Raw genomic sequence first — 52,986 nt, forward strand, 5'->3', positions numbered from 1 at the left:
ACCAAGGGTGGCGTGTTCACCGACTCGTACATCGACGCGTACATCGAGCTCAAGATGCAGGAAGTCACGCGCTTCCGCATGGCGACGCACCCCGTCGAATTCGACATGTACTACTCGCTGTAATCGCTCGCGCGAAAGCAGCCATTCCCCTCGGTCTTCCGAGGGGAAGTAAGACAAAAGGACGGCCCTGGCCGTCCTTTTGTCTTGCTGCGGAACATCTGGTCACCGGTGGCGTCGAATTGCATGAAAATGCGCCTTTGTCGCGCCCCTCTACCGATACACATGAAGACTGCTTCCCTCATTTTCCTGGCCGGTTCATTGATCGCGTTGCCGGCGCTTGCGCAGGAACGCGTCTGGCGCTGCGGCAACGAATACACCAACAACGCGAGCGTGGCCCAGCAAAAGGGCTGCAAGCCGCTGGAAGGCGGCAACGTCACGGTGGTGCAGGGCACGAAGCCCTCGGGGGGGGGCTCTGCGTCGTCGGGTGGTTCGTCTGCGGCGCGCGCACCGGCCGGCAGTCCGCGCGTCGAAGGCGTCGACCAGCGCGCCCGTGACGGCGAGGCCCGCTCGGTGCTCGAGGCCGAGCTCAGGAAGGCCGAGGCCCGCCAGGCCGAGCTGCAGAAGGACTACAACAACGGTGAGCCCGAGAAGCAGGGCAGCGAAGGCCGCAACTACCAGAAGTACCTGGACCGCGTCGCCGAAATGAAGGCCGAGCTGGCGCGCAACGAGAGCGACATTGCCGGCATCCGCCGCGAAATCGGACGGCTGCCTGCAAAGCAGCCGCAGTAACATGGTGTTCGGGAAGAAGGCGAACGGCGCCAATCCGCGCTTCCAGTCCTTCGACCTGCTGTCCACGCTGATCGCGGTGGTCAACAGCAACGGCTCCGTGCTGTTTGCCAACGCAGGCCTCGAAGACGCACTTGGCACCTCGCGACGCACCCTCGAGGGCTCGCAGTTCGGCGCATGTTTCCATGAGCCCCAGGTGCTGCGCACCGCCATCGACGGCGCCGCCAGCAACGACTTTGCGACGCTGCGCTACGAGGCCTTTCTGCGCCGCGTCAATCACGAGCTGATGCCCGTGCAGGTCACGCTGGCGCACGGCGACAAGAAGGGCGAACTCATCATCGAGATGTCGCCGCTCGAGAACCAGGTGCGACAGGACCGCGAAGAGCGCCTCATCGACCAGGCGCAGGCCAACAAGGAACTCATCCGCAACCTCGCGCACGAGATCAAGAACCCGCTGGGTGGCATTCGCGGCGCGGCGCAGCTGCTGCAGATGGAGGTCGAGTCGCGCGACCTCATCGAGTACACCCAGGTCATCATTCACGAGGCCGACCGGCTGCAGACGCTGGTCGACCGCCTGCTCGCGCCGCACCGCCGCCCGCATGTGGTGGGCGACGTGAACATCCACGAGGTGTGCGAGCGCGTGCGTTCCGTGATCCTCGCGGAGTTTCCGCGCGACCTGCACATCGAGCGCGACTTCGACGTGTCGATTCCCGAGTTTCGCGGCGACCGCGAGCAGCTCATCCAGGCCACGCTCAACATCGCGCACAACGCGGCGCAGGCGCTGTCCGAGCGCCGCGCGGCGGGCGATGCGCAGATCACTTTCAAGACGCGCGTGGCCCGTCAGGTGATCTTCAACAAACAGTGGTACCGACTGGCACTGGAATTGCATGTAATTGACAATGGACCGGGTGTGCCGGACACGATCAAGGACCGCATCTTCTATCCGCTCGTCTCGGGCAGGGAAGGCGGAACAGGGCTGGGACTGACGCTCGCGCAAACTTTTGTGCAGCAGCATCACGGTGTGATCGAGTGCGACAGCGTCCCGGGCCGAACCGATTTCAAGATATTGATACCGCTGCCTTAGCGCAGCCCCGGCAACAGAGGAGATGCATGAAGCCGATCTGGATAGTTGATGACGACCAATCGATTCGCTTCGTGCTCGAGAAGGCTCTGCTGCGCGAAGACCTGCCCACGCGCAGTTTCACGAACACGCGCGAGGTGCTTGCCGCACTCGAGCAGGCCGCCGACGACGAACAGCAAGGCCCCCAGGTCCTGGTGAGCGACATCCGCATGCCCGGCGGTTCCGGGCTCGATCTGCTCGACAAGATCAAGGCCAAGCACCCCGGCCTGCCCGTCATCATCATGACGGCGTTCTCCGACCTCGACAGCGCCGTCTCGGCCTTCCAGGGCGGGGCCTTCGAATACCTGCCCAAGCCTTTCGACCTGCCGCGTGCGGTCGAGCTCATCCGCCGCGCCGTCGATGAAAGCCAGCGCGAGGAAGTGGCCGAGGAGCGCATGGTCGCCGCGCCCGAAATGCTCGGCCAGGCGCCTGCCATGCAGGACGTGTTCCGCGCCATCGGCCGGCTTTCGCAAAGCAACGTCACGGTGCTCATCACCGGCGAATCGGGTTCGGGCAAGGAGCTGGTGGCGCGCGCGCTGCACAAGCATTCGCCGCGCACCAACGGCCCCTTCGTGGCCATCAACACCGCCGCCATTCCGAAAGACCTGCTCGAGAGCGAGCTCTTCGGCCACGAGCGCGGCGCCTTCACCGGCGCGCAGACCATGCGCCGCGGCCGCTTCGAGCAGGCCGAGGGCGGCACGCTGTTCCTCGATGAAATCGGCGACATGCCCTTCGACCTGCAGACGCGCCTGCTGCGCGTGCTGAGCGACGGCCATTTCTATCGCGTGGGCGGCCACAACTCGGTCAAGGCCAATGTGCGCGTGATCGCGGCCACCCACCAGGACCTGGAGCAACGGGTCAAGCTCGGCGGCTTCCGCGAAGACTTGTTCCACCGCCTCAACGTGATCCGCCTGCGCCTGCCGGCATTGCGCGAACGTGGCGAAGACGTGCCCGCGCTCACGCGCCACTTCCTGCAGGTGAGCGCGCGCCAGCTCGGCGTGGAGCCCAAGCGCATTTCCGATGCCGCGCTGGCCAAGCTCGCGGCCTTCGGCTTTCCGGGCAACGTGCGCCAACTGGAGAACATCTGCCACTGGCTGACCGTGATGGCGCCGGCCCAGCTGATCGAATCCAAAGACCTGCCGCCCGAGGTGATGTCGGCCTCGGTGCCCGAGGTCCACGCGCACGAAGCTGCGGGCCCTGCCGTTGTGGCCCAGGCGTCGGTATTGCCCCTGGCGGGCGCCGAACGCGAAGTGGCGCATGTGCCGGTGGCATCGCCCGAACACGCCGAGGCGGCGCCCACCGGCGTCAGCAGCTGGGAAAGCGGCCTTGAGGTCGAAGCCCAGGCCCTGCTGGCGGCCGGCCGCACCGATGTCTGGGACGTGCTGTCGCGCCGCTTCGAATCGCGGCTGATCCTCACCGCGTTGACCAACACGCGAGGGCGCCGCATCGAGGCCGCCCAGAAGCTGGGCATCGGTCGCAACACCATCACCCGCAAGATCCAGGAACTCGGGATCGAATGAAAAAGGCCCTTCGGGGCTTTTTTATCTGCTGCGCTGGCCCAGGGTCAGCGAATCGAGCTGGAAGTTTCCGCTCTTGTCCCAGAGCCACGTGTCCACGTACGTGTGGCCGCCCAGCTTGCCCGGGCTGGGCAGGGGCGAGGCGGCCTTGATGAGCTCGGCGATCATCGGTGCCACCTCCGGCGCGTGGCTGGGCGTGCGGCTGAAGGTCACGTTCATCACCTTGCCATTGGCATCGATGTCGGTCTCCACCACCACCACTGCATACACCAGCGGTGGGATCTTGCCCTTGTAGATGCGGCTGGCGTACTTGTTGTAGATGTGGCGCGCGCCGATCTTGCGGTAGGTGCGCACGGCCGGCGTCTGCGCGGTGATGAGGCGCACCGTGGGCACGTTGCGGTCGCCCTGCGCGGCTTCGCCGGTGGGCGAGGTCGTGGCGGGTGCGGCGCCGCCTTCCTCCGCCTTGTCCGAAGGTTTCAGCAGCGAGCAGGCCGACAGGGCAAGGGCCGCGGCCACCACGGCAAGACGGCCACCGATGCGAATGAGCGCCGCCATGGCCTCAGGCTCCGAGGTCGACGTCGAGCACCACCGGCGCATGGTCGCTGGGCTTTTCCCACTTGCGCGGCACGCGGTCGATGACGCAGCCCTTCACTTGCGGCACCAGCGGCTCGCTCACCAGGATGTGGTCGATGCGCAGGCCACGGTTCTTCTGGTAGCCGAGCATGCGGTAGTCCCACCACGAGTAGCTTTTCTCGGGCTGCTCGAACATGCGAAAGCTGTCGGTCAGGCCCAGTGCGAGCAGCGCCTTGAAATGGTTGCGCTCCTCGCTCGTGTGGTGGATCGTTTCCTTCAGGCCCACCGGGTCGAAGCTGTCGCGGTCCTCGGGCGTGACGTTGAAGTCGCCCAGCAGCACCAGCTTCGGGTGGGCGGCCAGCTCCTGGCGCAGCGCGTCGTGCAGCGCGTCGAGCCACTTGAGCTTGTAGGCGAACTTTTCCGAGCCCGGCGCCTGGCCGTTCACGAAATAGCAGTTGACGACGCGCAGCGGGCCCGCAGGCGTCTCGACGGTGGCCGTGATCACGCGCGACTGCTCGTCGGTGAAGCCGCCGATGTTCTTCACCACGTCACGCACCGGCGCCTTGCTGAGGATGGCCACGCCGTTGTAGGTCTTCTGGCCGAACACCGCGGCCTCGTAGCCCGCGGCCTTCAGAGCGTCGAGCGGGAACTTGTCGTCGGTCATCTTCAGCTCCTGCAGGCAGAGCACGTCGACGGGGTTGGCCGCGAGCCAGTCGAGCACGTGCTGCAGGCGCGCGGTGAGGGAGTTGACGTTCCAGGTGGCAATTTTCATGGGGCTGGCAGCGTGTCCGTCGTTTCGAAGAACACAGGATTCGTTGTGTGGGGTGTCTCGCGGATGCCCGCAAGAGAGGCACGACGCGGGGCGCATGAGAGTGTCGGCGGACAGCTTAGCAAAGGCGGCAGCCCGGGGTTGAAAACCCGCCATCCGCTACGCCTGGTAACGTGCCCTGGGTCCGGGTTTGCCCCGGTTGCGGCGAATTCCGAACGACCGTACGGAAAGAGGCCTAAAGATTGCATACATGTACCCCATCCTGGAGGGATATGTTGCAATTCGTCACCCGTCGCCTGAGCCGCCTCAGTGTTGGCCGCAAATTGCTGGTCATCTACCTGCTGGACCTGAGCGCGGTCATCTTCATCAGCGGCATCCTCATCAGTGAGAAATTCATCGCGATCGACTTCGGCCGCAAGGAGATGGCGGGCGCGGCCTACATCGACCGCATGCGCGCCACGCTGCTGGCCACCGCAGGATGGCACGGCGCCGACGCTGCGCCGCCGCAGGTGCTGGAGCGGCTCGAGCAGCAGTATGGCGACGGCATGCAGAGCGCGGAGGTCAGCCGCCAGTTCCGCGACACGCTGGCGGCGGCCGCGCAGGCGGCTTCGCCCGGGCGCGAGGCGGCCATGCGCACCGCGCTCGAACACGGGCGCGCACTGGTCACGCGAATCGGCAACCAGTCGAACCTGATCCTCGACCCCGACCTCGACAGCTACTACACGATGTCGCTGGTGCTGCTGCGCTTCCCCGAGCTGCTCGAGCTGGGCTCCGACATGGCCGCGCGGCTGCACGCCCCCGGCGCGAGCGGCCTCGCGACGACCGAGGCGCGCACGCAGTACTTCATCCTGGAGGGGCGCATCGATGCGATCGCGGCCAGCATCAAGAGCGACTATGCGGAGGCCTTCGCCGCCGCCAAGGGCCCGCTGCAGGCGCGGCTCGACCCCTCGCGCGCCCGACTGCTTGCAAGCATCGAGACCTTTCGCGGCGCCTCGCGCAGCGTGCTGGCGTCCAGCGACAGCACCGACAACAGCGGCAGCCGCCGCGGTCTCGTGGCCTTCGACGCGGCCCAGCAGGCGTTGTTCGGCGAACTCGACGGCGCGTGGTCCGGTGCCATCGGCGAACTCGACGCGATGCTCACCTCGCGCGAGCAGGGCTTCTTTGCGCGCATGTGGCTGCACCTGGGCACGGCACTCTTCCTGCTGCTGATGATCCTCACGGCGGTGTTCTACGTGGCGCGCCAGATCTCGCTGCCGCTGCGGCGCTTGTCGGGCGTGGTCGACACCGTGCGCCGCACCGGCGACCACAGCCTGCGCGCGCACTGGGACAGCGGCGACGAGATCGGCGTGCTGGTGCTCGGCTTCAACGACATGCTGGCGCAGCTCGACCGCGAGCGCCAGACGCAGCAGGAACTCGCAGCCAGCGCGCGCGCGGCCGAAGCGCAGCGCGACCTGGTCGCGGCCATTCCGATTCCGCTGATGGTCACGGCCATTCCGAACCACGAGGTGCTCAACGCCAACCCCAGCGCGCAGGCCTGGCTCGGCGGCAGCACGCGCGATCCGTGGGCGCTGGGCGTGGCGCCGGGCGTGCGCTCGCGTTTCTTCCAGCAGCTGGCCGACCGCGGCGCCGTCGACGAGTTCGAGGTGCGCTGGCTCGGCGGCGCCGAGCCGTCGTGGGCCGTGCTGTCGGCGCGGCGCCTGGTCTACCAGGGGCAGGACGCGCTGCTGACCGCCTTCACGCCCATCAACCACCTGAAGCTGATGGAGCAGCGGCTCATGCTCTGGGCCAAGGTGTTCGAGGCCTCGTCCGAAGGCATCCTGATCATCGACGAGCAGCACCGCATCCTCACCGCGAACCGCGCGCTGTGCCGCCTCACGGGCCACGACCTGGGCGACCTCGTGGGCGAGCCGCCCGAGCGGCTCATGAGCGACGACACGCTGCACTTCGCAGGCCTGTGGCCGGTGCTCGACCAGCGCGGCACCTGGCAGGGCGAGGTCAGCGTTCGCCGGCGCAACGGCGGCAGCTACCCGGCGTGGCTGGTGGCGAGCGTGGTGCGCGACGGGCCGGAGCGCATCTCGCACTACATCTTCACTTCCATCGACGTGAGCGAGCGCAAGCGCAGCGAGGCGCGCATCCGCTTCCTGGCGCACCACGACGTGCTGACCGAGCTGCCCAACCGGTCGCTGTGCATCGAGCGGCTGGGGTTCGCGCTGCAGCAGGCGCAGCGCAAGGGGCAGCGCGTGGGGGTGCTGTTCATCGACCTCGACCGCTTCAAGAACATCAACGACTCGCTGGGCCACCATGTCGGCGACGCGCTGCTGCGCTCGGTGGCCGGGCGCATGACGCAGGCCGTGCGGCCCGGCGACACGGTGAGCCGGCTCGGCGGCGACGAGTTCGTGGTGGTGCTCAACGACGTGGCCGACGCCGGGGAGATTCTTTCGCTGGTCGAGCGACGGCTGATCGCGCTGATCAGGCAGCCGCACGACATCGACGGCGCCGAGATCCATGTCTCGTGCAGCGTGGGCATTGCGGTCTACCCCGACGATGCGCAGGACATCGACGCGCTGATGCGCCATGCCGACATCGCCATGTACCAGAGCAAGGCGAGCGGGCGCGACACCGCGCGTTTCTTCACGCCCGAAATGAACGAGCGCGCGCAGCAACGCCTGCAGCTCGAATCCAGCCTGCGCCACGCGATCGAGCGCCACGAGCTCAGCCTGCACTACCAGCCGCGCATCGACGCCCACAACGGCGAGCTGATCTGCGTGGAGGCGCTGCTGCGTTGGCACAGCGCGGAGCTGGGGCAGGTGGCCCCCGCGCAGTTCATTCCGATCGCCGAGGAGTCGGGCCAGATCGTGGCCATTGGCGCGTGGGTCATCGCGCAGGCCTGCGCGCAGCACGCCGCCTGGCGCCGCGAAGGGCTGGGCGCGATCCGGGTGGCGATCAACATGTCGGCGCTGCAGTTGCGCGACGGCAGCCTGGTTGACTTACTGCGCGACGCGATCGCGTTCAACGGCGTGGCGCCGGGCGACATCGAGCTCGAGCTCACCGAATCGACGCTGATGGACGCGGCCGAGCAGACGCTGGTGCAGCTGCACGCGCTGAAGGCGCTCGGCGTGATGCTGTCGATCGACGATTTCGGCACGGGCTTTTCGAGCCTGAACTACCTGAACCGCTTTCCCATCGACAAGCTGAAGATCGACCGTTCCTTCGTCCACAAGATGCTGGGCGACCCGACCGACATGGCCATCGCGCGGGCCATCATCGGCCTGGGGCACACGCTCGGGCTGCGCGTGGTGGCCGAAGGGGTCGAGAGGCGCGAAGAGGCCGACACTTTGCGCGCCGCGCAATGCGACGAATTGCAAGGCTACCTCATTGCCAGGCCGATGCCGGCGTCCAGGCTGGCGGGCTGGATCGAGCACGACAGCCGGATGGGTGCGGCGTCGATCTGACGCGTTTTCCGGGAGACTGCGCGGCTGCTTTCTTTTGGGGCGCGGTTGAGCTATGTGGACGGCGCGAACATCGCGGGCTTCGTGCGCGTGGCCGATGCGATGCTGGCGCAAGGCGTCGTCTGAGGACGCACCCGGCCGTTCGAGCCTGGCTCAGAGTTCGATGAACGCCGAGGTGGCCTTGTTCAGGGCCAGCTGGCCCTTCACCGTGATCGATTCGACCTGGGCCAGTTGACGGATCGCGCGCGACCCGGGTGCGCGGTTCGACGGTGGAATGAAGGCTGTCACCAACTCTGCCGCACGCAGCACGCGCAGCCTGTCGATGTCTGCTGGCGTGTGAATCACGTATGGCAATTTCTGCTCGGAGAGCACCCGAAGAAATTCCATGGACATGAGCCGTCTCCTTGGGGTTGAGGGCGTGACGGACATTGTGCGCACAAACAATTAGCCCTGTCTAACCCCTGCCGCGCGCAGGCCTTTGCGCGTGTACGGAAGACCTAGTTTCGGGCCTGCGCCGGCCACGCGATGGTGTCGGGCATCACGATGTGCCAGTGCACCGGGTCGATGCCGTCGAAGGTCGCGCGGTAGCGCTGCGACAGGCGGTCTTCGCCCGTCACGTCGCGGATCACGACGGCGTCGATGCGTCCGGGGTGGGTGCGAAACGTTTGCGCGTAGATCTCCGGATCGGCCTCGCCCGAGTCGCCCACCAGCACGAAGCGGCGCTGCGGAAACTCGGCCAGCAGCCGTTCGATCACGCCGAGCTTGTGCGCGCGCGAATCCTCGGCACCGGGCACGAGCGTGCGCCATGTGGTGCTCTCGCGCAGGTGCATGCTGCCCGCGGGGAAGTCGGCGCCGCGAATGAAATCGGCGAGCGCGGGGTACAGCTGGATCGGGCTGGAGGACAGGTAGTGAAAGCGCGTGTCGGGCGTCTTCGCGATCTCGCGGTACCACTGCGCCATGCGCGGCGCAGGCTCGAAGCGCCGCGAGAAAGTGTTGAGCAGCATCTCGCGCCGGTCGCGCACCTGCGTGCGCTTGATGGTGTCGTCGATGTCCGAGATGACCGACACGCCCTGCGCCGGCACGATCAGTGCCTGCCCCCGGAATCGGTGCAGCAATTCGCCCGGGCCCGTGACGCCGTGGAACTGCACCCACTCCTGCGAGGACGCCGATGGCGACAGGAGCGACGCACGCGGCATGTCGATCACCACGCGCAGGTTGCAGCGCCCGTCCTTGCCCGAAGGCGGCATCGTCACGCGCGTCGGGCTGCCGTCGAATTCGATGTCGATGACCTTGTCTTCTTCCGACTCCGCATGGAACAGCGCGGTGCGCTGGTTGAAGCGCAGCCGCGCGGCGGGCGAGAGCTTCTTGAGGTTCAGATCCAGATAGCGCGCGAGCGCGGTGTTCAGGCCCCAGCGGTGCTCGCGCTCGAAGATCCAGCCGTGGATGTCGACCTCGAGCCGGCCGTCGGCGGTGGGGCGCGCCGTGCCGGTCATGAAGAGCGCCTCTTCGTCGGGCTCCAGGGGCTCGGGCGCCGCCTGCGCGGACCGCAGCGGCGCAAGGCCCGCGAGCAGCGCCGCGCCCATCACCACCGACCGGCGACGCAGGGTCGGGGCGGGCGCGTGGACAGGGCCGTCGTCGCTCATCGGCCGGGGGAGGCGACCCGCTCGTACGTGACGAAACTGAAGCCGAGGCCTTCCTTCGCCGAGACATGCGACGCGCGCTGCGTTTCGTGCCACGCGGCGGCGTCGAGCGTGGGCGCGTGGGCATCGCCTTCGTAGTCCCGCGCAAGTTCGGTCACGACCGCGCGTTGCGCGAGGGGCTCGGCCTCGGCATAGATCTGCGCGCCGCCGATGACCCACACGTCCGCGGGCTGTTGCTGCTCGCACAGCGCGAAGGCCTCCTGCAGGCTGCCCACGCGCTGCGCGCCTTCGGCCTGCCAGTCGGCCTGGCGCGTGACCACGATGTTCTGCCGGCCCGGCAGCGGGCGAAAGCGCGGCGGCAGCGAGTCCCAGGTCTTGCGGCCCATGACCACCGGCGCGCCAGCTGTCTGCTGCTTGAAGTGCGCCATGTCCTCGGGCAGGTGCCAGGGAATGGTGTTGTTTGCGCCGATCACGCCGTTGGCGGCGCGGGCGAAGATGAGGTTGATGCGGGGCGTGCTCATGCAGTGGCTCCGCTCATACCGCCACAGGCGCCTTGATCGGATCGCCGTGCCTGTAGTCGAGCACCTCGAAGTCCTCGTACTGGTAGTCGAAGATCGAGTCGGGCTTGCGCTTGATGTTCAGCGTGGGATAGGGGTACGGATCGCGGCTCAGTTGCAGCTTCACCTGTTCGGCGTGGTTGCTGTAGATGTGGCAGTCGCCGCCGGTCCAGATGAAGTCGCCCACGTCGAGGTCGCACTGCTGCGCCACCATGTGCGTGAGCAGCGCGTAGCTCGCGATGTTGAAGGGCACGCCCAAGAAGATGTCGGCGCTGCGCTGGTAGAGCTGGCAGCTGAGCCTGCCGCGTTCGCCCTCGGCCTGCGGCGGCGCCACGTAGAACTGGAAGAAGGCGTGGCAGGGCATGAGCGCCATCTTCGACAGCTCGGCCACGTTCCATGCGCTCACGATGATGCGGCGCGAATCGGGGTTGCTCTTCAGCGTCTTGATGACGTCGGAGATCTGGTCGATGTGACCGCCGTCAGGGGTGGGCCAGCTGCGCCACTGCACGCCGTACACGGGGCCCAGGTCGCCGTCTTCGCGCGCCCATTCGTCCCAGATGCTGACGCCGCGCTCTTTCAGCCAGTTGTTGTTGCTCGAGCCGGTCAGGAACCACAGCAGTTCCTGGATGATGGACTTCAGGTGCACCTTCTTCGTGGTGACCAGCGGGAAGCCTTCGTTCAGGTCGAAGCGCATCTGGTGGCCGAACACGCTCTTGGTGCCGGTGCCGGTGCGGTCGCTCTTGAACACGCCGTGGGTGTCGACGTGGCGCATGAAATCTTCGTACTGGGAGCGAACGGGGCGGGTGGGCGAGGTCATCTTGGGAATTTTACGGGGCGGCGCTAGCATTGGCCGATGACCGGTCATGACCACTCCCACGAACACAGCGAACTCGGCGACATGGACCTGCGCGTGCGCGCGCTCGAGAGCGTGCTCACGCAAAAGGGCTACATCGACCCTGCTGCGCTGGACGCGCTGATCGACACCTACCAGACCCGCATCGGCCCGCGCAACGGTGCGCGCGTGGTGGCGCGGGCCTGGGTCGACCCGGCCTTTCGCACATGGCTGCTGGCCGATGCCACCGCGGCCATCGCCTCGCTCGGCTACACGGGCCGGCAGGGCGAACACATGGTGGCCGTGGAGAACACCGACGCGTTGCACCACATGGTCGTGTGCACCCTGTGCAGCTGCTACCCCTGGCCGGTGCTGGGCCTGCCGCCCACCTGGTACAAGAGCGCGCCGTACCGCTCGCGCGTGGTGAAAGACCCGCGTGGCGTGCTCGCCGATTTCGGCGTCACGTTGCCCGAGGCCACGCGCATCCGCGTGTGGGACTCGACCGCGGAGGTGCGCTACCTCGTGATTCCACAGCGGCCCGCCGGCAGCGAGGGCCTGGACGAAGAAGCGCTTGCGGCGCTGGTCTCGCGCGATTCGATGATCGGCACGCGGCTGGCGCAGGCCCCCGCGAAAGAGGGGAGCCCTGCATGAGCTACGACACCAAGGCCGATCTCGGCGGCCAGCCCGGTTTCGGCAAGGTGGTGTCGGAGGCCGAGGGCGACCTGTTCCATGCGGACTGGGAGCCGCGCGCACTGGCGCTCGTGCTGGCCATGGGTGCGACCGGTTCATGGAACATCGATGCGAGCCGCGCGGTGCGCGAGACACTGCCTGGCTACCGCGACCTGAGCTACTACCAGATCTGGCTCTACGCGCTCGAGCAACTGATGCTGCAGCGCGGGCAGGTCTTCGCGGACGAGATCGCCAGCGGCGAGATGCGCCATGCGCCGGCGCCTGTCGCACGGGTGCTGCAGGCGGCCAACGTGCCGCTCGTGCTGGCGAAGGGCTCGCCGACGCAGCGCCCCGAGCCGGGTCCGGCACGCTTCGCCGTCGGGCAGGCGGTGCGCACGCACCTCGGCAAGGTCGACCATCACACGCGGCTGCCCGCCTATGTGCAGGGCAAGCGCGGCACCGTCGCGCATGTGCACGGCGCGCACGTGTTCGCCGACGCGAATGCACAGGGGCTCGGCGAGCAGCCGCAGTGGCTCTACACGGTGGAGTTCGCCGAGGCCGAGCTCTGGGGCGACACGGCGCCGCGCCAGAACCTCTCGGTGTCTGTCGATGCGTGGGAAAGCTACCTGGAGGCCGTCGCATGAACGGCGATCGCCTGCCCCTGTCGCCCGGCATGCCGAGCGATGCCGACGGGCCTGTCTTCGGCGCGCCGTGGGAAGCGCAGGCCTTCGCGATGACGCTGGCCCTGCATGAGCGCGGGCTGTTCACCTGGTCCGAGTGGGCCGAGACGCTGGCCGCGCAGATCGCCGCCGCGCAGGCCGCAGGCGATCCGGACACGGGCGACACCTACTACCGGCATTGGCTGGCGGCGCTTGAGACGCTGGTGGCGCGCAAGGGCGCGAGCTCCGGCGACGAACTGGCTCGCTACCGGCACGCCTGGGACCATGCGGCGGACCGCACGCCGCATGGGCAGCCGATCGAGTTGCGGGGCGAAGACTTTCCGCGCTGAACGATTTTTGTCTTGCGCCTTCCCCCTTTGGGGGAAGGTTGGGATGGGGGCGGCCCCCGGCGCGGCGGCTGTGTCGAAGCGACCGCCGTCGTGCCCCCACCCCGGTCCTCCCCCAGAGGGGGAGGGAGGAATACCGACTGCCCGAAGACCTAGACGCGGATCACCCGCCCCGGGTTCAGCGTGTTCTTCGGATCCAGTCCGCGCTTGATCGCCCGCATCATCTCCAGCGCCACCGGCGACTTGTACTTCTCGAGCTTGTCGACCTTGAGCGAACCCACGCCGTGCTCGGCCGAGAACGAGCCGCCGAACTTCTCGACAGCGTCGTACACCAGCGTGTTGATGCGCTCTTCCTCGTTCTTCAGGAAGGCCTTGGTGTCGATGTTCTCCGGCGCCTGCACGTTGTAGTGCAGGTTGCCGTCGCCCAGGTGGCCGAAGTTCACCAGCCGCACGCCGGCGATCTCGCGCTGCAGCAGCGCGTCGGTCTCCGCCACGAAGGCCGGGATGCGCGACACCGGAATCGAGATGTCGTGCTTGATGTTCAGGCCCTCCTCGGCCTGCGCCAGCGGAATGCTCTCGCGGATGTGCCACAGCTGGTGCGCCTGCGTGAGGTTCTCGGCCACCACCGCGTCGGTCACACAGCCGTCTTCGAAGGCGGTTTCGAGCAGCGCCTCGAAGCGCGCGCGGGCGTGGTCCTCGGACTCGCTGTCGGAGTTTTCCAGCAGCACGCAGTAGGGCACGGCCTCGTCCTTGATGAAGGGCACGCGCAGCTGCGGCATGTGCTTGTCGACCAGGCTCAGCGCGAACTTGCCCATCACCTCGAAACCCGTGAGGCCCGAGCCCAGGTGCTTGTGCGCCAGGCCCAGCAGCGTGACCGCATGGTCCAGCGAGGGCACGGCGGCCCAGGCGGTGAGTTGCGCGGCCGGCAGCGGGTAGAGCTTCATGGTCGCGGCGGTGATGATGCCCAGCGTGCCTTCGCTGCCCACGATGAGGTCGCGCAGGTCGTAGCCGGTGTTGTCCTTGCGCAGGCCGCTGGTGCCTTCCCATATTTCGCCCTGGGGCGTGACCACTTCCAGGCCCAGGCACAGGTCGCGGGTGTTGCCGTAGCGCACCACCTGCGTGCCGCCCGCGTTGGTCGCGAGGTTGCCGCCGATGGTGCAGCTGCCTTCGGCCGCCAGGCTCAGCGGGAACAGGAAGCCGGCTTTCTCGGCCGTTTCCTGCAGCGTCTGCAGGATGCAGCCGGCCTCCACCGTCATCGTGAGGTTGGCGCCGTCGATGGTGCGGATCGCGTTCATGCGCTGCAGGCTCAGCACCACCTGCGTGCCGCTCTCGTCGGGAATGGAGCCGACCGCCAGGCCGGTGTTGCCGCCCTGCGGAATGACGGCCGTGCCGGCCGCGGCGCAGGCCTTCACCACGTCGGCCACCTGCTGCGCGGTGCCGGGCCGCACCACGGCCAGCGACTTGCCGCGCGCGCGCTTGCGCCAGTCCTGCTCGTAGGCGGTGAGGTCGCCCTCGTGGAGCACATTCGCGGCGCCGACGATGGCGCGCAGTTGATCGATCAGGGATGCAGTGGTCATTGGGCGGAGGCCTCCAGGGGGCGGTCAGCGGCAGCAGCAGTCTTGGCGTGGCGCAGTCGCAGCCGCACGTGCCAGGCGCAGGCCGCGAACAGCACGAGGCACAGCAGCACCTCGACGAGCGCGAGCACCTGGCTCACGCCGCTGGTGTCGCTCCAGGCGCGCACCACGCCCTCGGTGAAATAGAGCCAGATCATCAGGCTGACCCAGCGGTAGGTGTACATGCGGTTCTTCCACAGCCCCGCCAGCGGAACGACGAGCGGCAGCACCTTCAGCGCCAGCAGCGAGCCGCCCGGGCGCAACGGCGCCAGCCACAGCTCCCAGGCCAGGCCCAGCACGATGAGGCCGACGAGGCTGCCCACGGCGGCCCAGCGGGTCGCGCGAACGGAGGAGGGTGGAAGCGTTGGGGCGGACACGTCGGAGCGGCAGGAAAGAAGAGGGCGCCGCAGTCGGTGGCGAACGCGATGAAAAGAGCGGATGGCATGATAGCCGCCATGAATCGTCGGCAACTTTGGAGGGATCTTTCTCGCTTTCCCTGGCGCAACACCGCGGCGGTGCTGGGCGAGCGTTTTCGCGAAGACAAGCTCGGCCTCACGGCCAGCAGCCTGACCTTCACCACCACCATCGCGATGGTGCCGTTCTTCACGGTGGCGCTGGCGCTGTTCACCGTGTTCCCGATGTTCGCCAAGATGCAGGGCCGGCTGCAGCGCTGGCTGGTCGAGAGCCTGATTCCCGAGAACATCTCGCGCCAGGTGCTCGGCTACCTGAATCAGTTCGCGAGCAAGGCCAGCGGGCTGGGCATCGCGGGCCTGATCGTGCTGCTGATCACGGCCATTGCGCTGATCCTCACGATCGACAAGACGCTCAACAACATCTGGCGCGTGCGCACGTCGCGGCCGTTGGCGCAGCGGGTGCTCATCTACTGGGCCACCATCACGCTGGGCCCGCTGATCCTGGCGGTGAGCCTGTCGACCACCTCTTACGTGTTCGCGGCCTCGCGCGACGTGGTGGGCGGTGCCATGGTCAAGCTGGCCTTCGACAGCCTCGAGTTCCTGCTGCTGGGCGCCGGCATGGCCGCGCTGTACCACTACGTGCCCAACACCCACGTGCGCTGGTCGCACGCCTGGGCGGGCGGCATCTTCGTGGCCGCGGCCATCGAGATCGCCAAGCGCGTGCTGGGGTACTACCTGAGCCTGGTGCCGACCTATTCGGTGGTGTACGGCGCCTTCGCCACCTTTCCGATTCTTCTGGTGTGGATCTACGTGGCCTGGGTGATCGTGCTGCTGGGCGCGGTCATCGCCGCCTACCTGCCGAGCCTGCTGACGGGCGTGGCGCGCCGCGGCGGCACGGCGGGCTGGCCGCTGCAGCTGGCGATGGAGTCGCTGCAGCACCTGGCGCGCGCGCGGGCCACGCCGTCCAAGGGCATGGGCGCGGCCGAGCTGGTGGCGCACATGCGGGTCGACGCGCTGCAGCTGGCGCCGGTGCTCGAGACGCTGGTGGCGCTCGACTGGATCGCGCCGCTGGCCGAGGAGTCCGAGGGCCGGGACCCGCGCTACGTGCTGCTGGCCGACCCGTCCACCCCCATCGAGCCGCTGCTGAGGGAACTGATGATGCCGCGCGCCGAACCGCTCGAAGACCTGTGGCAAAAAGGCCCGTTGCGCACGCTGCGATTGGGTGATGTGCTACTAATTTAGTAGCAATCAGATCTTCACGCGGCCCAGCCAGATGTCCCGGTACATCGCCCAGTCGCCCATGAAGCTGTACAGCGGCCGCTTGAAGGACGCCGGCCGGTTCTTCTCGAACCCGAAGTGCCCGACCCAGGCAAAGCCGTAGCCCGCCACCAACCCGGCCAGCAGCCACCACGGGTTGCGCGTGACCACCAGCGCCAGCAGGCACAGCAGCGAAATCGTCGAGCCCGCGAAGTGCAGCCGCCTGCAGGTGCGGTTGGCGTGCTCGGTCAGGTAGAACGGATAGAACTCGGCAAAGCGCTTGAAACGGCGCGGATCGACTGCAGATTCGGGGGCGGTCGTGGTGTTCATCGGGCGAGTCTCCTGTGACCTGGAACCCCCGGCAGAGGGTGCCTTGTCCATAATAGCCACGACCTTGCGCCGGCACCATCCGGCCCTTCCACCACTCCCTGGACGCATCGACCTTGAGCGCTCTTCCAAACACCCCGAGCACCCCGAACACGCCGGCATCCCCCGAGCCGTCCACCGATGCGCTGTGGGTCGTTTGCCTGTGCGCCGAATGGTGCGGCACCTGCCGCGACTACCGGCCGCTGCTCGAACAGGTGGCGCGCGCGAATCCGCAGTTGCGCTTCGCATGGGTCGACATCGAGGACCACGCCGACATTGCCGACGCCTTCGACGTCGAGACCTTCCCGACCCTGCTGGTCGCCGGTGCGGACGGCACGCGCTTTCTCGGCCCGCTGCTGCCGCACGCGGAAACGCTCTCGCGCATGCTGTCGGCGCTGCAGCCGCCCAAGCCTTCGAGCCTCGACGTCGACCTGCTGCTGGCGGTGCTGAACAAGAAGCCGGCCGTCTTCACGGTCTGACCCTTTCCTTTCCCTCAACTCTCCCGGCGGCCCCCTCATGAAGATCCTGATTTTTGGCGCCACGGGCATGGTGGGGCAGGGCGTGCTGCGCGAGTGCCTGCTGGCGCCCGATGTGCAAGGCGTGGTCGCGGTCGGGCGCAACGGCACGGGGCAGCAGCACCCCAAGCTGCGCGACCTGGTGCACAAGGACATGTACGACTACAGCGCCGTCGAGTCGCAGCTGCAGGGCTTCGACGCCTGCTTCTTCTGCCTCGGTGTGTCCTCGGTCGGCATGAAGGAGCCCGAGTACAAGCGCATCACCTACGACCTGACGCTGGCCGCCGCCACCGTGCTCGCGCGGCTCAACCCGGGCATGACCTTCACCTACGTGACGGGCGCCGGCACCGACAGCAGCGAGCGCGGCAGCAGCATGTGGGCACGCGTGAAAGGCGCGACCGAAAACGCCTTGCTGCGCCTGCCGTTCAAGGCGGCGTACATGTTCCGCCCCGGCGTCATCCAGCCGCTGCACGGCGTGCGCTCCAAGACGCCGCTGTACGACGGCATCTACGTGGTGGTCTCGCCCCTGCTGAGCCTGGCCTACCGGCTCTGGCCGAACAAGGTGACGACCACCGAGAAGGTCGGCCGCGCCATGCTGGCCGTGGCGCGCAACGGTGCGCCCAAGAAGGTGCTCGACCCGGCGGACATCAACGCGCTGGGCTGAGCTTCTTCGCGCCTGGTTTCAGGCGCCGGCACGCGCCCGCCCCAGCTTGCGCCGTCCCGCACTGGCGATGGCGCCCACCAGGTGCTTCACGAACGCTTGCGCCAGCGGCGGCAGCGTGCGGCCTTCGAGCGCCAGCACCTGCAACTGGCGCTGCTGCAGCGGCGCCTCGGCAAAGGGCCGCGCCACCACCGTGCCCGCGTCGATCAGGTGCATCACCGTGAGGTGGCCCGACAGCATCACGTCGGGCGTGCGCAGCAGCGGCAACAGCACCGACGAGAAGTTGCTCACGAAGAGCGCGTGGTACCGCAGCCCCTGCAGGCTGCAGGCCTGGTCGAACAGCTGGCGCGCGGTGACGCCCTTGTCGCCCACGGCCAGCGGGTAGCGCACCGCATCGGCCACCGACACCACGCGCTGGCGCGCCAGCGGATGGTCGGGCCGCAGCACGGCATACACCGGCGCGGTGGCCGTGTGCGCAACAGCCAGGCCGGGCTCTGGCGCCACCACGTACTTCAGCGCGATGTCGGTCTCGCCGCGCGCCAGCAAGGCGCTCACGCCGTCGGGCGAGCCCACGTGCAGCTCGAGCTGGCAGCCCGGGTGCGCCTCTTCGAAGCTGCGCATCACCAGCGGCATGAAGTGGCCCGCGAAGCCTTCCGTGCAGGCCATGCGGATGCGCCGCGCGCCTTGCCCGCCGAGGTCGCGCACCTGCTCGACGACTTGCTCGATGTCGAGCTGCGCGTTGCGCAAGTGCGCCGCCAGCCGCTCGCCCGCGGCCGTGAGCGCCATGCCGCGCGCATGCCGCTCGAACAGCGGCGTGCCCAGGCTGTCTTCGAGCTTGGCGATCTGCCGGCTCACCGCCGACGAGGCCACGAACAGCCGCGCCGCGGCCTGGTTGACCGAGCCGCTGCGCGCCACTTCGAGGAAGTGGCGCATCGGGATGCTGAGAAGCGGGAGTGTCATGGGAGGGTCATGCGGGCGGCCGAGTGTTGCCTTGAAGGCAATGGTAGCTTGCCAAAACGATGCTGGAAGCATCGGCCTTCAGGCCTTGTACTTGCTCCACCCGATGGACAGACAAGGACACCCTTCATGCAACGCACCCACAGCCTGGCCGCTGCCACAGCCTATTTCGACGGCGGCGGCTTCTTCGCCGACCTCCAGCGCCGCGTCGCCTTTCGCACCGAAAGCGACACCGGCGCCGCCACGCCCGCGCTGGAGGCCTACCTGCGCGAAGAGCTGATGCCGCCGCTCGCGGCGCTCGGCTTCGCCTGCGAGGTGGTGGCCAACCCGGTGCCCGGCGGCGGCCCCTTTCTCATCGCGCGCCGCATCGAAGACCCGGCCCTGCCCACGGTGATGACCTACGGCCACGGCGACGTCGTGAGCGGGCAGGACGCGCAGTGGGAAGAAGGCCTCGCCCCCTGGGCGCTCACCGTGCGCGGCGAGCGCTGGTACGGGCGCGGCACGGCCGACAACAAGGGCCAGCACAGCATCAACCTGGGCGGCCTGGCCGCTGCCATCGAGGCGCGCGGCGGACGCCTGGGCTACAACATGACCTGGCTCGTCGAGATGGGCGAGGAGGCCGCCTCGCCCGGCCTGCACGCGGTGTGCGCGCAGGAGCGCGACAAGCTGCGCGCCGACCTGTTCATCGCCAGCGACGGCCCGCGCGTGAGCGCAGAGCGGCCCACGCTGTTCCTGGGCTCGCGCGGCGCGGTCAACTTCAGCCTGCGGTTGCGCGCCCGGCCGCGCGCCTACCACTCGGGCAACTGGGGCGGGGTGCTGGTCAACCCGGGCACGGTGATCAGCCATGCGGTGGCCTCGCTGGTGGATGCGCGCGGCCGCATCCTGGTCGAAGCCTTGCGACCGCCGCCGGTCACGCAGGCCGTGCGCGACGCGCTGGCCGACATCGCCATCGGCGGCGGCGCGGACGATCCCGCGGTCGACGCGGGCTGGGGTGAACCCGGCCTGAGCCCGGCCGAACGGCTGGTGGCGTGGAACACCATCGAGGTGCTGGCACTCGGCGCCGGCTCGGCCGCGCGGCCGGTCAACGCCATTCCGTCGGAGGCCGTGGCGCATTGCCAGCTGCGCTTCGTGGTCGGCACGCCGTGGCAAGAGCTGCAGCAGATCGTGCGCGCGCACCTCGATGCGCATGGCTTCGGGCAGGTCGAGGTGGCTGTCACGCTGACCGGCGCGGCCACGCGGCTCGATGTGCAGAACCCCTGGGTCGGCTGGGCGCGCCAGTCCATCGAACAGAGCAGCGGCCAGCGCCTGGACCTGCTGCCCAACCTTGCGGGCTCGCTGCCCAACGACGTGTTCGCCGACCTGCTGGGCCTGCCGACGCTGTGGGTGCCGCATTCGTACCCCGCCTGCGCGCAGCACGCGCCCAACGAGCACCTGCTCGCGCCGCTGGCGCGCGAGGGCCTGCGGATCATGGCGGGCCTGTACTGGGACCTGGGCGAGCCCGGCCTTGCGCCATGGGCCGCCGGCCGAATCCCGACCGCCGCTTCCGCTTCTTCAACCTCCTGACTCGCACACGCACACGCCCATGAACTCTCCTGTCTCCCGCCGCACCTTCGGCCTGCTGCTCGGCGCCTGCACCGTCCTGGGCGCGCACGCCCCCGCGTTCGCGCAAGACGCATGGCCCGAGCGCGCCATCAAGCTCGTCGTGCCGTTTCCGCCCGGCGGCGGCACCGACATCGTGGCGCGTGCGATGGGGCAGACCCTGTCGGAGCGCCTGGGCCAACCCATCGTGGTCGACAACAAGCCCGGCGCCGCCACCATCATCGGCACCGACGCGGTCGCCAAGGCCGCGCCCGACGGCTACACGCTGCTGCTCTCCGGCTCGACCAGCTACAGCGTGAACCCTGCGCTGCGCGCGAAGCTGCCCTACGACCCGGTGCGCGACCTGGCGCCCATCGCCATCGTGGCGCGCACGCCGCTGGTGCTGGTGGTGGGCAAGGGCACGCCGTGGCACTCGGTGGCCGAGTTGGTCGCCGCGGCCAAGGCCAAGCCCCGGAGCATCCGCTACGCCACCTTCGGTTCGGGCTCGGGCCCGCACCTGGCGGGCGAACTGCTGGCGCTGGCCGCCGGCATCCAGCTGCAGGACATTCCGTACAAGGGCAGCAGCCAGAGTTCGATGGCCGTGATCGGCGGCGAGATCGAGGTGGGCATCGACACCGTGGCTTCCGTGGCGCCGCATGTGCGTTCGGGCAAGCTGCGCGCGCTGGGCATCGTGGGCGCCACGCGCTCCAGCATGCTGCCCGAGGTGCGCACGCTGGCCGAGCAGGGCCTGCCCGACGCCACCTTCGACGCCTGGTACGGCTTTGCCGCGCCGGCGCGCACCCCCGCCCCGGTGATCGACAAACTCAGCCGCGCAGTCACCGCGACCATGGGCAACCCCGCGCTGCAGGCGCAGCTGCGCGCGCAGGGCATGGAGCCGGTGGCCATCGGCGCGGCCGCCTTCCGCACGCAGATGGAGGGCGAGATCTCGCGTTACCGCGCGCTGGCGCACCGCGCGGGCATCGCCGCCGAGTAGGACCGGTGCGCGAACTGCAGGCCCTGCGGCGGTGAAGGCGGGACGCATCGGGCAAACTCGAACGTCGTTCGTTGCCGCATCGGCAATGCCAGCGGCTGAATGCTGCGGCCCGATGCCGACTTCATGACACAGATCGCTTCCTGCGTGCCTCGCATCCGCCGCGTCCTGCTGCCGGCCCTGCTGCTGTGCCTGGCGGCGTCATCGGCCGTTCACGCACAGACACCCGCACCGGCCCCGTCTGCCGCCTGGCCGCAGCGCCCCATTCACGTGGTCGTGCCCTTTTCGCCGGGCGGGGGCAGCGACATGGTGGCCCGGGTGCTGGGGCAGAGCCTGTCGCAGCGGCTCGGCCAGCCGGTCGTCGTGGACAACAGGCCGGGCGCCGCGACGGTCATTGGCACCCAGCAGGTGGTGCGCGCCGCGCCGGACGGCTACACGCTGCTGCTGTCGGCCTCCACCAGCTTCACCGTGAATCCGGCGTTGCGCAAGACGCTGCCCTACGACCCGGCGCGCGACCTGGCGCCCATTGCCATCGTGGCGCGCACATCGCTGGTCATGGTGGCGGGCCAGGGCACGCCGTGGCGTTCGCTGCGCGAGGTGATCGCGGCCGCCAAGGCCAGCCCCGGGCGCATCCGCTACGGCACCTTCGGCCCGGGCTCGGGCCCGCACCTGGCCGGCGAGATGTTCGCGCTGGCCGCGGGCGTCCAGCTGCAGCCCATTCCGTACCGCAGCACCGGCCAGCTGCTGGTGGCCCTGAACAGCGGCGATGTCGCGCTGGGCATCGAGGTGGCCGGCGCGCTGGCGCCGCAAGTGAGCGCGGGCAAGCTGCGCGCCATCGCCGTCCTGGGCGCCGGGCGATCCGCGGTATTGCCCGAGGTGCCCACGCTGGCGGAGCAGGGCCTGCGCGACGCGGCCTTCGAGGCCTGGTTCGGCCTGGCCGCCCCGGGCCGAACGCCCGCGCCGGTGCTGGAGACACTGTCGCGCGCGGTAACGGCCGCGATGGCAGACCCCGTCGTGCAGGCGGCGCTGCGCGCCCAAGGCATGGAGCCGGTGGCGCTCGGCGCAGCGGCCTTCCGCAACGAGACCGAAGCCGAGATCGCGCGCTACCGCATCCAGGCGGCGCGCGCGGGCATCTCGGTGGACTGAACGCTCACGCGGCGACGAAGTCGCGCAGCGCGAACAGCACCGCGTCGGGGGCCTCGCTCATCAGCGCGTGGCCGGCATGCACCGTCACCACCTTGGCGTTGCGGGCCTTGCCGACCAGCAGCCGGGTGGCGCGCGGCGGCGTCATCTGGTCGGCGTCGCCGAGCAGGAACAGCACCGGGCACTGCACTTTTTCCATGGCGGCTTCGCCGTCGGCGTAGTCGTTGCAGGCCTTGAAGCCGATGTGGAACACGTTGGCGTCGCGGTTGCTTGCAAGCACGCGGCGCATGAGCGCGCGCGAGCTGCCGTACAGCCAGGTGCCCGGGCCGAGCGAGGAGGGCGGCGGCGCCATCATCGAGTGCGAGAAGGTGTTGACCATGGCAATGGCGCGCTGCGGATCGCTGAGCGCACCCTCGAGCAGCGCGGGCGACACGGCCATGGGGTAGGCGGTGCCGACCATTGCCAGGTGCGTGATGCGCCCGGGTGCGCGCGCGGCGGTTTCCAGCGCAATGAGCGAACCGAAGCTGTGGCCGATGAGCGCGGCCTTGTCGACACCGGCCGCGTCGAGCAGTGCAATGACGAACTGCGCCGCGTCTTCCACGCTGGCGGGCGGCGGGCCTTCGCTCTTGCAGTGGCCGGGCAGGTCGACCGCGAGCACGTTCCAGCCGTGGTTGGCGAACCAGCGGCTCTGCAGGATCCACACGCTGTGGTCGTTGAGCACGCCGTGGATGAACACGGCCGTGGGCTTGGCCGCATCGAGGGGCTTGCCGCCGGTGTAGCAGTAGGTGGTGTGGCCGTTGACGGTGTAGTTCATGTCAGGCCCCCGCCTTTTCCGCCGCCTTCAGCGCACGCTTCAGGTCGTCGATCAGGTCGGCCGGGTCTTCCAGCCCGATCGACAGGCGAATGGTGCCCTGCGAGATGCCCGCGCCGGCCAGCGCCTCGTCGGTCATGCGGAAGTGCGTGGTGCTGGCCGGGTGGATCACCAGGCTGCGGCAGTCGCCCACGTTGGCCAGGTGGCTGAACAGCTTCAGCGCCTCGATGAAGGCCTTGCCCTGCGCGCGGCTGCCCTTGATGTCGAAGCTGAACACCGCGCCCGCACCGCGCGCGCCGTGGCGCAGCAGCTTCTGCGCGAGCGCATGGCTCGGATGCGATTCGATCAGCGGGTGGCCCACGCGCGACACGAACGGGTGGGTGGACAGGAACTCGACCACCTTCTGCGTGTTGTCGATGTGGCGCTCCATGCGCAGCGGCAGCGTCTCGATGCCCTGCAGGATCAGCCAGGCCGTGTGCGGGCTCATCGAGGCGCCGAAGTCGCGCAGGCCCTCGCGGCGCGCGCGCAGCAGGAAGGCACCGACCGTGCTTTCCTCGCTGAACACCATGTTGTGGAAGCCGTCGTAGGCCTGGGTCAGCTCGGCGAATTTGCCCGACTTTTCCCAGTCGAAGCTGCCGCCGTCGACCACCACGCCGCCGATCACGGTGCCGTGGCCCGACAGGAACTTGGTCGCCGAGTGGTAGACCAGGTCGGCGCCCCAGTCGAAGGGCTTGATCAGGTAGGGCGAGGTCAGGGTCGAATCGACCAGCAGCGGCACGCCGGCTTCGTGCGCGATGTCGCTCACCGCGGGAACGTCGAGCACATCGAGGCCGGGGTTGCCCACGGTCTCGCCGAAGAACAGCTTGGTCTCGGGGCGTACCGCCGCGCGCCAGCCGTCCAGGTCGCCCGGCTTCACGAAGGTCGTCTCGATACCGAAGCGGCGCATCGTGTAGTGCAGCAGGTTCTGCGAGCCGCCGTACAGCGCCGTGCTGGCGACGATGTGCGAGCCCGCGCCCATCAGCGTGGCCACCGACAGGTGCAGCGCGGCCTGGCCGCTGGCCGTGGCGATGGCGCCGATGCCGCCTTCTAGCGCCGCCACGCGCTGTTCCAGCACCGCGTTGGTCGGGTTGCTGATGCGCGAGTACACGTGGCCCGCGCGTTCCAGGTTGAACAGCGCGGCGGCGTGGTCGCTGGACTCGAAGACGAAGGAGGTGGTCAGGTGGATCGGCACCGCCCGCGCGCCGGTGGCGGGGTCGGGCGAGGCGCCGGCGTGCAGCGCGAGGGTGTCGAAACCAGGGTCGGAATATCCGGGCATGCAGGGCCTTTCTGTTGTCTCTGAGGTCGCTTGGCAAAGCCCCGTTACGTCTGCAATTCATGCGTGCGCGACAGGGGCGTGCAGGTCGGCGCCGATTGTGGGCTATATTCAAAAACGGCACGCCGCCGACCCAGCCCCAGAGATAGCCGAGATTGAGTCCCGAGAGGAGCACACGATGAAAGTCAGCGACATCCTTCGCGTGAAGGGCAATACGCTCTTCACCATCACACCAGACGACAAGCTGGCAGAAGCCGCCACCACCATGGCGGAAAAGGACATCGGTTCGCTGGTGGTCATGGAGCATGGCGACCTGGTCGGCATGCTCACCTTCCGGGAGGTGATCGTCGCCATCGTCAACAACGGCGGCCAGGTCGGCACCACGCTCGTGCGCAAGGCCATGGACGACGCCCCGGTCACCTGCACGCTGGAAACCGACCTCGACGAAATCCGCCGCATCATGCTGGAGCGCCACGCGCGCTACATGCCCGTGATGGACAAGCGCATGCTGATGGGCGTGATCAGCTTCTACGACGTGGCCAAGGCCGTGGTGGACAGCCAGAACTTCGAGAACAAGATGCTCAAGGCCTACATCCGCGACTGGCCGGCGGAAGACGAGAGCAAGACCGGCTGAGGCCGCTCACGCCGTTCGCGCCGGTCAGGCCGGTCTGCCGGCTCAGGGCAGCCGCGCGATCTGCGCGCGCAGCAGCGAATAAAAACCCTCGGTGTCGGCCTCGCTGATCCACAGCGTGTTGGGCGTGCGGCGGTTGTAGCCGCGAAAGTCGACCACCGTCGCACCGGTGGTGAACTCCCCCTTGGTCTCCACATCCACGCTCACCTTCGCGCCCTTGAACAGCTCGGGCGCGAGCAGATAGGCGATCACGCAGGGGTCGTAGATCGGCCCGACCGCCACGCCCCGGCGGCGCAGGCCGTACGCCATCATCGAATCGAAGATGTCGGCCACCACCTTGCCGGCGTTGTTGCCCATGGTGCGAAAAGGCACGATGCGCTCCGGCGTCAGCAGCACGCGGCGAGCCGCGTCGTGCGACATGGCCGTCACCGGCACGCCGCTGCGGAACACGACAGCCGCAGCCTCGGGGTCGGCATACACGTTGAAGGTGGCGGCCGGCGTGATGTTGCCGCCCACGCCCCATGCGCCGTCCATCACCACGATCTCCGCGATGGCCGGCTTGATGTCCGGCGCCGCGTTGAGCGCGGCCGCGAAGTTGGTGAGCGGGCCCAGGCCCACGAGCGTGATGCTCCTGGGCGCCGCGCCGCGCAGCGTCTCGATCAGGTACTGCACCGCGTGCACGGGCATCAGCGGCCCGCGCGGCTCGTGCAGCGCGGGGCCTTCCATGCCGGTCTTGCCGTGCACGTCGTCCGCGAAGATGGGTTCGCGCACCAGCGGGCGCGGGTAGCCGGCATACACCGGAATGTCGGGCCGGCCGGCCCAGCCGCGCACGATGCGCGCGTTCTTCTCGGTCACGGTGAGCGGCAGGTTGCCCACGCCCACGGTCAGCGCCAGGATGCCGAGCCGGTCGGTCGCCGCCATGGCCATCAGCAGCGCAATGGCGTCGTCCTGCCCCGGGTCGGTGTCGATGATGACCTGGCGCTTGCCTTGCACGGGCGGCAGCTGCGTGGCCGGCGTGCCGGCGAGGGCCTGCGCCAGCGCGGCCGTGCCGGGGCTCTGTGCGAAGGCCAGGCCGCCCAGGCTGGCGCTGGACGCCGCCAGCAGGGCGCGGCGGGACAACATCGTCTTCGTCACGCGCTCACTCCTTGATGTTGGCGGTCTGAACGATCTTCTGGTTGCGGGCGTACTCGGCCTGCACGAACTTGCCGAACGATTCCGGCGTGCCGCTGCCCGGCAGCGCGCCTTGCTCCATCAGCTTGGAGCGCACGCCTTCCTCCTGCAGCACCGCGTTCAGTTCCTGGTTGATCTGCGCCACCACGGCCGGCGGCGTCTTCGCGGGCGCGAAGATGCCCGTCCAGCTCACCATGTCGAAGCCCTTCAGGCCGGGCATCTCGTCGAAGGTGGGCACGTTGGGCAACGCGGCCAGCCGCTTGCTGCTGGTGATGCCCAGCGCCTTCAGGCGCTTGCCGTTCACATGCGGAATGGCGCTGGTGCTCACGAGCATCGCCAGGTCGACCTGGTCGCCGATCACGTCGGTGGCGATCTGCGCGCCGCCGCGGTAGGGCACGTGCGTCACGAAGATGCCGCTGCGCTCCTTCAGCAGTTCCATGGCCAGTTGCAGCACCGTGCCCACGCCGGAGGTGGCGTAGTTGTACTTGCCGGGCTTGGCCTTCGCGAGCTTCACGAAGTCGGTGAAGGTCTGCGCCTCCAGGCCGGGGCGCGCCGCCAGCACCATCGGCGCGGTGTTGAGCAGGCCGACCGGCGCCAGGTCCTTGAGCGGGTCGAAGCGGAAGGCCGTCGGGTTGACCAGCTTGCCGATGGCGATGGCGCTGTCGGGCCCGACCACCAGCGTGTAGCCGTCGGGCGATGCGTTCACCGCCTTGGCCACGCCGATGGCGCCGCCCGCGCCGCTCACGTTCTCGATCACCACCGACTGCTTGAGCCGCTCGCCGAGCCGCTGCGCCACCAGGCGGGCGTTGACGTCCACGCTGCCGCCTGCCGTGTAGGGAACGATCAGCGTGATGGGCTTGGCGGCGGGCCACGCCTGCGCGAAGGCCGCGGCGGGAAGCGAAGCGCAGAGCGCGGCGGCAAGGAGCAGGCGTCGAGGGGTGTTCATGGCGGGAGTCATCCGAGGGTGGGAGGGGCAGAAGGAACGGGTTCGGTGTCCAGGCGCGCGCGCAGCGAATCGAAGGCCTCGCCCCACTGCGTGCGCCATTCGCGGCGTTGCGTGTCGTCGATCCATGCGCCGTCCAGGCCGTTGTGCATGAAGCCGCGCAGGTCGTCCAGGCCGAAGCCGAAGTCGCGCACCATCATCAGCCAGGCCTGCGTGGGCGTCACCTTGTGCAGCGTCGGGTCGTCGGTGTTGGGGTGGATGCGCAGGCCCAGGCCGGGCATGCGGCGGATCGGATGGTCCAGCGCCCAGCGCTCGGGCGGCAGCGTGCGCAGGTAATAAGAGTTGGTGGGCACCACGGTGAAGAGCACGCCGCGCTCGGCGCACTGGCGCGCGAAGTCGGGTTGGTCGACCACCGTGTAGCCGTGGTCGATGCGGTCGACCTGCAGCACGTCGAGCGCGGTGCGCACGTTGGTCCAGGGCATGCCGAACTCGCCCGCATGCGCGGTGGTCTTCAGGCCGGCCTTGCGGGCCGCGGCGTAGGCCTGCGTGAACAGCTCGGGCGGCCGGTCGACCTCGCGGTAGTCGATGCCGATGCCGATCACCTCGTCGCAGCGGTGCGCCTTGACCCACTCCACCATCTCCACGGCCGCCTCGGGGCTGGCTTCGCGGTCGATGGCGGCGATAAGGCGCCCGGCAATGCCGAACTCCTGCTGCGCGTCCTGGATCGCGCGCACGATCGCGCCCTGCGCCATGGCGTAGGGAATGCCCGAGCCGTGCACCGTGCCGGTCGGGTTCCAGAAGAACTCGGCGTAGCGCACGTTGTGCGAGGCCGCGTCCTGCAGGTACTCGAGCGTGAGCTGGTACAGGTCGCCGGCGCTGCGCACCAGCTGGGCGTCGAGCGCGCGCAGCACGCGCAGCACGCCGACCGGCTTCTCGCCGCGCGTGTAGAAGCCCTCGATCTCGTCGGCCGCGAGCGGCGCGCCGGCGCGCAGGTTGAGCTGCTTGAAGGTCTCGTGGCGCACCGTGCCGAACAGGTGGCAGTGAAGCTCGACCTTCGGGATCGCGCGCAGGAACGGTTCCAGCGTGAAAAGTGCAGGCGTGGGGCTGGTCATGCGGGCCAGTCTAGTAACGGCGACCTCATAAGGAAAATTTTGAATTTCTATAATTTGATTCGCTGAATCAATAACCGAAGCAACCGGGAGTGCCCATGGCCGCCTTGCCCTTGCCGCTGCCCCTGCGTGCACTCACCCTGCGCCAGCTGCAGTTCTTCTCGGTCCTGGTGGAAGAAGGCCAGTTCGGCCGCGCGGCCAAGCGGCTGGCCATCACGCAACCCGCGCTGAGCAACGCCATCAAGCAGATGGAAAAACTGCTCGGCGCCGAGCTGCTCACGCGCTCCACCCACCGCCTGGAGCTCACGCCCGTGGGCGCCGAGGTGCTGGCGCGCACCGACTTCCTGGTCAACACCTTCGAGGTGGCGCTGCGCGACATCGAGAGCACGGTGCAGCGGGGCAGGGCGTTCGTGCGCATCGGCGTGATTCCCTCTGCCAGCGCGCGCGTGACGGCCGCGGCCAGCGAGTTCCTCAAGAGCGGCCAGCGAGAGGTGGAGCTGGCCTGGCGCGACGCCCCGTCGAACGCGCTGCTGGCCGAACTGCGCAGCGGCCAGATCGACATGGCGGTGGCCGCCATCACCGAGCCGCCGGGCGGACTGACCTGCATCGACCTGTTCCGCGACCCGCTGGTGCTGGTGGTGCGGCGCGACCATGCGCTGGCGGCGGCCGGCGACGCGAACTGGGAGGCCATTGGCAAGGAGCGGCTGGTGCTGTTCGAAAGCGGCAGCATGCCGGCGCTGGGCAATCCGGCGCGCGCGCAGTTCGCACAGGGCGCAGAGCCGTACCGCGTGAGCTATTCCGAAACGCTCTATGCGCTGGTGCGCAGCGGCCAGGCGCTGGGCCTGATGCCGCGCCTGTACACCTCTTCGCTGCGCGACCCCGAGCTGGCGGTGGTGCCGCTGCTGAAGCCGCGCATCGAGCGCCGCGTGGTGCTGGCCTACCTGCCGGGTCCGATGCGCAACGTGGTGGCGCAGGAGCTGATCGCGTTCCTGCGCGATCGGCTGCCGCAGGCCGGAGAGCTGAGCTTGCGCCGCATGACCAAGGGCACGCGGGTGCGGCGCTAGGCCGTCATGCAGGCCGTCATGTCATCTGCGCGTCGCGCCTGAAGCGCGCCAGTGTCCAGCCGTCGCCGAGCAGGAACATGCGCGTGTGCAGTTCGGCGAGCGTGGAGGCGGCGACCTCGCGGCCAAGATAGCTCAGCTGCTTGCGGCGCAGATCGGCAAAGCCCGCTTCGTAGTGGCGCGACAGGCTTTGCCACAGCGCATGGGCGCCTGGCGACTGCCGCGCGCCGCTCATCAGGCAAATGCCCTGGTCCAGCGCCCAGCGGTAGACGGCCGACCCCAGCCCGCGCCGCTGGTACGCGGGGTCGTACTGCGAATGCGGCGCGCGGATGTGGCGGTCGGCCCTGCGGTCCAGCTCGACCAGCCGGTTGAACACCGTGTAGCCGACCAGGCGTTCGTGGCGCAGGTCTTCGATGTAGACGTACAACTCGCCGTCGGCCTCGCGAAAGCGGGCGCGCAGGCCGGGGTCGTCGAGCGCGAGGTGCGGCATGTCCTGCAGCCGGTCGCCCAGCGCGCGCATGCGCTCGTGGAGCGGTCCGAGCGTGTCGGCGGGCCTTGTCTGGCGGGGATCGACGTCGACGCGCAGTTCGGCCGGCCTGCGCAGCCAGGCCGGCAGCATCAAAAAAGGGAAGGGCAGTGCCGGTGCGGGTGCCATGCCGTGCCTCACTGCGCCGGCGCCGTCGCGTGGCGTCCCTGCCGTTCGGTCAGCGCACCGTGCGGCACCACGAGCACGTCGCCCGTGGACCACCTCAGCACGCGCAGCGCCACGCTGCCGAACAGGAAGTCCATCGCCGCGCTGCGCCTGCGCTTGCCGACCACCAGCAGGTCGGCGTTCGTGTACTGCTGCTGCACCGCCGCCTGCCGCGCGGGGTCGCCCCGCCCGATCGACGACACCACGCGGTTGCGGCGCGCGCTCGACACGTCGGACAGCCACAGCATCCGCTCGCGCGCATGGCGTGCGCAGGCATGGCGGTAGGCGTCGACGACGTGCGCCGACACGTCCGCGTAGCGCAGCTTGCCCTCGTGCATGGCGGTGAAGGCGTGGAACAGCTCGATCTCGGCGGCGCTGTCGAAGGCGCAGGCCAGGTCGACCAGCGGCCGCGATTCGTCCATGAGGTCGACGGCGACGAGGATGCGGCCGTAGCCGCCTGCGCGCGGGTCGAGCCGCGTCACCAGCACGGGGCGTTGCGCGGCGCGCAGCAACTGCTCCGTGGGTTGGCCGTGGAAGAAGGCCGCGACCGAGCGGTCGGGCTCGTCGCCGATCACCACGAGGTCGCACCACTGCGCCTCGCGTGCGGCACTGTCCAGGCGGCCGCTCGCGTCGTCGACTTTCTTCACCAGGATGGCGAAGCGCTCCGCAACCTCCAGGCAGACCGCGCCCAGGTCGTGCGCCGCGTCGGCCTGCGCCGGTCCGCAGAACGCCGCGGGCGCGTACATGATCTTCAGCAGCGCGCCATGCGCCGCCGCGATGGAGGCCGCGCGCACGACCGTGCGCAGGCCGTGGGCCGACAGGTCCGTCACCGCCAGGATGGATTGGATGTTCATCAGTGTTCTTTCCGCATGACGAGGCCGGCCGCGGCCACGCCCACGGTGAGGTGGGCGGGCGGCGACAGGCGGGGGAATCAGCTGGGAAAGCGCGGCGTGCCCGGGGCGGGCGCGCTACCGCGCGGGCTGGGCCCGGCGGTCGATGGTGGGTGCTGAAGAAAGGGGGAGGCTGACCGCCGGGCTCAGAGATCTGCGAGGGTCTGGTGCGACCCGGCAGTCATCCGCGCAGTGAAGACTGCGCGCGATGTGTTGCGAAAGAGAGCCTGGCGTTGCATGGGGCCCCGAGTGTAGGAAGCCCCACGCGCAAGGGCAAACAAAGGCCTCACGCCCTTTGCCGGATTGAAGGCCGGGGGGCTCGGCGCGTCAGCCGTTCAGCTCGGCCGCGGCGTGGATGGTTTCGCGCACCCGCGGGTAGATCTGCGCGTTCCACTTGCTGCCGCTGAACACGCCGTAGTGCCCCACGCCGGCCTGCAGGTGGTGCGTTTTCAGGTACGGCCGGATGCCGGTGCACAGGTCTTGCGCCGCCACCGTCTGGCCCACGGCGCAGATGTCGTCGCGCTCGCCTTCCACCGTCAGCAGCGCGGTGCGGCGGATGGCGGCCGGGTTGACGGTGCGCTCGCCCACGGTGAGCACGCCGCGCGGCAGGTCGTAGGTCTGGAACACCCGCTCCACCGTCTCCAGGTAGAACTCGGCCGGCAGGTCGTTCACCGCCAGGTACTCGTCGTAGAAGCTGCCGATGGTTTGGGCCTTTTCCAGGTCGCCCTCGATCAGGTGCGTGACCATGTCCTGGAACTGCTTCTTGTGCCGCTCGGGGTTCATGCTCATGAACGCCGACAGCTGCAGGAAGCCCGGGTACACGCGCCGCATCACACCCTTGTGCGGCCACGGCACATGGCTGATGAGGTTGCGGCGGAACCATTCGATGGGCTTGCTGGTGGCCAGCACGTTCACCCCGGTCGGGTTGATGCGGCAATCGACCGGGCCGGCCATCAGCGTCAGGCTGCGCGGCGTGGCCGGGTTGTCGTCTTCGGCCATGAGCGCGGTGGCGGCCAGCGCGGCCACGCAGGGCTGGCAGACCGCGACCATGTGCCCGCCCGGGCCGATGGCCTCCAGGAACCTGATGAGCTGCAGCGTGTAGTCGTCCAGGCTGAAGCCGCCATGCCACAACGGCACGTCGCGCGCGTTGTGCCAGTCGGTCAGGTACACATCGTGGTCGCGCAGCAAGGTGCGCACGGTTTCGCGCAGCAGCGTGGCGAAATGGCCCGAGAGTGGTGCAACCAGCAGCACGGGCGGATGCACCGCTTTGATGTCCTTCCTGAAATGCAGCAGCGTGCCGAAGGGCGAAACGAGCGCCGTCTCCTCGTGCACGGCCACGTCCACGCCGTCTATCGGCACGCTGTCGATGCCGTAGGGCGGCCGCGTGTGCGTGAGCCGCATGCGCGAGAACACCTCGAACTGGGCGGCCATGCGCCGCACCGGGGTGCGCTCCGTGCCGTCCTGCCAGAGGGCCTTGCCCAGGAATTGCGCCGCCAGGCGTGCCGGTGAGAGCAGGTCGGCTTGGTTCTGGTAGGCCCTGTACAGCATGAACCCGGTGCAGGCAAGTTGCGGGCCAGCCGCATGGCATGGCGCTTGCACGCAGTGCAGCAACGACCAAGGAGCTTCCCGATGGCCAAACCCGTTCTCACCATCAGCAGCAAGAACTACGGCGCCTGGTCGCTGCGCGGCTGGCTGATGTGCAGGCTGGCCGGACTGGACTTCACCGAGAAGGTCATTCCGCCCGACGATCCGGCCATGAAGGCCGAGATGCTGCTGCTGTCTTCCTCCATGCTGGTGCCTTCCCTGCAGCACGGCGGCGTGAAGGTGTGGGACACGCTGGCCATCGGCGAGTACCTGAACGAGATCAAGCCCAAGGCCGGCCTGCTGCCGGACGACGTGGCCGCACGCGCCCACTGCCGCGCCATTTGCGGGGAAATGCACTCCGGCTTCGGCTCGATGCGCGGCGCGCTGCCGATGAACATCAAGGCCCATTTCAAGAACTTCAAGGTGTGGTCGCGTGCGCAGGCCGACATCGACCGCATCGTCGCCATCTGGCGCGAGTGCCTGAAGGCCCATGGCGGGCCCTTCCTGTTCGGCAAGCAGCCGGGCATGGCCGACGCGATGTACGCGCCGGTGGTCACGCGCTTTTTGAGCTACGACGTGGCGCTCGACAGCACCTGCGCGGCCTACTGCAAGCGCGTGATGGAGCTGCCGGCCATGAAGGAATGGGTGGCCGAGGCCAAGAAGGAGCCCGACGAGATCGACGAGCTCGACGCCGAGTTCTAGTGCCTGAACATCCGCAGGTCGAGCGCGCTTTCCTCGCCCAGCCACATGGCGTGCGCCGTGTGGTCGGCAAAGTCGTCGCCCGTCACGCCGTGCACGAACACGTCGAGCCCGTCGCGGTGGGCGTCGAGCCAGCCGATCACCTGGTCGAACTCGGCCGCGTCGAAGGCGAGCTGGCAGCTCCAGTGCGGATGCGGCCCCACCAGCCGCTCGTGCACGCGGCCGACCACCACCATCAGTTCATGGCCCGCGCGCTCGACCAGGGCGCGGGCCTGCGCCAGCGTGGCGGGCGCGAAATAGACGTGGGCGTGGTACTGGGCGTAGAGGTTTTCGGGGCGGCGCGGCATGGTGCGCTCATTGTGGCCCCAAGCGCGGAGCCAGGTGAAAACGCCCGCTGTAGCGGAACACGTCGCCGAACCAGCGGTGGCGCAGCCGCATCTTCATGGTGAAGTGCTCGGCGCTGTGCGGGTCGGGGCGCTCCTCGACGTAGGCGGTGCCGAGGCACAGGCCCAGCGGCAGCGGGATGCGCAGGCCCCCGATGCGCCAGACGTAGCCCAGGTCGCGGAACACCACCGCGCCTTCTTCCGCGCTCACCGCCAGGCGCATGCCGATGCCGAAACGCACGTACTCGATCACCTCGCTGCCTCCGCCCGCGTCGTGTTCCATGTGCGAGCGGAAGTGAAAGGGCCGCTTGCCGGGAAAGTGGAAGACGCGGTTCCAGTACAGCTTGGCGTTGTCGGGGTGGCAGCGGTAGTGCACCTCGATCGGCACATCGGTGCCTTCGTGCGGCACCAGCGCGCCGAAGAGCCGGCCGAAGGGCATCAGCAGCGCGGCCCAGGGCGCGTGCCAGACCTCGCTCATGACGCCGCGCACGCACACATGGTCGTCGGAGAACGGCGCCATCGTGTAGTGCCGCCTGACGACGTCGCCCAGCCGCTCCCATGCGGGGCCCAGCACCTGCTGGAACACGGGCCGCATCATCCGGCCGCCATGGCAGCGGCTTCGCTGCGTGCCTTGTAGAAGCGCAAGATGTTCTCCGAGCCGTTGCCCAGCAGGGCCTGCAGCACGCGATCCGCATACCAGTTGAAGCGCGTGCTCAGCCGCCACGACACGTCGATGCGCAGCTCGGTGCCGCCGTCGCGCGGGGTCAGCGTGTAGCTGGTGTCGCGCAGGTCGAAGTACTGGCCGCCGATCATCACGTGGTCGTCCAATGCGCCGGCGGGGAAGGACTCGGGCGTGAAGCGGTAGCGCCACTTCAGCAGGCGCCCGGGCTGCCACTCGGTGATGACTTCTTCGAAGTGCACGTTCTTCTGCCACTGCACCTGGCGAACGCGGCCCTCGGGCGTCTCGACGGTCACGCCCGACATCGGCATCGGCACGCCGATGCGGAAGGCCCACGCGTCGCCGACCTCGCCGGGACGGATGTCGCGCGCCTCGTTGAGCGCGTGCCACACGCGCTCGGCCGGCGCCGCGATGAAGAGCGTGCGCGAGGTGTGGGAAAACTGGTCGGGGTTGGGCAGCTGGGGCTCGATGCCGCCGAGCAGCAAAGGCAGCAGCGCAAAGCCGTACAGGGCAGGCTTGGGCCAGTTGGTGATGCGGCACACGATGCCCATCGCCAGCCCGCCGACGCTGCCCATCACCGCGAACAGCGGCACGATGACGATGGCGCAGATGATTCCTTCGATGAACACGGCCAGCGTGCCGGTGACGAACAGCGCCGTGGCCACCCACGGCGCCCAGAGGTAGTAGCCCCAGCTGCGCCGCTCGATGCGCTCGGCCATGTACACCGTGACCGCGCCGCACACCGCGGGCACGAAGTACACGAAGGAGCCGAGCATCGGCGAGAAGCGGTGGCCCGGCCCGCCGCTGAAGACGATGCGCAGCACCAGCGCGACGAGCGCGCCCGCCAGCATCGGCCAGAACCATGCGAAGGGCATGCGGCGCCGGGGCGCGTTCTGCATGTCGTTCGCCGTTTGCTCGACGGGCGCCAGCCCCGAGAACCTGCTTTCTTCCGGTGTGTCGTTGCGCATGGGAAACCTCTTCTCCTCGTTGTGTCTTGTGGTTCGCTCAGTCGGCGCGGCGCCTGGCCGTGACCATGCAGTAGTCGAAGTCGCGCCAGAACATGCCCAGCGCCAGCGCGCAATAGCTCGCCACGATGTGCTTGCGACGCCAGGGGCTGAGCCTGCCGCGCGCCTTCCACAGTTCGGCCAGCGTGAAGCGCGTGGCCAGCACCGGAATGTGCAGCGCGCTCGGCGCCACCCGCCAGCGCAGCGACTTGACCTCGATGTCCTCGAAGCCGTGCGCGCGCAACGCCGCGACGAAGTCGTCGCGCACGGCCAGCGTGGGCACCGCCCAGCTGTCGGCCCACAGGCGGTGCAGCCAGCCGGCGGCCCGGCCCGGTTCGCGCCGCAGCAAGAAGCCGTCGACCACCGCCAGGCGCGCGCCGGGCTTGAGCAGGCGCGCGGCTTCGCGCACGAAGCCGGCCTTGGCGGTGCCGTCGGCATAGCAGGCGCTTTCAACGGCCCAGGCGCCGTCGGCTTGCGCCGCGGGCAGGCCGGTGCGGGTGTAGTCGGCCTCGAGGTGCGCCATGCGGTCGGCCACGCCCGCGGCCGCGTCGAGCCGGGCGGCAATGCGGTTTTGCACCGGCACGTTGGTCACGGTGATGGCATAGAGCGAGGGGTCGTCGCCGACCAGCGTGCGCGCGGTGGCGCCGGCGCCGCAGCCCAGGTCGAGCACGCAGCGGCGCGCTGCGGTGCCTTGCGCTGCCTCGGGCAACCGCAGCGCGCGGCCGATCACGCGGTTCATCTCGACCAGCATGCCTTCGCGCCGCAGCGGGTTCAGGCCGGCGCGCCAGTAGCCGAAATGCATGTTGTAGCTCGGGCTCCAGGCGCTGTAGTCGACCGCCACTTCGGTGAAGTAGTGCTGCGTGTCCTCGGCGGTGATGGGGGCGCCGGCGTCGGGTACGGGCACGGGAGAGGGCGCGGACGTTTCGTGGGACATGCGGAAGTCGGGCTGGAAAACAGTGGGCATGGCGATTCCCTCGCTGGGTGGCTCGTCGGCTCTCAGAGGCGGCAGTTGCCGTCGTCGCAGGAAGGCGCCACGCGCCCTGCCAGCCTGGCGGCCAGCCAGCGCGGAATGCGGTAGCGGTTGCGTGCCAGCAGCCCATAGGCGCGGTCGGCAAGCGGCGCGAGGAGCGGGAGGTCGAGCAGAAAGCCGCCGCTGGACAGCCCCACCGCCGTGCGGCAGATGCGGATCGCCGGCACGCCGACGAACACCCGGCCCTGCGCGTCCGACACATGGATGGCGGCCATCAGCGCATTGCGCGGGGCCGGTCCGGCGGTGAATGCTGCGGGTGAGCAATCGACCAGTTGCAGCCGGCCCGCCGCATCGCGCGCCTTCATGTGATTCATCTCGGCGCTGCAGATGGCGCAGCTTGCGTCGAAGTAGATGGTCAGCGGGTAGGCGGGAGCGGTGGCGTGCTTCATGATGTTCTTGGTTCTCGATATTTCTGTTGAAACAGAAATAATCAGGCAAAAAAAGGGATCAGATCATGGGGAGGCTGGCATGGTGCGCGTCCGGGTCTTCGCCCTTGTCACCGTTGCCGCCCTTGCTTGCCGCGGGCGCATCGCCGCGCACGAACTTCTGCACGCTCGCGCCCAGCGTCAGCACCTTGTCGAGGGTGCCGGGCGACAGCCGCAGCATTTCGTCGGCCCAGGTGGCCAGCTTGTCCATGAGCTCCATCGTCGAGCGGATGCGGTCCTGCGCGTCGGCTGGCTCTTTCTGGAAGTCGGGGTTCGCCACCAGCTCGCGCAGCACGCGCACGGTGGGGTCGAACTCGCGCTCCTTGCGCTCGCGCACCACGGTGCGAAACAGCTCCCACACGTCGACGCTGGTCTCGAAGTAGTCGCGGCGGTCGCCCAGCGTGTGGGTGATGCGCACGAGGTTCCAGGCCTGCAGCTCTTTCAGGCTGTTGCTGATGTTGGAGCGCGCCACGCCGAGCGTGTCGGAGAGCTCTTCGGCGTTCATCGGCTTGCCGTGGGCGAAGAGCAGGGCGTGGATTTGCGAGACGGTGCGGTTCACCCCCCACATGGAGCCCATTTCGCCCCAGTGCAGGACGAACTTGCGTTGAATGTCGGTGAGTTCCATGGCATCGAGTTTAGGATTTACGAAATTTCTGTCAATAGAGAAATAGAAAAATCGGCGACAACGGTGAATCGGTGGAATACTGTATGAATAAACAGTAAATTCCAGCCATCCAGGAGTTGCCATGCCCGCTGCCCAGATTCCCATCCACGCGATCAAGGGCCGCGGTGCGGCCACGCGGCTGGCGCATCGCTTCTCCAGCGACGAGCGCAACGCCTTCGACGACGGCTGGGGCACGCTCGAGGACGGCGTGGCCGAGGCCGACGAACTGCAGCCCCTGGCCACGGAGGTGCGCTTCGAGGACGTGAGGTCGGTGCTCAACGACAACGACTCGCCCGACATCTCCTTCGACCGCTCGCTCAATCCTTACCGGGGCTGCGAGCACGGTTGCATCTATTGTTTTGCGCGCCCCACGCACAGCTACCTCAACCTGTCGCCCGGCCTCGACTTCGAGACCAAGCTCATCGCCAAGCGCAACATCGTCGAGGTGCTGCGCGGCGAGCTAGCGCGCAAGAGCTACCGGCCGAGCTACATCGCCATCGGCACCGCGACCGACTGCTACCAGCCCATCGAACGCGAGCTGCGGCTCACGCGTTCGATCATCGAGTTGCTGCGGGAAACGCGGCATCCGTTCGCGCTGGTCACCAAGTCGAGCGCCATCGAACGCGACCTCGACCTGATCGCGCCCATGGCCGCCGACCGCCTGGCCGCCGTTTACATCACCGTGACCACGCTCGACGGCGAACTCGCGCGCAAGCTGGAGCCGCGCGCCGCGGCGCCGCACCGGCGGCTGCGCACCATTCGCACGCTGGCCGAGGCGGGCGTGCCGGTGGGGGTGAGCGTGGCGCCGCAGATCCCGTTCGTCACCGAAGACATGGAGCAGGTGCTCGAAGCCGCCTGGGAGGCCGGTGCGCGCAGCGCCTTCTACACGGTGGTGCGCTTGCCCTGGGAGGTGGCGCCGCTCTTCAAGGAATGGCTGTCGCTGCACTACCCGCAGCGGGCGGACCGCATCATGGCGCGCATCCACGACATGCGCGGCGGCAAGGACTACGACGCCGACTTCGCCACGCGCATGAAGGGCTCGGGCCTGTGGGCCGACCTGATCAACCAGCGCTTCATGAAAGCCACCCACCGCATCGGCTTCAACCGCGAGCGCATCCCGCTCGACATCAGCGCGTTCCGACCACCTGGGGCTGCGGGGCAGGGCAGCCTGTTCTAGGTCCGACGGCAGCGAGGCCGTCCATGCCGCACCAGTCGCCCCCCAGCGCCTTCACCAGGAACACCGCCGTCAGCAGCCGCTGCCCCTGCAACTGCGCGGCCTGGCGCTCCACCGTCAGCAGCGACTGCTGCGCGGTGATCACGTCGAGGTAGGTCGACGCACCGCCCTCGTAGCGGCTGGTCGCCATGTCCAGCACGCGGCGCGCGGCCGTCACGGCGGCCTGCGCCTGTCTGGTGGCGCTGTCGAGCGCCGAAAGCCCGGTGATCCCGTCTTCCACCTCCTGCATGGCGGTGAGCACGGTGCGGCGGTAACTGCCCACGGTGGCGTCGTAGCCGGCCTTGGCGAAGTCGACGTTCGCGCGCACCCGGCCGCCGTCGAACAGCACCTGCGTGGCCGACACGCCCACCGACCACAGCAGGCTGGGGCCGTTGAACAGCGACTCGATCATGCGGCTGTCCACGCCCAGCGTCGGCGAGATGAACACGCTCGGGTAGAAGGCCGCGGTGGCCACGCCGATCTGTGCGTTGGCCGCGGCCATGGCGCGTTCGGCCGAAGCCACGTCGGGCCGGCGCTGCAGAATTTCAGACGGCACGCCCAGCGGCACCGCAGGCGGACGGATCTCGCGCAGGTCCACCGGCAGCGAAAAGCTGGGCGCGGGCGTGCCGGTGAGGGTGGCCAGTGCGTGCTCGTACTGCGCGCGCTGCTTCTTCAGCACGTCGATCTGCGTGAGCGTGGTCTCCAGCAGCGCCTGCTGCTGCGCCACGTCGAGGCCCGACACGGCGCCCAGGTCATGGCGCGCCGTCACCAGTTCGAGCGCGCGGCGCTGCAGGCCGACCGAGCGCGAGATCACGTCGAGCTCGACGTCGCTGGAGCGCAGGTTGAAGTAGTTGCTGGCCACGTCGGCGCTCAGCAGCAGCCGCGTGTTCGCCAGGTCGGCCGCGGACTGCTCGGCGGACGCCGTGGCGCCCTCGACGGTGCGCTGCACACGGCCGGCCAGGTCGACCTCGTAGCTGGCGTTGAGCGACAGCGCAAAGTCGTTCTGCACGGTCGATGCGTTGGCGCTGGCGTAGTTGGTGAGCGGCCGGTTGGCGGAAATCTTCAGGCGCGATGCGCGGGTGCCCAGGCCCAACTGCGGGTACTGGCTGGCTGCGTTCGAGGCCAGCGCAGCACGCGCCTGGGCCAGCCGCGCATTGGCGATCGTGAGCGTGGGGCTGCCGGCCAGTGCCTGCGCCTGCAGCGCGTCGAGTTGCGCGTCGCCGAAGCGCTGCCACCACGGGCCCTTGTCGGCGCTGTCGCTGGGTGTGCTCACGCGCCAGGGCTCCTCCAGCTTCCAGCTGACGGGCAGGGGCGTGTCGGGGGTCTTGTAGTCGGGGCCGACGGCGCAGCCTGCAAGAAGTGCAACGAGCGCGGGAAGCGCGACGCAAGCCCTTGCCCTCGCTGCAGCCGGCAGTCGCAGTCTCACGCCGGCTCCTTCTTCGGCGCGGCGCCCTTGGCCGCGGGCGGCGGCGCGTCGGGCGCCACGGCCACCATGTCGCCGTCCGCCAGCGAATCGGAGGGGTTCAGCACCATGCGGTCGGTGCCTTCGAGCCCGTCGAGCACTTCGACGTTCTCGCCGTAGTTGCGCCCCAGCGTCACGGGGCGCAGGCCGATGCGGCCTTGCGCATCGACCACCGCGATGCGCGTGCCCTCGGCGCGGAACAGCAGCGCGTTCGACGGCACGGTGAGCGTGCGGCTGGCCGCCAGCGGCAGCGACACCTGCACATAGGCGCCCGGCAGCAGTGCGCCGTCCTTGTTGGGCAGGGAGACCTCGACCTGCATCATCCGCGTGGTCGCGTCGATGGAGCCGGCCGTGCGCGCCACCTCGCCCTTGAAGCTCTGGCCGCGCAGCTCGGCCTGTGTCACCACCACCGGCTGGCCCGTCTTCACGAGCTGGGCGTAGGCCTGCGGCACGTTGATGTACACGCGCAGCGGGTCGGTCTGCGCCAGCAGGAACAGCGCGCGCCCGGCGCCGCCGCCCGCGCCGGCATCGATCAGGTCGCCCGTGTCGACGTTGCGCCGCGTGATCACGCCCGCGAACGGCGCCACCACGCGCTTGAAGCCCTCGGTCTGCTTCAGGCGCTGCACGTTGGCATCGGCCGCGGCCACGTTCGAAGTGGCCTGTGCCACGGCGCCGCGGCGTTCGTCCAGGTCTTGCTGCGAAACCACGTCCTTCTTGCGCAGCGCTTCCCAGCGCTCGGCGGTGCTCTGCGCGAGCGCCAGGCCCGAGGCGGCCTGCGCGCGCGCGGCCACGGCCTGCGACAGCTGCTGGTCGATTTCGGGCGTCTCGATCTCTGCGAGCAGCTCGCCCTTTTCGACGCGGCTGCCGATGTCCTTGGTCCAGCGCTTGAGGTAGCCGCTGGCGCGCGCCGAAATGGGCGACTGCACGAAGCCCTGCAGCGTCCCGGGCAGCGCCAGCGTCTGGCCGGCGGTGGGCGTGCGGGGCAGGGCGGTCTGCACGTACTGCTTTGCGCGCTCGGTGGTGCCCGCCTCGAGAGCGCGGGCATTGGCCATGCGCACGAACACGGTGCGCGCGGCGCCCAGCGCCAGCAGCACCAGGACGATCAGCACCAGCCAGCGCGTGCGCCGCACGATCTGCCGGCGGCGCAGCAGTTCGCCTTCGCCCTCTTCCGCGGCGATGGGGTGGATGGCCAATGCCGAATGGCGTTGCTCCGTCATGGAATCAGTTCTCCTGGGGCGCTGCGCCCGCTGGCGGTTGTGGCTGTTGCGAGGCTTCGCGTGCCGCACGGCGGTGCGCAAGCCGACTGTGCACCCCCGCGAACACCGCGGGAACGAAAAACAATGTCGACACCGTGGCAAAGATCAGGCCACCGATCACCGCGCGGCCCAACGGCGCGTTCTGCTCGGCGCCTTCGCCCAGGCCCAGCGCCATCGGGATCATGCCGATGATCATCGCCAGCGCCGTCATCAGCACCGGGCGGACGCGGGTGGCGCCGGCTTCCAGCGCAGCCGACAGCGGCGGAATGCCCGCGTGCAGCCGCTCGCGCGCGAACGACACCAGCAGGATGGAGTTGGCCGTGGCCACGCCCATGGTCATGATGGCGCCCGTGAGCGCCGGCACGCTCAGCGTGGTGCCGGTGATGAACAGCATCCACGCAATGCCCGCCAGCGCGGCCGGCAGCGCGGTGATGATGATGGCCGCGTCCAGCCACGACTGGAACGTGACCACGATCAGCAGGTACACCAGCACGATGGCCATGGCCAGCCCCACGCCCAGGCCGATGAACGACGACTGCATGGTCTGCACCTGCCCGCGCACCTCGACGCGGCTGCCGCGCGAGAGCTTGGGGCGCATCTCGTCGACCAGCTTCTGCACCTTCGAGGCCACGCTGGCGAGGTCGGTGCCCTGCACGCTCACGTACACGTCGATGACCGGCGCGATGTTGTAGCGCGACATCACGGCCGGCTGGCGGTCGGCCTGGCTGGTCACGAGGTTGCCGAGCAACTGCTGCGCGCCGTTGCCGCCAGCCGTGCCTGCCCCCGTGCCCACCGGAATGTTCAGCAGCGAGTCGAGCGAATCGACCGTGTACTGCGGCGTCTGCACCGCGATGCTGTAGACCACGCCGTTCACCGGGTTCAGCCAGAAGGCCGGCGCCGTCTGCGAGCTGCCCGACAGCGCGATGAGCACGTTCTGCCCCACGTTGGCCGCCGTCAGGCCGTACTGCTGAAGCCGCGTGCGGTCCATCTGCAGGCTGAGCGCGGGGCCGTCCAGGCGCTGGTGCACATGGGCGTCGACCGCGCCCGGAATCTGGCGGATCGCCTTGGTCAGTTCGGCGGCGCGGGCGGCGTTGCCGGCCATGTCGTTGCCGCTGAACTGCACGTCGATGGCCGCGGGCAGGCCGAAGTTCAGGATCTGCGTGACGATGTCCGCCGGTTGGAAGAAGAACTCGATGCCCGGAAAGCGCCTGGGCAGCTCGGCCCGAAGGATAGCCACGAAGTGCTCGGTCGGCCGGTGGCCCTCCTTCAGCGACAGCAGCAGCTCGCCGTCGAAGGTGCCGATGGTGCCGGCGTTGCTGTACGACAGGTTGATGCCGCTGTTGGGCACGCCCAGGTTGTCCAGGATGGTCTCGAGCTGGTCCGGCGGCACCAGCTCGCGGATGGCGGCCTCCACCTGGTCGGTGAGGCGCGCGGTTTCCTCGATGCGGGTGCCGGTGGGGGCGCGCAGGTGCAGTCGGATCTGGCCGGCGTCCACCGTCGGGAAGAAGTCGCGGCCCAGCGCCGGGTACAGCAGGCACGACAGCAGGCAGAAGCCCAGGAACAGGCCGATGAACCCGGCCCGCTTCGAGAGCACCGCCGACAGCACCAGCGTGTAGGCGCGGCGCACGCGCTCGAAGCGGCGGTCGAAGGCGCGGTACAGGCGCTGCAGCGGGCTTTGCTTCGTCCCTTCCGCCGGTTCGTGGCCGCCGCCATGCGAGCCGCTCATGAGCAGCATCACCAGCGTGGGCACCAGCGTGCGCGAGAGCAGGTAGGAGGCCAGCATGGCGAACACCACCGCCTCTGCCAGCGGCACGAACAGGAAGCGCGCCACGCCCGAGAGGAAGAACATCGGCACGAACACGATGCAGATGCACAGCGTGGAGACGAAGGCGGCCGAGCCGATTTCGCCCGCGCCCACCTCGATGGACTCTTTCAGCGGCGTGCCCATGTGCAGGTGCCGCTCGATGTTCTCGATGGTCACGATCGCCTGGTCCACCAGGATGCCCACCGAAAGTGCCAGCCCGCCCAGCGTCATGAGGTTGAGCGTTTCGCCCAGCGCGTACAGCACCAGGATGGACGCCAGGATCGACAGCGGAATGGTCAGCCCGATGATCAGCGTGCTGCGCCAGTTGCCCAGGAACAGCAGCACCATCGCGGCGGTGAGCGCGGCGGCCAGAATGGCCTCGAACACCACGCCCTTCACCGCCGCCTTCACGAACACCGACTGGTCGAACAGCGGCGTGATCTTGATGTCTTCGGGCATCGTCTGCGCGGCAATGGGCAGCATGGCGCGGATGTTCGACACGATGTCCAGCGTGGAGGCGCCGCCGTTCTTCAGCACCGACAGCAGCACGCCCCGCATGCCGTCCTGGCGCACCACGTTGGTCTGCGGCGAGAAGCCGTCGCGCACGTAGGCCACGTCGCGCAGGTAGGTGGTGGCGCCGTTCACGGTGCGCACCGGCAGGTCGTTCAGGCCCGCGATGGCGTCGGGCGAGCCGTTCATCTTCACGTTGTATTCGGTGGAACCGAACTTGGCCGTGCCCGAGGGAAGAATCAGGTTCTGCGTGTTGACCGCGTTCACCACATCGGCCGGCGACAGGCCGCGCGCCTGCAGCGCCTGGGTGTCGAGGTCGACCGAAATCAGCCGGTTCTTGCCGCCGTACGGAAACGGAATGGCTGCGCCCGGCACCGTGATGAGCTGCGGGCGCAGCTGGTTGACGGTGGCGTCGAACAGCGAGTTTTCAGAGCGCGTGGGGCTGGACAGCGCCAGCTGGATCACCGGCACGCTGGAGGCCGAATACTTGATGACCAGCGGCGGCGTGATGCCCGGCGGCAGCTGGCGCACCTGCGCCTGCATGGAGGCCACCACCTGCGAGATGGCCATCTCGATGTTGGCGGTGGGCTGGAAGAACACCTTGATGATCGACACGCCGGCGAGCGACTGCGACTCGATGTGCTCGATGTCGCTCACCGTGGTGGTGAGCCCGCGCTCGACCTGGCCGGAGATGCGCTGCCCCATTTCCTGGGCCGGCAGGCCGGTGTAGTTCCAGATGACGCTGACCACCGGAATGTTGATTTCCGGGAAGATGTCGGTGGCCATGCGCGCCAGGACAAAAGGCGTGGCCAGCACGATCAGCATCGCCATGACGATGAAGGTGTACGGACGACGCAACGCAAGCTGGACCATGGCGCGGGCTCTCTGCTTCCGACGGAAAAAGGTGTCGCATCATAAGGAAGTAGATTTAAGTTTGCTGGCGCCATTTTTCGGGTGTGGCGCTTTACCAAAAGGGTGCATATGGACAGGGTCTGGCTGGTAGTGATGGGCGTGTCGGGATGCGGCAAGTCGAGCCTGGGCGCGGCGCTGGCCACAGCCCTCGGGCTGCCGCTCATAGAAGGCGACGACCACCATCCGCCGGCCAACGTCGAGAAGATGAGCCGGGGCATTGCGTTGACCGATGCCGACCGCGCCGGCTGGCTGGCCACCTTGGGCCGCGCGCTGGCCGGGGCGCCGCAGGGGGCGGTGCTGACTTGCTCGGCGCTCAAGCGCAGTTACCGCGAGCAGTTGCGCGCTGCGGCACCGGGGCTGCGCTTCGTGTTCATGGCGATCGAGCGGGCGGAGTCCGAGCGCCGGGTGGCGGCGCGCGCTGGCGCCGGGGAGCACATGTTTCCGGCGAGCCTGGTGGCCAACCAGTTCGCGACCCTCGAATCGCCTGTCGGTGAGGCGGGTGTGCTGGCGGTGGATGCGACTGCGCCGCTGGGGCAGGCGGTGGCCCGGGTCCAAGCCTGGCTTGCTGCCGGCTGAGTCTTTCTTCGTTTTTTCGGGGTCCCTGAACCGGAGGCCTCAGCGTGCAGGCAAATCCAACTCAAGCCGCAGCCGCGTGACGTTGCGATTGCCCGTGTCGCGCTGCAGCTTGAACCCCAGCTTGCGCGCCAGCGCCAGCATGCCGACGTTGTCGTACAGCGTGATGTCCGCCAGCTGCTTCACGCCGGCCGCCCTGGCCGCATCGATCAGCTTGCGCAGGAGCTTCAGTGCAACGCCGTGGCGTTGCCACGCATCGGCGATGACCACGGCGAATTCGGCGATGTGCGCGGTCGCTGGCGTTTCGCCGCGCACATAGCGCACCACGCCCATCTGCTGCTCGGCGCCGTCGACCTCGGTGGTCGCGATGAGGGCGAGCTCGTGCCCGTAGTCGATATGGGTCATGCGCCACAGTTCGTCGGGCTGCGGCTTTCGCGTCGACAGCAGGCGGTGGTAGCCCGTCTCGCTCGACAGGCCCGCCACGAAGGCCGTGTGCAGGGCCAGGTCGTCGGCGCGGATCGGGCGGATCCGCACCGGCGTGCCGTCGCTCAGTTGCCAGTCCTCGACCAGGTGGCTGGGGTAGTCGAGGGCCGGCATGGCATCAGCCTATGACTTCGGGCCAGTCGGTGTGGAAAAATTTTCCTTCGGGCTTGTCCGTGCGCTCGTACGTGTGCGCGCCGAAGAAGTCGCGCTGCGCCTGCAGCAGGTTGGCCGGCAGGCGCTCGGTGCGGTAGCTGTCGTAGTAGGCCAGCGAGGCGCTGAAGGCAGGCACCGGAATGCCGTTGCTCACGGCCAGCGCCACCGTGTCACGCCAGTTTTGCTGCGTGCGGTTCAGCAGGTCCTTGAAGAAGGGGTCGAGCATCAGGTTGTTCAGCGCCGGGTCGGTGCGGAAGGCGTCGGTGATGCGGTTCAGGAAGCGCGCGCGAATGATGCAGCCGCCGCGCCAGATGGACGCGATGCCGCCCAGGTCGAGCTTCCATTCCTTCTTGTCGCCCATCGTCTTGATCAGGTCGAAGCCCTGCGTGTAGCTGATGACCTTGGACGCATACAGCGCGTCGTGCACCTTGGCCACCAGCGCCTTCTTCTCGAGCGAGAGTTCGATCTTCGGCCCCTGCAGCACCTTGCTGGCCGCCACGCGCGCCTTCTTCTGCGACGACAGCACACGCGCCTCGACGGCGGCGTTGATGGTGCTGATGACCACCGCGTTCTCCGCCGCGTTGATCAGCGTCCACTGGCCCGTGCCCTTCTGGCCGGCCTTGTCCAGGATCATGTCGACGATCGGGTTGCCTGTTTCGGGGTCTTTCTGCTCCAGCGCCTTGGCGGTGATCTGGATCAGGTAGCTCTGCAGCTCGCCGTCGTTCCACTCGGTGAAGATGGCGGCCATCTCGTCGGTGGTGAAGCCAGCGGCCTTGAACAGGCTGTAGGCCTCGCAGATGAGCTGCATGTCGCCGTACTCGATGCCGTTGTGCACCATCTTCACGTAGTGGCCGGCGCCGCCCGGGCCGATGTGAATGACGCAGGGCTCGCCGTCCACCTTGGCCGCGATGCTCTCGAAGATCGGCTTCATCACTTCCCAGGTGGAGAGCGGGCCGCCCGGCATGATCGACGGGCCCTTGCGCGCGCCTTCTTCACCGCCCGACACGCCCGCGCCGATGAAGCGCAGGCCCTTGCTGCTGAGGTAGGCGTCGCGGCGCTCGGTGTCGGTGTAGAGGCTGTTGCCGCCGTCGATGACGATGTCGTCCTTGTCCAGCAGCGGAATGAGTTGCTCGATGACCTGGTCGACCGGCGCGCCGGCCTTCACCATGATCTGGATCTTGCGGGGCTTGGCCAGGCTCTGCACGAACTCCTCGAGCGTCTTGGCGCCCACCAGCTTCTTGCCGGGGTTGGCGGCCACGAAGGCTTCAGTGGTGGCCTCGGTGCGGTTGTAGACGCTGACCTGGAAGCCGCGGCTTTCCACATTCAGCACGAGGTTCTGGCCCATCACTGCCAGTCCGATCAGTCCGAAATCGCTTTTGTTGCTCATGACCCGTCTTGCCCTTCTTTCATGTGCGTGCGCCGGAATGCCCCGCGCACGGGTTGGTTCGCCGGCCATTTTGCCGGTGTGGCGGGCGCCCTGCCGTGGGAGATGGTCTATACCCGCTTGGCAAGCGGGCACGGCTTGGGTATGTTCGGCGCGCATGAGCCAAGCCATCGACGCCCTCCAGCGCTGGTCCACCGACGCCGTGCCGCCCGCGCAGCGGCTGGACTACTGGGTGGGCGCGGTCTGCGAGGGCTTCCTGGAGATGGACGTGACCAGCCAGGCCGGCGGCAGCTTCGGCGCCACGCTGGAATCGGCGCCGCTCGGTCCCCTGGTGGTCAACCAGGTGCGCGGCAGCGCGCAGGACGTGTACCGCACGCGGCGCGCCATTGCCCACAGCCGCCACAACTACTACTACCTGCTGTGCAAGACTGATTCGCCCTGGGTCACGGTGCAGGAGGAGCGCTGCGCGCGGCTGCTGCCGGGCGACGCGGTGCTGGTCGATTCACGACGGCTGTATGAATTTCACTTGCTGCAATCGGCCGACACCCTGTCACTCGAGTTGCCGACCGCCTGGGTCGACGCGTGGTTGCCCGATGCCGGCGACCAGGTGGCGCGCCGCATCGACGCCCAGGCGGGGTGGGGCGCCGTGCTGAGCGCCTTCGTGCGGCAGCTGACGCCCGATGTGGCCGCAAAGCCGCCGTTGCCGGCTGCGTTGCTGTGCGACCAACTGGGCGGCCTGCTGGCGTTGGCACTCGGAAAGGGGCCGTCGGAGCCGGCCAGCGAGGGCCGCGCGGCGCTGCGCCGCCGCGTGCTCGACGCCACGCGCGAGCGGCATGCCGAACCCGGCCTCACGGCGGCGGGCGTGGCGCGTGGGCTGGGCATTTCGGAGCGCAGCCTGCACCGCTGCCTGGCGGAAGGCGAGAGCGCCACCACCTTCGCCAACGCGCTGGTGGACTTCCGCATGCAGGTGGCGCGTCGCATGCTGGCCGATGCGCGCTTCGACCGGCTGAGCATCGCGGAGATCGGCTTTCGCGTGGGCCTGGCGGACGCCTCGCACTTCGTGCGGCAGTGCCGCAGGCACCTGGGCACGACGCCCGGTGCGCTGCGGCGCCTGCTGCGGCACTGAGCCCGCGCTCAGATGCTGCGCAGGTTGACCCGCTTCGACAGCGCCAGCGCGCTTTCGCGCCGCTCGCTGTAGCGGTCGACCAGGTAGTCCGCGCAGTCGCGCGTGAGCAGCGTGAACTTCACCAGCTCTTCCATCACGTCGACCACGCGCTCGTAGTAGGGCGACGGCTTCATGCGCCCGTTGTCCTCGAACTCCATGAACGCCTTGGCCACCGACGACTGGTTGGGGATGGTGACCATGCGCATCCAGCGGCCCAGCACGCGCAACTGGTTCACCGCGTTGAACGACTGCGAACCGCCCGACACCTGCATCACCGCGAGCGTCTTGCCCTGCGTGGGCCGCACCGAGCCGACGGCCAGCGGGATCCAGTCGATCTGCGCCTTCATGATCCCGGTCATCGCGCCGTGTCGTTCCGGCGATGTCCACACCATGCCCTCGGCCCATTGCGCGCTCTCGCGCAGTTCCTTCACCTTCGGGTGGTCGTCGGGCGCGTCGTCCGGCAGCGGAAGCCCGCGTGGATCGTAGATGCGCGGCTCGGCGCCCAGGGCCTGCAGCAGGCGCGCGGCTTCCTCGGTCAGCAGCCGGCTGTACGAGCGTTCGCGCAACGAGCCGTAGAGCAGCAGGATGCGCGGTGCGTGCGTGGCGCGCGCCGTGGGCAGCAGATGGCGCAGCTCGGGTTGGCGGAAGTTGTCCGCATCGATGTTCGCCAGTTCAGGGCCTTGAGACACGCTGGCCTTTCGCGTCGATGACGGCTTCGCCGTCTTCCTTGGAAAAGGCGCCTTGCTGCGGGCGCGGCAGGATGTCGAGCACCGCTTCGGACGGGCGGCACAGGCGCGTGGCCAGCGGCGTGACCACGATCGGCCGGTTGATGAGAACCGGGTGCTGCAGCATGAAGCCGATCAGTTGTTCGTCGGTCCACTTCGGGTCGTCCAGGCCCAGTTCGTCGTACGGCGTTCCCTTGCGGCGCAGCACGTCGCGCACGGACACGCCCATCGCCGCGATCAGCCGCGTCAGCGTGGCGCGGTCGGGCGGTGTCTTCAGGTACTCGATGACGGTGGGCTCGTCGCCCGTGTTGCGGATCAGCGCGAGCACGTTGCGGGACGTGCCGCAGGCGGGGTTGTGATAGATGGTGATGTCGTTCATGGCAGGGAGAGGTTGAGTCGAATCGCCAGTGCCGCGAGGGTCACGAACAGCACCGGCACGGTCAGCACGATGCCGACCTTGAAGTAGTAGCCCCAGCCGATCGCCATGCCTTTCCTGGCGAGCACATGCAGCCAGAGCAGCGTGGCCAGGCTGCCGATCGGCGTGATCTTCGGGCCCAGGTCGCAACCGATGACGTTGGCGTAGACCATGGCTTCCTTCACCACGCCGGTGGCGCCCGAGGCGTCGATGGAGAGCGCACCGACCAGCACGGTCGGCATGTTGTTCATCACAGAAGAAAGCACCGCAGTCAGAAAGCCCGTGCCCATGGCCGCGCCCCACACGCCGCCTTGCGCAAACACGTTCAGCAGCCTGGCGATCTGGTCGGTCAGCCCGGCGTTGCGCAGCCCGTACACCACGAGGTACATGCCCAGCGAGAACACGACGATCTGCCACGGCGCGCCGCGCAGCACCTTCTTCGTGCTGATGACCGGGCCGCGCCCGGCAACCGCGAGCAGGACGACCGCACCCAAGGCTGCCACCGCGCTCACGGGAATGCCCAGGGGTTCCAGGCCGAAGAAGCCGACCAGCAGCAGCGCCAGCACCACCCAGCCGGCGCGGAAGGTGTGAACGTCGCGGATCGCCTCTGTGGGCAACTTCAGCTGCCTCAGGTCGTAGCTCGCTGGAATGCCGCGGCGGAAGTAGAGCATCAACACCAGCAGGCTCGCGAGCACCGCCGCCATGTTCACCGGCACCATGACCGCGGCGTACGCGTTGAAGCCGATCCTGAAGAAATCGGCCGACACGATGTTCACCAGGTTCGACACGATCAGCGGCAGGCTCGCGGTGTCGGCGATGAAGCCCGCCGCCATCACGAACGCCAGCGTGGCGGCCGGCGTGAACCCGAGCGCGACCAGCATCGCCATGACGATGGGCGTGAGGATGAGCGCCGCGCCGTCGTTGGCGAACAGCGCCGACACGGCCGCGCCCAGCAGCACGATGAAGGCGAACAGCAGCCGCCCGCGCCCGTTGCCCCAGCGCGCCACGTGCAGCGCGGCCCACTCGAAGAAGCCGGCCTCGTCGAGCAGCAGACTGATGACGATCACCGCGATGAAGGTGGCGGTCGCGTTCCACACGATGCCCCAGACGACCGGAATGTCTGCGAGGTGAACGACGCCGAAGAGCAGCGCGATGACGGCACCCAGCGAAGCACTCCAGCCGATGCCCAGGCCGCGCGGCTGCCAGATGACCAGCACCAGCGTGAAGACGAAGATCGCGACGGCGGTCAGCATTTGGGCGGTCAGCATGTCGGCGGGCACCCGGCGGCGCAGGTTTCGCCCTGGCAGCAGTTTTCCGTGAGATAGGCCAGCAGCCCGTTCATTTGCTCGAACGCGGCCCGGTAGACCAGGTTGCGCCCCTGCCGCTCCTGCGACACCAGCCCCGAGTTCATCAGTTCCTTGAGGTGGAACGACAGGCTGGTGGCCGACACCTCCAGCGATTCGGTCAGCGTGCCGGGCGTGAGGCCGGCGGGCCCGGCCACCACCAGCGCGCGGAACACCCGAAGGCGGATGGGTTGCGCCAAAGCGGCCAGCGAGCGGACAACGTCGTTTTCTTTCATAGTTCAAGTATCGTTGAACAATTGAACTGGAGCAAACCGTCCGGCACGAACCGGCCATCGGGCTGGCAGGCATCGGCCATTTGCGGCGCGCCGCCGTTCCTACAGTCTGGCTTCGTCACAACGAAGGAGACCCCATGTCCGACACCTATGTTCTTGTCCACGGCGCGTGGCACACCGGCGCTGAAATCGAAGCCGTGGCCGACGGCGTTCGCGCAGCAGGCCACACCGTGCACTGCCCCACGCTCGCGGGCAACAACCCCGGCGACGACCGCACCGCGACCACGCTGGAAGACGCGATTGCATCCGCCGTGCGCTACATCGAGCAGAACAACCTCACGCAGGTGCGCCTCGTGGGCCACAGCTACGGCGGCATGGTGATTTCGGGCGTGGCTGAGCGCATTGCGCCGCGCCTGAAGCGGCTGGTGTACATCAACGCCTTCGTGCCGCTGGACGGAGAGTCGCTCAACGACATGGTGCCGCCGCACTACGTGACGATGTTCGATGCCATCGCCGGCGCGAACGCCAACGCGGTGACGTTGCCCTTCGAGATCTGGCGCGAGGCCTTCATCAACGACGCCGACCTGCCGACCGCGCAGGCCGCCTACGACAAACTCAACCCGCATCCGTACCGCACCTTCACCGACAAGATTCGGCTGAGCCAGCCGCTGGCGGCGCTGGCGCTGGGCAAGTCCTACGTCAATTGCCAGCAGGACACGGCGCTGCCGCACAGCCTGCCCTGGCATCCGCGGCTGTCGGAGCGGCTGGGCCTGTTCAGGCTGGTGGAGTGCCCCGGCAGCCACGAGATGTTCTTCTCGAACCCGCAGCGGCTGGCGCAGGCCATCCTCGAGGCGGGGCGCGACTGAGCGAGCAGGGCGTTCAGTTGCCGCCGAAGAGCGCGTCGTACACGCGGATCGACGCATAGGCGTCGTTCGCGGCGTAGCGGATCTGTGCCTCGGTGAGCTGCCTGTTGGCCCAGTTCGAGGTGGTCGCCTTGCGCGACTTGATGAAGCGGCGGTTGAACACCAGCGCCACCGCCGCCTTCACGCCGACCGACTTGCGGTAGCCGCGGTGGCGGAATTCGGTGTCGATGTCGAACACCGCGCCCGGTTCGATGTTCAGCCGGTTGCGAATCAGCGTGAGGTCGCCCGACAGGCCGAAGCCGACCTTGCGCAGTTCGGTCGAGGCGATCAGCGCGGCCACCACCGGGTTGCATTCCGTGCGGTGCAGCTGGAACAGCCAGGCCGTGTCGCGCGTGGAGAACTGCACCACGTGCGGGCCGCCCGAGACTTCGTTCTTCGCGAAGGTGGGTTTCGATTCGGTGTCGAAGCCCGCGATGCCTGCGGCCAGCAGCGCGGCGGCGGCGCGCTCGGCGTCCTGCTGCGTGGCGACGACGACGATGTCTTTCAGGCCGAGGCCCTCGAAGGGCTCGAGCAGCGCGATCTGTTCGCGCTCGGGCAGGGGCGGGAGATGGGGGTTGTCGCTCACCGGGGGGCTGCTTTCGTTGTCTTTTTCTTCACTGCGGCTTTCTTTGCGGGCGTTTTCCTGGCCGCTGCCTTCCTGGCGGCGGGCGCTTTTTTGGGCTTGGGTGGCTGGCCTGAGCGCAGCGCCGCCTCGTAGGCCCGGCGGCCCCAGCGCGCGGCTTCCTCGCGGTCTTCGAACAGGTCGGCCGGGGCTTGCCGGTACGACATGGGCATCGACTTGCCCTGGCGCATGTACGTGAAGGGCGGCAGGTTCTGGCGGTCGAAGTGCGGTGCGCTTTCGGCGTCGGACTTCAGGTAGAGCGTGTCGCCGAGCACGATCGCGATCATGCGGCCCTCGTGAAAGATGCCGTGGCCGCCGAACATGCGGCGCGGC

Annotated in this window: 56 protein-coding genes (2 of these 56 running past the window's edge); 21 read left to right on the top strand and 35 right to left on the bottom strand. The window is 68.6% G+C overall.

All coding sequences use genetic code 11. From position 1 onward, the window contains the following. From glnA to ntrC, 4 genes are all read left to right on the top strand, one after another. A protein-coding gene (glnA, locus tag ACSFBM_RS04160; protein WP_093434476.1) for a type I glutamate--ammonia ligase crosses the window boundary here: on the top strand, positions 1–123 show its 3' end. It extends 1,293 nt beyond the left edge of the window; 123 of the gene's 1,416 nt are visible here — the last part of the coding sequence; the start codon falls outside the window, past its left edge; the stop codon is at positions 121–123. A 159-nt stretch (positions 124–282) separates the two neighbouring features. Then, positions 283–789, top strand: coding sequence for a hypothetical protein (locus tag ACSFBM_RS04165; RefSeq protein ID WP_435483259.1), 507 nt, complete (start codon positions 283–285; stop codon positions 787–789). A 1-nt stretch (position 790) separates the two neighbouring features. Next, positions 791–1,870: a nitrogen regulation protein NR(II) gene (gene glnL, locus ACSFBM_RS04170; RefSeq protein ID WP_435435468.1), complete on the top strand. Its 1,080-nt coding sequence runs from the start codon at positions 791–793 to the stop codon at positions 1,868–1,870. Between the two features lie 26 nt (positions 1,871–1,896). Then, on the top strand, positions 1,897–3,426 hold the full coding sequence (ntrC, locus tag ACSFBM_RS04175) for a nitrogen regulation protein NR(I) (RefSeq protein ID WP_435483260.1): 1,530 nt from the start codon (positions 1,897–1,899) through the stop codon (positions 3,424–3,426). A gap of 21 nt (positions 3,427–3,447) precedes the next feature. On the opposite strand, the gene ACSFBM_RS04180 is transcribed toward ntrC, so the two are convergent. After that, positions 3,448–3,978, bottom strand: a complete 531-nt coding sequence (locus ACSFBM_RS04180) for a hypothetical protein (RefSeq protein ID WP_435483261.1) — start codon at positions 3,976–3,978, stop codon at positions 3,448–3,450. 4 nt (positions 3,979–3,982) lie between these two features. Beyond that, positions 3,983–4,768, bottom strand: coding sequence for an exodeoxyribonuclease III (gene xth, locus ACSFBM_RS04185; protein ID WP_435483262.1), 786 nt, complete (start codon positions 4,766–4,768; stop codon positions 3,983–3,985). A gap of 269 nt (positions 4,769–5,037) precedes the next feature. On the opposite strand from xth, the gene ACSFBM_RS04190 reads away from it, so the two are divergent. After that, on the top strand, positions 5,038–8,217 hold the full coding sequence (locus ACSFBM_RS04190; protein WP_435483263.1) for an EAL domain-containing protein: 3,180 nt from the start codon (positions 5,038–5,040) through the stop codon (positions 8,215–8,217). A gap of 150 nt (positions 8,218–8,367) precedes the next feature. Here the strand turns inward: ACSFBM_RS04190 and ACSFBM_RS04195 are convergent, their stop codons facing one another. The 4 genes from ACSFBM_RS04195 to ACSFBM_RS04210 all read right to left on the bottom strand — a co-directional run bounded on the left by ACSFBM_RS04195 (position 8,368) and on the right by ACSFBM_RS04210 (position 11,228). Next, positions 8,368–8,607: a hypothetical protein gene (locus tag ACSFBM_RS04195; protein WP_435435474.1), complete on the bottom strand. Its 240-nt coding sequence runs from the start codon at positions 8,605–8,607 to the stop codon at positions 8,368–8,370. A gap of 104 nt (positions 8,608–8,711) precedes the next feature. Then, entirely contained in the window at positions 8,712–9,857 is a 1,146-nt protein-coding gene (locus ACSFBM_RS04200; RefSeq protein ID WP_435483264.1) for a phosphatidate phosphatase App1 family protein, read from the bottom strand. Further along, complete coding sequence (locus ACSFBM_RS04205; RefSeq protein WP_435483265.1) at positions 9,854–10,375, bottom strand: dihydrofolate reductase; 522 nt, start codon at positions 10,373–10,375, stop codon at positions 9,854–9,856. Before ACSFBM_RS04205 ends, ACSFBM_RS04200 begins: the two co-directional genes overlap by 4 nt. 13 nt (positions 10,376–10,388) lie before the next feature. Further along, positions 10,389–11,228, bottom strand: a complete 840-nt coding sequence (locus ACSFBM_RS04210) for a thymidylate synthase (protein WP_435483266.1) — start codon at positions 11,226–11,228, stop codon at positions 10,389–10,391. Between the two features lie 36 nt (positions 11,229–11,264). On the opposite strand from ACSFBM_RS04210, the gene nthA reads away from it, so the two are divergent. Genes nthA through ACSFBM_RS04225 form a run of 3 tightly spaced genes read left to right on the top strand, consistent with a single transcriptional unit; the run spans position 11,265 to position 12,921 of the window. Beyond that, on the top strand, positions 11,265–11,894 hold the full coding sequence (gene nthA / locus ACSFBM_RS04215) for a nitrile hydratase subunit alpha (RefSeq protein WP_435483267.1): 630 nt from the start codon (positions 11,265–11,267) through the stop codon (positions 11,892–11,894). After that, positions 11,891–12,556 (top strand): nitrile hydratase subunit beta, encoded by a 666-nt coding sequence (nthB, locus tag ACSFBM_RS04220; protein WP_435483268.1) that lies wholly within the window; start codon positions 11,891–11,893, stop codon positions 12,554–12,556. The genes nthA and nthB overlap by 4 nt, the downstream gene beginning before the upstream one ends. Next, on the top strand, positions 12,553–12,921 hold the full coding sequence (locus ACSFBM_RS04225; protein WP_435483269.1) for a nitrile hydratase accessory protein: 369 nt from the start codon (positions 12,553–12,555) through the stop codon (positions 12,919–12,921). Before nthB ends, ACSFBM_RS04225 begins: the two co-directional genes overlap by 4 nt. A gap of 149 nt (positions 12,922–13,070) precedes the next feature. Here the strand turns inward: ACSFBM_RS04225 and ACSFBM_RS04230 are convergent, their stop codons facing one another. Both ACSFBM_RS04230 and ACSFBM_RS04235 read right to left on the bottom strand, forming a co-directional pair. Continuing rightward, entirely contained in the window at positions 13,071–14,495 is a 1,425-nt protein-coding gene (locus tag ACSFBM_RS04230) for an FAD-binding oxidoreductase (protein WP_435483270.1), read from the bottom strand. Next, a complete protein-coding gene (locus ACSFBM_RS04235; protein WP_435483271.1) occupies positions 14,492–14,908 on the bottom strand; it encodes a DUF2069 domain-containing protein in 417 nt (138 codons plus the stop codon). The genes ACSFBM_RS04230 and ACSFBM_RS04235 overlap by 4 nt, the downstream gene beginning before the upstream one ends. Positions 14,909–14,974: 66 nt before the next feature. Here ACSFBM_RS04235 and ACSFBM_RS04240 point away from each other — a divergent pair, with 66 nt between their 5' ends. Further along, complete coding sequence (locus ACSFBM_RS04240) at positions 14,975–16,186, top strand: YihY family inner membrane protein (RefSeq protein WP_435483272.1); 1,212 nt, start codon at positions 14,975–14,977, stop codon at positions 16,184–16,186. Positions 16,187–16,192: 6 nt separating this feature from the next. Here ACSFBM_RS04240 and ACSFBM_RS04245 read toward each other — a convergent pair whose 3' ends face one another. After that, a complete protein-coding gene (locus ACSFBM_RS04245) occupies positions 16,193–16,531 on the bottom strand; it encodes an Mpo1-like protein (RefSeq protein WP_435435484.1) in 339 nt (112 codons plus the stop codon). Positions 16,532–16,644: 113 nt separating this feature from the next. Between ACSFBM_RS04245 and ACSFBM_RS04250 the strand changes: the two genes are divergently transcribed. Both ACSFBM_RS04250 and ACSFBM_RS04255 read left to right on the top strand, forming a co-directional pair. Further along, on the top strand, positions 16,645–17,046 hold the full coding sequence (locus ACSFBM_RS04250) for a thioredoxin family protein (protein ID WP_435483273.1): 402 nt from the start codon (positions 16,645–16,647) through the stop codon (positions 17,044–17,046). A gap of 37 nt (positions 17,047–17,083) precedes the next feature. Continuing rightward, the gene (locus tag ACSFBM_RS04255; protein ID WP_435483274.1) at positions 17,084–17,746 is read left to right on the top strand and encodes an NAD-dependent epimerase/dehydratase family protein; all 663 of its coding nucleotides are present in this window, start codon (positions 17,084–17,086) and stop codon (positions 17,744–17,746) included. 18 nt (positions 17,747–17,764) lie between these two features. On the opposite strand, the gene ACSFBM_RS04260 is transcribed toward ACSFBM_RS04255, so the two are convergent. Beyond that, a complete protein-coding gene (locus tag ACSFBM_RS04260) occupies positions 17,765–18,703 on the bottom strand; it encodes a LysR family transcriptional regulator (protein WP_435483275.1) in 939 nt (312 codons plus the stop codon). Between the two features lie 126 nt (positions 18,704–18,829). On the opposite strand from ACSFBM_RS04260, the gene ACSFBM_RS04265 reads away from it, so the two are divergent. From ACSFBM_RS04265 to ACSFBM_RS04275, 3 genes are all read left to right on the top strand, one after another. Continuing rightward, positions 18,830–20,263 (top strand): M20 family metallopeptidase, encoded by a 1,434-nt coding sequence (locus ACSFBM_RS04265; RefSeq protein WP_435483276.1) that lies wholly within the window; start codon positions 18,830–18,832, stop codon positions 20,261–20,263. 19 nt (positions 20,264–20,282) lie between these two features. Next, complete coding sequence (locus ACSFBM_RS04270; protein ID WP_435483277.1) at positions 20,283–21,272, top strand: Bug family tripartite tricarboxylate transporter substrate binding protein; 990 nt, start codon at positions 20,283–20,285, stop codon at positions 21,270–21,272. 123 nt (positions 21,273–21,395) lie between these two features. Continuing rightward, positions 21,396–22,415: a Bug family tripartite tricarboxylate transporter substrate binding protein gene (locus ACSFBM_RS04275; RefSeq protein ID WP_435483278.1), complete on the top strand. Its 1,020-nt coding sequence runs from the start codon at positions 21,396–21,398 to the stop codon at positions 22,413–22,415. A 4-nt stretch (positions 22,416–22,419) separates the two neighbouring features. On the opposite strand, the gene ACSFBM_RS04280 is transcribed toward ACSFBM_RS04275, so the two are convergent. Together ACSFBM_RS04280 and ACSFBM_RS04285 are read right to left on the bottom strand one after the other, a co-directional pair. Then, the gene (locus ACSFBM_RS04280; RefSeq protein ID WP_435483279.1) at positions 22,420–23,226 is read right to left on the bottom strand and encodes an alpha/beta fold hydrolase; all 807 of its coding nucleotides are present in this window, start codon (positions 23,224–23,226) and stop codon (positions 22,420–22,422) included. A 1-nt stretch (position 23,227) separates the two neighbouring features. After that, positions 23,228–24,538 carry an O-acetylhomoserine aminocarboxypropyltransferase gene (locus ACSFBM_RS04285; RefSeq protein ID WP_435483280.1) on the bottom strand — a complete coding sequence of 437 codons (1,311 nt, stop codon included), beginning with the start codon at positions 24,536–24,538 and terminating at the stop codon, positions 23,228–23,230. Positions 24,539–24,713: 175 nt separating this feature from the next. Here ACSFBM_RS04285 and ACSFBM_RS04290 point away from each other — a divergent pair, with 175 nt between their 5' ends. After that, entirely contained in the window at positions 24,714–25,169 is a 456-nt protein-coding gene (locus ACSFBM_RS04290; RefSeq protein WP_435435493.1) for a CBS domain-containing protein, read from the top strand. Positions 25,170–25,211: 42 nt separating this feature from the next. On the opposite strand, the gene ACSFBM_RS04295 is transcribed toward ACSFBM_RS04290, so the two are convergent. From ACSFBM_RS04295 to ACSFBM_RS04305, 3 genes are read right to left on the bottom strand one after another with little or no spacing between them, the layout of a single operon-like run. After that, positions 25,212–26,300, bottom strand: coding sequence for a nucleoside hydrolase (locus ACSFBM_RS04295; RefSeq protein WP_435483281.1), 1,089 nt, complete (start codon positions 26,298–26,300; stop codon positions 25,212–25,214). Positions 26,301–26,304: 4 nt separating this feature from the next. Next, positions 26,305–27,282, bottom strand: a complete 978-nt coding sequence (locus tag ACSFBM_RS04300) for a Bug family tripartite tricarboxylate transporter substrate binding protein (RefSeq protein ID WP_435483282.1) — start codon at positions 27,280–27,282, stop codon at positions 26,305–26,307. 8 nt (positions 27,283–27,290) lie between these two features. Then, positions 27,291–28,391: an adenosine deaminase family protein gene (locus ACSFBM_RS04305; protein ID WP_435483283.1), complete on the bottom strand. Its 1,101-nt coding sequence runs from the start codon at positions 28,389–28,391 to the stop codon at positions 27,291–27,293. Positions 28,392–28,486: 95 nt separating this feature from the next. Between ACSFBM_RS04305 and ACSFBM_RS04310 the strand changes: the two genes are divergently transcribed. Then, entirely contained in the window at positions 28,487–29,452 is a 966-nt protein-coding gene (locus ACSFBM_RS04310; RefSeq protein ID WP_435483284.1) for a LysR family transcriptional regulator, read from the top strand. Positions 29,453–29,468: 16 nt separating this feature from the next. Here the strand turns inward: ACSFBM_RS04310 and ACSFBM_RS04315 are convergent, their stop codons facing one another. The 3 genes from ACSFBM_RS04315 to ACSFBM_RS04325 form a co-directional block, all read right to left on the bottom strand. After that, positions 29,469–30,104 carry an N-acetyltransferase gene (locus ACSFBM_RS04315; RefSeq protein ID WP_435483285.1) on the bottom strand — a complete coding sequence of 212 codons (636 nt, stop codon included), beginning with the start codon at positions 30,102–30,104 and terminating at the stop codon, positions 29,469–29,471. Between the two features lie 8 nt (positions 30,105–30,112). Beyond that, entirely contained in the window at positions 30,113–30,994 is an 882-nt protein-coding gene (locus ACSFBM_RS04320; protein ID WP_435483286.1) for a universal stress protein, read from the bottom strand. A 363-nt stretch (positions 30,995–31,357) separates the two neighbouring features. Then, positions 31,358–32,578, bottom strand: coding sequence for a polyhydroxyalkanoate depolymerase (locus tag ACSFBM_RS04325; RefSeq protein ID WP_435483287.1), 1,221 nt, complete (start codon positions 32,576–32,578; stop codon positions 31,358–31,360). 81 nt (positions 32,579–32,659) lie between these two features. On the opposite strand from ACSFBM_RS04325, the gene ACSFBM_RS04330 reads away from it, so the two are divergent. Beyond that, a complete protein-coding gene (locus ACSFBM_RS04330) occupies positions 32,660–33,316 on the top strand; it encodes a glutathione S-transferase family protein (RefSeq protein ID WP_435483288.1) in 657 nt (218 codons plus the stop codon). On the opposite strand, the gene ACSFBM_RS04335 is transcribed toward ACSFBM_RS04330, so the two are convergent. Genes ACSFBM_RS04335 through ACSFBM_RS04360 form a run of 6 tightly spaced genes read right to left on the bottom strand, consistent with a single transcriptional unit; the run spans position 33,313 to position 37,459 of the window. Next, positions 33,313–33,660, bottom strand: coding sequence for a DOPA 4,5-dioxygenase family protein (locus tag ACSFBM_RS04335; protein WP_435483289.1), 348 nt, complete (start codon positions 33,658–33,660; stop codon positions 33,313–33,315). The two genes, ACSFBM_RS04330 and ACSFBM_RS04335, sit on opposite strands and share 4 nt — an antisense overlap. Positions 33,661–33,667: 7 nt before the next feature. Continuing rightward, positions 33,668–34,291: a DUF4166 domain-containing protein gene (locus tag ACSFBM_RS04340; protein WP_435483290.1), complete on the bottom strand. Its 624-nt coding sequence runs from the start codon at positions 34,289–34,291 to the stop codon at positions 33,668–33,670. Then, the gene (locus ACSFBM_RS04345) at positions 34,291–35,343 is read right to left on the bottom strand and encodes an SRPBCC family protein (RefSeq protein ID WP_435483291.1); all 1,053 of its coding nucleotides are present in this window, start codon (positions 35,341–35,343) and stop codon (positions 34,291–34,293) included. The genes ACSFBM_RS04340 and ACSFBM_RS04345 overlap by 1 nt, the downstream gene beginning before the upstream one ends. Before the next feature lie 37 nt (positions 35,344–35,380). Next, positions 35,381–36,343 (bottom strand): SAM-dependent methyltransferase, encoded by a 963-nt coding sequence (locus ACSFBM_RS04350; RefSeq protein ID WP_435483292.1) that lies wholly within the window; start codon positions 36,341–36,343, stop codon positions 35,381–35,383. 32 nt (positions 36,344–36,375) lie between these two features. Beyond that, positions 36,376–36,798 carry a thiol-disulfide oxidoreductase DCC family protein gene (locus ACSFBM_RS04355; RefSeq protein WP_435483293.1) on the bottom strand — a complete coding sequence of 141 codons (423 nt, stop codon included), beginning with the start codon at positions 36,796–36,798 and terminating at the stop codon, positions 36,376–36,378. Between the two features lie 58 nt (positions 36,799–36,856). Then, positions 36,857–37,459, bottom strand: coding sequence for a GbsR/MarR family transcriptional regulator (locus ACSFBM_RS04360; RefSeq protein WP_435483294.1), 603 nt, complete (start codon positions 37,457–37,459; stop codon positions 36,857–36,859). Between the two features lie 121 nt (positions 37,460–37,580). Here ACSFBM_RS04360 and ACSFBM_RS04365 point away from each other — a divergent pair, with 121 nt between their 5' ends. Beyond that, complete coding sequence (locus ACSFBM_RS04365) at positions 37,581–38,675, top strand: PA0069 family radical SAM protein (protein ID WP_435483295.1); 1,095 nt, start codon at positions 37,581–37,583, stop codon at positions 38,673–38,675. Here ACSFBM_RS04365 and ACSFBM_RS04370 read toward each other — a convergent pair. From ACSFBM_RS04370 to ACSFBM_RS04380, 3 genes are read right to left on the bottom strand one after another with little or no spacing between them, the layout of a single operon-like run. Continuing rightward, positions 38,626–40,131, bottom strand: a complete 1,506-nt coding sequence (locus ACSFBM_RS04370; protein ID WP_435483722.1) for an efflux transporter outer membrane subunit — start codon at positions 40,129–40,131, stop codon at positions 38,626–38,628. The genes ACSFBM_RS04365 and ACSFBM_RS04370 overlap by 50 nt on opposite strands. Before the next feature lie 2 nt (positions 40,132–40,133). Then, the gene (locus tag ACSFBM_RS04375) at positions 40,134–41,390 is read right to left on the bottom strand and encodes an efflux RND transporter periplasmic adaptor subunit (RefSeq protein WP_435483296.1); all 1,257 of its coding nucleotides are present in this window, start codon (positions 41,388–41,390) and stop codon (positions 40,134–40,136) included. 4 nt (positions 41,391–41,394) lie between these two features. Further along, positions 41,395–44,616, bottom strand: coding sequence for an efflux RND transporter permease subunit (locus ACSFBM_RS04380; RefSeq protein WP_435483297.1), 3,222 nt, complete (start codon positions 44,614–44,616; stop codon positions 41,395–41,397). A gap of 108 nt (positions 44,617–44,724) precedes the next feature. Here ACSFBM_RS04380 and ACSFBM_RS04385 point away from each other — a divergent pair, with 108 nt between their 5' ends. Further along, the gene (locus tag ACSFBM_RS04385) at positions 44,725–45,231 is read left to right on the top strand and encodes a gluconokinase (protein WP_435483298.1); all 507 of its coding nucleotides are present in this window, start codon (positions 44,725–44,727) and stop codon (positions 45,229–45,231) included. Between the two features lie 39 nt (positions 45,232–45,270). Here the strand turns inward: ACSFBM_RS04385 and ACSFBM_RS04390 are convergent, their stop codons facing one another. Beyond that, positions 45,271–45,825 (bottom strand): GNAT family N-acetyltransferase, encoded by a 555-nt coding sequence (locus tag ACSFBM_RS04390; RefSeq protein WP_435483299.1) that lies wholly within the window; start codon positions 45,823–45,825, stop codon positions 45,271–45,273. Between the two features lie 4 nt (positions 45,826–45,829). After that, complete coding sequence (gene gnd / locus ACSFBM_RS04395) at positions 45,830–47,251, bottom strand: decarboxylating NADP(+)-dependent phosphogluconate dehydrogenase (RefSeq protein WP_435483300.1); 1,422 nt, start codon at positions 47,249–47,251, stop codon at positions 45,830–45,832. 154 nt (positions 47,252–47,405) lie between these two features. Between gnd and ACSFBM_RS04400 the strand changes: the two genes are divergently transcribed. After that, positions 47,406–48,374, top strand: a complete 969-nt coding sequence (locus tag ACSFBM_RS04400; protein ID WP_435483301.1) for an AraC-like ligand-binding domain-containing protein — start codon at positions 47,406–47,408, stop codon at positions 48,372–48,374. A gap of 8 nt (positions 48,375–48,382) precedes the next feature. On the opposite strand, the gene arsH is transcribed toward ACSFBM_RS04400, so the two are convergent. The 4 genes from arsH to ACSFBM_RS04420 are packed head-to-tail and all read right to left on the bottom strand — an operon-like array spanning position 48,383 to position 51,132. Then, positions 48,383–49,102, bottom strand: coding sequence for an arsenical resistance protein ArsH (gene arsH / locus ACSFBM_RS04405; RefSeq protein WP_435483302.1), 720 nt, complete (start codon positions 49,100–49,102; stop codon positions 48,383–48,385). Then, a complete protein-coding gene (arsC, locus tag ACSFBM_RS04410; protein ID WP_435483303.1) occupies positions 49,086–49,517 on the bottom strand; it encodes an arsenate reductase (glutaredoxin) in 432 nt (143 codons plus the stop codon). The genes arsH and arsC overlap by 17 nt, the downstream gene beginning before the upstream one ends. Then, positions 49,514–50,806 carry an arsenic transporter gene (locus ACSFBM_RS04415; protein ID WP_435483723.1) on the bottom strand — a complete coding sequence of 431 codons (1,293 nt, stop codon included), beginning with the start codon at positions 50,804–50,806 and terminating at the stop codon, positions 49,514–49,516. The genes arsC and ACSFBM_RS04415 overlap by 4 nt, the downstream gene beginning before the upstream one ends. Positions 50,807–50,814: 8 nt before the next feature. Then, positions 50,815–51,132, bottom strand: coding sequence for an ArsR/SmtB family transcription factor (locus tag ACSFBM_RS04420; protein ID WP_435483304.1), 318 nt, complete (start codon positions 51,130–51,132; stop codon positions 50,815–50,817). Between the two features lie 134 nt (positions 51,133–51,266). Between ACSFBM_RS04420 and ACSFBM_RS04425 the strand changes: the two genes are divergently transcribed. Further along, a complete protein-coding gene (locus ACSFBM_RS04425; RefSeq protein ID WP_435483305.1) occupies positions 51,267–51,995 on the top strand; it encodes an alpha/beta fold hydrolase in 729 nt (242 codons plus the stop codon). A 13-nt stretch (positions 51,996–52,008) separates the two neighbouring features. Here ACSFBM_RS04425 and ACSFBM_RS04430 read toward each other — a convergent pair whose 3' ends face one another. Then, on the bottom strand, positions 52,009–52,617 hold the full coding sequence (locus tag ACSFBM_RS04430; protein ID WP_435483306.1) for a 3'-5' exonuclease: 609 nt from the start codon (positions 52,615–52,617) through the stop codon (positions 52,009–52,011). Continuing rightward, positions 52,614–52,986: the 3' portion of a TfoX/Sxy family protein gene (locus ACSFBM_RS04435; protein ID WP_435483307.1), read on the bottom strand. Its footprint extends 56 nt past the window's final position; 373 of the gene's 429 nt are visible here — the last part of the coding sequence; the start codon falls outside the window, past its right edge; it ends in the stop codon at positions 52,614–52,616. Before ACSFBM_RS04435 ends, ACSFBM_RS04430 begins: the two co-directional genes overlap by 4 nt.

The sequence above is a fragment of the Variovorax pasteuri genome (assembly GCF_051216435.1).
Taxonomy (GTDB): domain Bacteria; phylum Pseudomonadota; class Gammaproteobacteria; order Burkholderiales; family Burkholderiaceae_C; genus Variovorax.

What these genes read in the sequence shown, in the direction of transcription:
- ACSFBM_RS04260 (WP_435483275.1), bottom strand. Translation starts at nt 18,703, where the DNA reads ATGACACTCCCGCTTCTCAGCATCCCGATGCGCCACTTCCTCGAAGTG.
- ACSFBM_RS04280 (WP_435483279.1), bottom strand. Translation starts at nt 23,226, where the DNA reads ATGAACTACACCGTCAACGGCCACACCACCTACTGCTACACCGGCGGC.
- ACSFBM_RS04365 (WP_435483295.1), top strand. Translation starts at nt 37,581, where the DNA reads ATGCCCGCTGCCCAGATTCCCATCCACGCGATCAAGGGCCGCGGTGCG.
- ACSFBM_RS04270 (WP_435483277.1), top strand. Translation starts at nt 20,283, where the DNA reads ATGAACTCTCCTGTCTCCCGCCGCACCTTCGGCCTGCTGCTCGGCGCC.
- ACSFBM_RS04305 (WP_435483283.1), bottom strand. Translation starts at nt 28,391, where the DNA reads ATGACCAGCCCCACGCCTGCACTTTTCACGCTGGAACCGTTCCTGCGC.
- ACSFBM_RS04245 (WP_435435484.1), bottom strand. Translation starts at nt 16,531, where the DNA reads ATGAACACCACGACCGCCCCCGAATCTGCAGTCGATCCGCGCCGTTTC.
- ACSFBM_RS04285 (WP_435483280.1), bottom strand. Translation starts at nt 24,538, where the DNA reads ATGCCCGGATATTCCGACCCTGGTTTCGACACCCTCGCGCTGCACGCC.
- ACSFBM_RS04420 (WP_435483304.1), bottom strand. Translation starts at nt 51,132, where the DNA reads ATGAAAGAAAACGACGTTGTCCGCTCGCTGGCCGCTTTGGCGCAACCC.
- ACSFBM_RS04205 (WP_435483265.1), bottom strand. Translation starts at nt 10,375, where the DNA reads ATGAGCACGCCCCGCATCAACCTCATCTTCGCCCGCGCCGCCAACGGC.
- ntrC (WP_435483260.1), top strand. Translation starts at nt 1,897, where the DNA reads ATGAAGCCGATCTGGATAGTTGATGACGACCAATCGATTCGCTTCGTG.
- ACSFBM_RS04345 (WP_435483291.1), bottom strand. Translation starts at nt 35,343, where the DNA reads ATGCGCAACGACACACCGGAAGAAAGCAGGTTCTCGGGGCTGGCGCCC.
- ACSFBM_RS04265 (WP_435483276.1), top strand. Translation starts at nt 18,830, where the DNA reads ATGCAACGCACCCACAGCCTGGCCGCTGCCACAGCCTATTTCGACGGC.
- nthB (WP_435483268.1), top strand. Translation starts at nt 11,891, where the DNA reads ATGAGCTACGACACCAAGGCCGATCTCGGCGGCCAGCCCGGTTTCGGC.
- ACSFBM_RS04415 (WP_435483723.1), bottom strand. Translation starts at nt 50,806, where the DNA reads ATGCTGACCGCCGTCGCGATCTTCGTCTTCACGCTGGTGCTGGTCATC.
- ACSFBM_RS04320 (WP_435483286.1), bottom strand. Translation starts at nt 30,994, where the DNA reads ATGAACATCCAATCCATCCTGGCGGTGACGGACCTGTCGGCCCACGGC.
- ACSFBM_RS04195 (WP_435435474.1), bottom strand. Translation starts at nt 8,607, where the DNA reads ATGTCCATGGAATTTCTTCGGGTGCTCTCCGAGCAGAAATTGCCATAC.
- ACSFBM_RS04425 (WP_435483305.1), top strand. Translation starts at nt 51,267, where the DNA reads ATGTCCGACACCTATGTTCTTGTCCACGGCGCGTGGCACACCGGCGCT.
- ACSFBM_RS04240 (WP_435483272.1), top strand. Translation starts at nt 14,975, where the DNA reads ATGATAGCCGCCATGAATCGTCGGCAACTTTGGAGGGATCTTTCTCGC.
- ACSFBM_RS04350 (WP_435483292.1), bottom strand. Translation starts at nt 36,343, where the DNA reads ATGCCCACTGTTTTCCAGCCCGACTTCCGCATGTCCCACGAAACGTCC.
- ACSFBM_RS04380 (WP_435483297.1), bottom strand. Translation starts at nt 44,616, where the DNA reads ATGGTCCAGCTTGCGTTGCGTCGTCCGTACACCTTCATCGTCATGGCG.
- ACSFBM_RS04340 (WP_435483290.1), bottom strand. Translation starts at nt 34,291, where the DNA reads ATGCGGCCCGTGTTCCAGCAGGTGCTGGGCCCCGCATGGGAGCGGCTG.
- ACSFBM_RS04180 (WP_435483261.1), bottom strand. Translation starts at nt 3,978, where the DNA reads ATGGCGGCGCTCATTCGCATCGGTGGCCGTCTTGCCGTGGTGGCCGCG.
- ACSFBM_RS04200 (WP_435483264.1), bottom strand. Translation starts at nt 9,857, where the DNA reads ATGAGCGACGACGGCCCTGTCCACGCGCCCGCCCCGACCCTGCGTCGC.
- ACSFBM_RS04355 (WP_435483293.1), bottom strand. Translation starts at nt 36,798, where the DNA reads ATGAAGCACGCCACCGCTCCCGCCTACCCGCTGACCATCTACTTCGAC.
- ACSFBM_RS04325 (WP_435483287.1), bottom strand. Translation starts at nt 32,578, where the DNA reads ATGCTGTACAGGGCCTACCAGAACCAAGCCGACCTGCTCTCACCGGCA.
- ACSFBM_RS04390 (WP_435483299.1), bottom strand. Translation starts at nt 45,825, where the DNA reads ATGCCGGCCCTCGACTACCCCAGCCACCTGGTCGAGGACTGGCAACTG.
- gnd (WP_435483300.1), bottom strand. Translation starts at nt 47,251, where the DNA reads ATGAGCAACAAAAGCGATTTCGGACTGATCGGACTGGCAGTGATGGGC.
- ACSFBM_RS04360 (WP_435483294.1), bottom strand. Translation starts at nt 37,459, where the DNA reads ATGGAACTCACCGACATTCAACGCAAGTTCGTCCTGCACTGGGGCGAA.
- ACSFBM_RS04315 (WP_435483285.1), bottom strand. Translation starts at nt 30,104, where the DNA reads ATGGCACCCGCACCGGCACTGCCCTTCCCTTTTTTGATGCTGCCGGCC.
- ACSFBM_RS04290 (WP_435435493.1), top strand. Translation starts at nt 24,714, where the DNA reads ATGAAAGTCAGCGACATCCTTCGCGTGAAGGGCAATACGCTCTTCACC.
- ACSFBM_RS04165 (WP_435483259.1), top strand. Translation starts at nt 283, where the DNA reads ATGAAGACTGCTTCCCTCATTTTCCTGGCCGGTTCATTGATCGCGTTG.
- ACSFBM_RS04400 (WP_435483301.1), top strand. Translation starts at nt 47,406, where the DNA reads ATGAGCCAAGCCATCGACGCCCTCCAGCGCTGGTCCACCGACGCCGTG.
- ACSFBM_RS04255 (WP_435483274.1), top strand. Translation starts at nt 17,084, where the DNA reads ATGAAGATCCTGATTTTTGGCGCCACGGGCATGGTGGGGCAGGGCGTG.
- nthA (WP_435483267.1), top strand. Translation starts at nt 11,265, where the DNA reads ATGACCGGTCATGACCACTCCCACGAACACAGCGAACTCGGCGACATG.
- ACSFBM_RS04300 (WP_435483282.1), bottom strand. Translation starts at nt 27,282, where the DNA reads ATGAACACCCCTCGACGCCTGCTCCTTGCCGCCGCGCTCTGCGCTTCG.
- ACSFBM_RS04335 (WP_435483289.1), bottom strand. Translation starts at nt 33,660, where the DNA reads ATGCCGCGCCGCCCCGAAAACCTCTACGCCCAGTACCACGCCCACGTC.
- ACSFBM_RS04385 (WP_435483298.1), top strand. Translation starts at nt 44,725, where the DNA reads ATGGACAGGGTCTGGCTGGTAGTGATGGGCGTGTCGGGATGCGGCAAG.
- ACSFBM_RS04210 (WP_435483266.1), bottom strand. Translation starts at nt 11,228, where the DNA reads ATGACCTCGCCCACCCGCCCCGTTCGCTCCCAGTACGAAGATTTCATG.
- ACSFBM_RS04375 (WP_435483296.1), bottom strand. Translation starts at nt 41,390, where the DNA reads ATGACGGAGCAACGCCATTCGGCATTGGCCATCCACCCCATCGCCGCG.
- ACSFBM_RS04330 (WP_435483288.1), top strand. Translation starts at nt 32,660, where the DNA reads ATGGCCAAACCCGTTCTCACCATCAGCAGCAAGAACTACGGCGCCTGG.
- ACSFBM_RS04310 (WP_435483284.1), top strand. Translation starts at nt 28,487, where the DNA reads ATGGCCGCCTTGCCCTTGCCGCTGCCCCTGCGTGCACTCACCCTGCGC.
- ACSFBM_RS04275 (WP_435483278.1), top strand. Translation starts at nt 21,396, where the DNA reads ATGACACAGATCGCTTCCTGCGTGCCTCGCATCCGCCGCGTCCTGCTG.
- xth (WP_435483262.1), bottom strand. Translation starts at nt 4,768, where the DNA reads ATGAAAATTGCCACCTGGAACGTCAACTCCCTCACCGCGCGCCTGCAG.
- ACSFBM_RS04190 (WP_435483263.1), top strand. Translation starts at nt 5,038, where the DNA reads ATGTTGCAATTCGTCACCCGTCGCCTGAGCCGCCTCAGTGTTGGCCGC.
- arsC (WP_435483303.1), bottom strand. Translation starts at nt 49,517, where the DNA reads ATGAACGACATCACCATCTATCACAACCCCGCCTGCGGCACGTCCCGC.
- ACSFBM_RS04230 (WP_435483270.1), bottom strand. Translation starts at nt 14,495, where the DNA reads ATGACCACTGCATCCCTGATCGATCAACTGCGCGCCATCGTCGGCGCC.
- ACSFBM_RS04225 (WP_435483269.1), top strand. Translation starts at nt 12,553, where the DNA reads ATGAACGGCGATCGCCTGCCCCTGTCGCCCGGCATGCCGAGCGATGCC.
- glnL (WP_435435468.1), top strand. Translation starts at nt 791, where the DNA reads ATGGTGTTCGGGAAGAAGGCGAACGGCGCCAATCCGCGCTTCCAGTCC.